This is a genomic window from Psychrobacter sp. 1Y10, from assembly GCF_052259005.1.
GTDB classification, from domain to species: domain Bacteria; phylum Pseudomonadota; class Gammaproteobacteria; order Pseudomonadales; family Moraxellaceae; genus Psychrobacter; species Psychrobacter saeujeotis.
Window position 1 is genome coordinate 1 of record NZ_JBQQES010000004.1, and the last position, 57,671, is coordinate 57,671.

The 57,671-nt window shown below is 42.7% G+C and carries 47 protein-coding genes (1 of these 47 running past the window's edge); 21 read left to right on the forward strand and 26 right to left on the reverse strand.

The annotated features are described in order from the left end of the window. Positions 1–129: 129 nt before the first annotated feature. The 6 genes from ACTXGH_RS06970 to aspS all read right to left on the reverse strand — a co-directional run bounded on the left by ACTXGH_RS06970 (position 130) and on the right by aspS (position 7,086). Entirely contained in the window at positions 130–1,125 is a 996-nt protein-coding gene (locus tag ACTXGH_RS06970; RefSeq protein WP_439296829.1) for an NAD-dependent epimerase, read from the reverse strand. Then, positions 1,125–2,291, reverse strand: coding sequence for a nucleotide sugar dehydrogenase (locus ACTXGH_RS06975; RefSeq protein ID WP_439296828.1), 1,167 nt, complete (start codon positions 2,289–2,291; stop codon positions 1,125–1,127). The genes ACTXGH_RS06970 and ACTXGH_RS06975 overlap by 1 nt, the downstream gene beginning before the upstream one ends. A 32-nt stretch (positions 2,292–2,323) precedes the next feature. Continuing rightward, positions 2,324–3,337 (reverse strand): capsular polysaccharide biosynthesis protein, encoded by a 1,014-nt coding sequence (locus ACTXGH_RS06980; RefSeq protein ID WP_439296826.1) that lies wholly within the window; start codon positions 3,335–3,337, stop codon positions 2,324–2,326. Positions 3,338–3,353: 16 nt separating this feature from the next. Further along, entirely contained in the window at positions 3,354–4,070 is a 717-nt protein-coding gene (locus ACTXGH_RS06985; RefSeq protein ID WP_439296844.1) for a glycosyltransferase, read from the reverse strand. Between the two features lie 180 nt (positions 4,071–4,250). Continuing rightward, positions 4,251–5,189, reverse strand: coding sequence for a lysophospholipid acyltransferase family protein (locus ACTXGH_RS06990; protein WP_439296825.1), 939 nt, complete (start codon positions 5,187–5,189; stop codon positions 4,251–4,253). A gap of 67 nt (positions 5,190–5,256) precedes the next feature. After that, the gene (aspS, locus tag ACTXGH_RS06995) at positions 5,257–7,086 is read right to left on the reverse strand and encodes an aspartate--tRNA ligase (RefSeq protein WP_439296842.1); all 1,830 of its coding nucleotides are present in this window, start codon (positions 7,084–7,086) and stop codon (positions 5,257–5,259) included. Positions 7,087–7,622: 536 nt separating this feature from the next. Between aspS and sohB the strand changes: the two genes are divergently transcribed. The 5 genes from sohB (at position 7,623) to ACTXGH_RS07020 (ending at position 13,315) form a co-directional block, all read left to right on the forward strand. After that, positions 7,623–8,591 carry a protease SohB gene (gene sohB / locus ACTXGH_RS07000; RefSeq protein ID WP_439296823.1) on the forward strand — a complete coding sequence of 323 codons (969 nt, stop codon included), beginning with the start codon at positions 7,623–7,625 and terminating at the stop codon, positions 8,589–8,591. Positions 8,592–8,851: 260 nt separating this feature from the next. Further along, positions 8,852–10,087: an acyl-CoA dehydrogenase family protein gene (locus tag ACTXGH_RS07005; RefSeq protein ID WP_439261634.1), complete on the forward strand. Its 1,236-nt coding sequence runs from the start codon at positions 8,852–8,854 to the stop codon at positions 10,085–10,087. 180 nt (positions 10,088–10,267) lie between these two features. Beyond that, positions 10,268–11,533: a phosphotransferase family protein gene (locus tag ACTXGH_RS07010; RefSeq protein ID WP_439296822.1), complete on the forward strand. Its 1,266-nt coding sequence runs from the start codon at positions 10,268–10,270 to the stop codon at positions 11,531–11,533. Between the two features lie 32 nt (positions 11,534–11,565). Next, complete coding sequence (locus ACTXGH_RS07015; RefSeq protein ID WP_439296821.1) at positions 11,566–12,318, forward strand: histidine phosphatase family protein; 753 nt, start codon at positions 11,566–11,568, stop codon at positions 12,316–12,318. A gap of 127 nt (positions 12,319–12,445) precedes the next feature. Next, positions 12,446–13,315, forward strand: coding sequence for an SDR family oxidoreductase (locus tag ACTXGH_RS07020; RefSeq protein ID WP_439296820.1), 870 nt, complete (start codon positions 12,446–12,448; stop codon positions 13,313–13,315). Between the two features lie 292 nt (positions 13,316–13,607). Here ACTXGH_RS07020 and ACTXGH_RS07025 read toward each other — a convergent pair whose 3' ends face one another. Together ACTXGH_RS07025 and ACTXGH_RS07030 are read right to left on the reverse strand one after the other, a co-directional pair. Continuing rightward, a complete protein-coding gene (locus tag ACTXGH_RS07025) occupies positions 13,608–15,299 on the reverse strand; it encodes an AMP-binding protein (protein ID WP_439296819.1) in 1,692 nt (563 codons plus the stop codon). A 601-nt stretch (positions 15,300–15,900) separates the two neighbouring features. Beyond that, a complete protein-coding gene (locus tag ACTXGH_RS07030; RefSeq protein WP_439296818.1) occupies positions 15,901–16,458 on the reverse strand; it encodes a thioesterase family protein in 558 nt (185 codons plus the stop codon). Positions 16,459–16,744: 286 nt separating this feature from the next. Here ACTXGH_RS07030 and xthA point away from each other — a divergent pair, with 286 nt between their 5' ends. From xthA to ACTXGH_RS07045, 3 genes are all read left to right on the forward strand, one after another. Further along, positions 16,745–17,569 (forward strand): exodeoxyribonuclease III, encoded by an 825-nt coding sequence (xthA, locus tag ACTXGH_RS07035; RefSeq protein WP_439296816.1) that lies wholly within the window; start codon positions 16,745–16,747, stop codon positions 17,567–17,569. A gap of 90 nt (positions 17,570–17,659) precedes the next feature. Then, the gene (gene argJ, locus ACTXGH_RS07040; protein WP_439296814.1) at positions 17,660–18,883 is read left to right on the forward strand and encodes a bifunctional glutamate N-acetyltransferase/amino-acid acetyltransferase ArgJ; all 1,224 of its coding nucleotides are present in this window, start codon (positions 17,660–17,662) and stop codon (positions 18,881–18,883) included. A gap of 361 nt (positions 18,884–19,244) precedes the next feature. Then, positions 19,245–19,643 carry a DUF4377 domain-containing protein gene (locus ACTXGH_RS07045; protein ID WP_439261442.1) on the forward strand — a complete coding sequence of 133 codons (399 nt, stop codon included), beginning with the start codon at positions 19,245–19,247 and terminating at the stop codon, positions 19,641–19,643. A 110-nt stretch (positions 19,644–19,753) separates the two neighbouring features. Here the strand turns inward: ACTXGH_RS07045 and ACTXGH_RS07050 are convergent, their stop codons facing one another. Beyond that, entirely contained in the window at positions 19,754–21,190 is a 1,437-nt protein-coding gene (locus ACTXGH_RS07050; RefSeq protein ID WP_439296840.1) for an L-serine ammonia-lyase, read from the reverse strand. A gap of 656 nt (positions 21,191–21,846) precedes the next feature. Here ACTXGH_RS07050 and ACTXGH_RS07055 point away from each other — a divergent pair. Continuing rightward, positions 21,847–23,166 carry a solute carrier family 23 protein gene (locus tag ACTXGH_RS07055; RefSeq protein ID WP_439296838.1) on the forward strand — a complete coding sequence of 440 codons (1,320 nt, stop codon included), beginning with the start codon at positions 21,847–21,849 and terminating at the stop codon, positions 23,164–23,166. Between the two features lie 61 nt (positions 23,167–23,227). Here the strand turns inward: ACTXGH_RS07055 and ACTXGH_RS07060 are convergent, their stop codons facing one another. Beyond that, complete coding sequence (locus ACTXGH_RS07060) at positions 23,228–24,157, reverse strand: DMT family transporter (protein ID WP_075103167.1); 930 nt, start codon at positions 24,155–24,157, stop codon at positions 23,228–23,230. Between the two features lie 511 nt (positions 24,158–24,668). Between ACTXGH_RS07060 and ACTXGH_RS07065 the strand changes: the two genes are divergently transcribed. After that, a complete protein-coding gene (locus ACTXGH_RS07065) occupies positions 24,669–25,772 on the forward strand; it encodes a WG repeat-containing protein (protein ID WP_439261439.1) in 1,104 nt (367 codons plus the stop codon). Positions 25,773–25,888: 116 nt separating this feature from the next. Here ACTXGH_RS07065 and ACTXGH_RS07070 read toward each other — a convergent pair whose 3' ends face one another. Both ACTXGH_RS07070 and ACTXGH_RS07075 read right to left on the reverse strand, forming a co-directional pair. Further along, positions 25,889–26,779, reverse strand: a complete 891-nt coding sequence (locus ACTXGH_RS07070; RefSeq protein WP_420884186.1) for an alpha/beta fold hydrolase — start codon at positions 26,777–26,779, stop codon at positions 25,889–25,891. Between the two features lie 253 nt (positions 26,780–27,032). Further along, positions 27,033–27,197, reverse strand: a complete 165-nt coding sequence (locus tag ACTXGH_RS07075; RefSeq protein WP_058368698.1) for a rubredoxin — start codon at positions 27,195–27,197, stop codon at positions 27,033–27,035. Positions 27,198–27,478: 281 nt separating this feature from the next. On the opposite strand from ACTXGH_RS07075, the gene ACTXGH_RS07080 reads away from it, so the two are divergent. Further along, positions 27,479–28,048: an adenine phosphoribosyltransferase gene (locus tag ACTXGH_RS07080; protein ID WP_299220490.1), complete on the forward strand. Its 570-nt coding sequence runs from the start codon at positions 27,479–27,481 to the stop codon at positions 28,046–28,048. 94 nt (positions 28,049–28,142) lie between these two features. Here ACTXGH_RS07080 and ACTXGH_RS07085 read toward each other — a convergent pair whose 3' ends face one another. Further along, complete coding sequence (locus ACTXGH_RS07085; RefSeq protein WP_439261438.1) at positions 28,143–29,081, reverse strand: transaldolase; 939 nt, start codon at positions 29,079–29,081, stop codon at positions 28,143–28,145. A 432-nt stretch (positions 29,082–29,513) separates the two neighbouring features. On the opposite strand from ACTXGH_RS07085, the gene pheA reads away from it, so the two are divergent. From pheA to ACTXGH_RS07115, 6 genes are all read left to right on the forward strand, one after another. After that, a complete protein-coding gene (pheA, locus tag ACTXGH_RS07090; protein ID WP_439296812.1) occupies positions 29,514–30,695 on the forward strand; it encodes a prephenate dehydratase in 1,182 nt (393 codons plus the stop codon). Between the two features lie 117 nt (positions 30,696–30,812). Continuing rightward, on the forward strand, positions 30,813–31,964 hold the full coding sequence (gene hisC / locus ACTXGH_RS07095; RefSeq protein WP_439296811.1) for a histidinol-phosphate transaminase: 1,152 nt from the start codon (positions 30,813–30,815) through the stop codon (positions 31,962–31,964). A 178-nt stretch (positions 31,965–32,142) separates the two neighbouring features. Further along, positions 32,143–34,509 carry a bifunctional prephenate dehydrogenase/3-phosphoshikimate 1-carboxyvinyltransferase gene (locus ACTXGH_RS07100; RefSeq protein ID WP_439296810.1) on the forward strand — a complete coding sequence of 789 codons (2,367 nt, stop codon included), beginning with the start codon at positions 32,143–32,145 and terminating at the stop codon, positions 34,507–34,509. A 254-nt stretch (positions 34,510–34,763) separates the two neighbouring features. Next, entirely contained in the window at positions 34,764–35,726 is a 963-nt protein-coding gene (gene rarD / locus ACTXGH_RS07105) for an EamA family transporter RarD (RefSeq protein WP_299220505.1), read from the forward strand. A gap of 62 nt (positions 35,727–35,788) precedes the next feature. Next, the gene (folB, locus tag ACTXGH_RS07110) at positions 35,789–36,199 is read left to right on the forward strand and encodes a dihydroneopterin aldolase (protein WP_439296809.1); all 411 of its coding nucleotides are present in this window, start codon (positions 35,789–35,791) and stop codon (positions 36,197–36,199) included. Continuing rightward, a complete protein-coding gene (locus tag ACTXGH_RS07115; RefSeq protein ID WP_439261433.1) occupies positions 36,192–36,752 on the forward strand; it encodes a 2-amino-4-hydroxy-6-hydroxymethyldihydropteridine diphosphokinase in 561 nt (186 codons plus the stop codon). Before folB ends, ACTXGH_RS07115 begins: the two co-directional genes overlap by 8 nt. A gap of 70 nt (positions 36,753–36,822) precedes the next feature. Here the strand turns inward: ACTXGH_RS07115 and ACTXGH_RS07120 are convergent, their stop codons facing one another. The 12 genes from ACTXGH_RS07120 to ggt all read right to left on the reverse strand — a co-directional run bounded on the left by ACTXGH_RS07120 (position 36,823) and on the right by ggt (position 51,581). Further along, positions 36,823–36,993 (reverse strand): chlorhexidine efflux transporter, encoded by a 171-nt coding sequence (locus tag ACTXGH_RS07120; RefSeq protein ID WP_443561726.1) that lies wholly within the window; start codon positions 36,991–36,993, stop codon positions 36,823–36,825. 75 nt (positions 36,994–37,068) lie between these two features. Then, positions 37,069–37,203, reverse strand: a complete 135-nt coding sequence (locus ACTXGH_RS07125) for a hypothetical protein (RefSeq protein ID WP_439261632.1) — start codon at positions 37,201–37,203, stop codon at positions 37,069–37,071. Positions 37,204–37,379: 176 nt separating this feature from the next. Continuing rightward, positions 37,380–38,276, reverse strand: a complete 897-nt coding sequence (cysE, locus tag ACTXGH_RS07130) for a serine O-acetyltransferase (RefSeq protein ID WP_439261431.1) — start codon at positions 38,274–38,276, stop codon at positions 37,380–37,382. Positions 38,277–38,432: 156 nt separating this feature from the next. Next, complete coding sequence (locus ACTXGH_RS07135) at positions 38,433–38,876, reverse strand: YtoQ family protein (protein WP_299220519.1); 444 nt, start codon at positions 38,874–38,876, stop codon at positions 38,433–38,435. A gap of 102 nt (positions 38,877–38,978) precedes the next feature. Beyond that, on the reverse strand, positions 38,979–39,851 hold the full coding sequence (locus ACTXGH_RS07140; RefSeq protein ID WP_439261430.1) for an RNA methyltransferase: 873 nt from the start codon (positions 39,849–39,851) through the stop codon (positions 38,979–38,981). A 2-nt stretch (positions 39,852–39,853) separates the two neighbouring features. After that, positions 39,854–40,237: an Hpt domain-containing protein gene (locus tag ACTXGH_RS07145; protein WP_439296806.1), complete on the reverse strand. Its 384-nt coding sequence runs from the start codon at positions 40,235–40,237 to the stop codon at positions 39,854–39,856. 49 nt (positions 40,238–40,286) lie between these two features. Beyond that, the gene (gene dnaE / locus ACTXGH_RS07150; RefSeq protein WP_439296805.1) at positions 40,287–44,000 is read right to left on the reverse strand and encodes a DNA polymerase III subunit alpha; all 3,714 of its coding nucleotides are present in this window, start codon (positions 43,998–44,000) and stop codon (positions 40,287–40,289) included. A 456-nt stretch (positions 44,001–44,456) separates the two neighbouring features. After that, positions 44,457–45,704 carry an NAD(P)/FAD-dependent oxidoreductase gene (locus ACTXGH_RS07155; protein ID WP_439296804.1) on the reverse strand — a complete coding sequence of 416 codons (1,248 nt, stop codon included), beginning with the start codon at positions 45,702–45,704 and terminating at the stop codon, positions 44,457–44,459. 179 nt (positions 45,705–45,883) lie between these two features. Next, positions 45,884–47,095, reverse strand: a complete 1,212-nt coding sequence (gene glcF / locus ACTXGH_RS07160; protein WP_439296803.1) for a glycolate oxidase subunit GlcF — start codon at positions 47,093–47,095, stop codon at positions 45,884–45,886. A 12-nt stretch (positions 47,096–47,107) separates the two neighbouring features. Beyond that, positions 47,108–48,166, reverse strand: a complete 1,059-nt coding sequence (glcE, locus tag ACTXGH_RS07165; RefSeq protein ID WP_439296801.1) for a glycolate oxidase subunit GlcE — start codon at positions 48,164–48,166, stop codon at positions 47,108–47,110. After that, a complete protein-coding gene (locus ACTXGH_RS07170; RefSeq protein ID WP_439296800.1) occupies positions 48,163–49,644 on the reverse strand; it encodes an FAD-linked oxidase C-terminal domain-containing protein in 1,482 nt (493 codons plus the stop codon). Before ACTXGH_RS07170 ends, glcE begins: the two co-directional genes overlap by 4 nt. Positions 49,645–49,709: 65 nt before the next feature. After that, positions 49,710–51,581 (reverse strand): gamma-glutamyltransferase, encoded by a 1,872-nt coding sequence (gene ggt, locus ACTXGH_RS07175; protein ID WP_439296835.1) that lies wholly within the window; start codon positions 51,579–51,581, stop codon positions 49,710–49,712. A gap of 408 nt (positions 51,582–51,989) precedes the next feature. On the opposite strand from ggt, the gene ACTXGH_RS07180 reads away from it, so the two are divergent. Together ACTXGH_RS07180 and ACTXGH_RS07185 are read left to right on the forward strand one after the other, a co-directional pair. Beyond that, positions 51,990–53,888 (forward strand): hypothetical protein, encoded by a 1,899-nt coding sequence (locus ACTXGH_RS07180; protein WP_439296799.1) that lies wholly within the window; start codon positions 51,990–51,992, stop codon positions 53,886–53,888. Between the two features lie 47 nt (positions 53,889–53,935). Next, a complete protein-coding gene (locus tag ACTXGH_RS07185) occupies positions 53,936–55,540 on the forward strand; it encodes a hypothetical protein (protein WP_439296798.1) in 1,605 nt (534 codons plus the stop codon). A 154-nt stretch (positions 55,541–55,694) separates the two neighbouring features. Here ACTXGH_RS07185 and ACTXGH_RS07190 read toward each other — a convergent pair whose 3' ends face one another. After that, positions 55,695–56,252 (reverse strand): Spy/CpxP family protein refolding chaperone, encoded by a 558-nt coding sequence (locus ACTXGH_RS07190; protein ID WP_439296797.1) that lies wholly within the window; start codon positions 56,250–56,252, stop codon positions 55,695–55,697. A gap of 288 nt (positions 56,253–56,540) precedes the next feature. Between ACTXGH_RS07190 and ACTXGH_RS07195 the strand changes: the two genes are divergently transcribed. Together ACTXGH_RS07195 and ACTXGH_RS07200 are read left to right on the forward strand one after the other, a co-directional pair. Then, on the forward strand, positions 56,541–57,233 hold the full coding sequence (locus ACTXGH_RS07195) for a response regulator transcription factor (protein ID WP_439296796.1): 693 nt from the start codon (positions 56,541–56,543) through the stop codon (positions 57,231–57,233). A gap of 14 nt (positions 57,234–57,247) precedes the next feature. After that, a protein-coding gene (locus ACTXGH_RS07200) for a sensor histidine kinase (RefSeq protein ID WP_439296795.1) crosses the window boundary here: on the forward strand, positions 57,248–57,671 show its 5' end (the start). Its footprint extends 1,250 nt past the window's final position; 424 of the gene's 1,674 nt are visible here — the first part of the coding sequence; the start codon lies at positions 57,248–57,250; the stop codon falls past the right edge of the window.

A 57,671-nucleotide genomic window follows, 5' to 3' on the forward strand; every position in this document is an offset into this window, starting at 1 on the left:
GTTGGTAGTTGGTAGTTGGTAGTTGGTAGTTGGTAGTTGGTAGTTGGTAGTTGGTAGTTGGTAGTTGGTAGTTGGTAGTTGGTATTAGCGAAACAATGAGTCTATTCCAAAGTGATATACAAATAAGATTTACGAATAATACGAGCGATACCACTCTACAAACTTAGCAATACCATCTTCAATACTAATCGAAGGTTTAAAGCCAATATCAGTTGTTAGCTCATCGATATCTGCATAAGTGATCGGTACATCACCTGGCTGCATTGGAAGCAAGTTCTCTCTAGCTTTTTTACCGCATGCTTGCTCAATAGCGCTAATGAAGCGGCGCAACGTTACTGGTTGATTATTACCGATGTTATATATCTTGTAAGGTGCTAGGGCTGTAGTAATGGAGGATTTTTGAGGTACAGGAATTTTATCAATAAGGCGAATGATGCCTTCAACGATATCATCAATATAGGTGAAGTCCCGTTGCATCACACCATTGTTATACACATCGATCTGCTGCCCTGAAAGTATTTTTTTGGTAAAAGAAAAGTAAGCCATATCAGGTCGGCCATAAGGGCCGTAAACTGTGAAAAAGCGCAAGCCAGTTGTTGGAATGTTATATAAATGACTATAAGTATGCGCCATTAACTCATTAGATTTTTTGGTAGCAGCATATAAACTAATAGGGTAATCAACCCGATCTCCAGTGCTAAACGGCTGCTTAACATTCATACCATAAACAGAGCTTGAGCTGGCATAGAGTAAGTGCTTGACCTTGCTTTGTCGGCAACCTTCAAGTACATTCAAAAACCCTACCATGTTTGAATCCATATAAGCGTGCGGGTTTTCGATAGAGTAACGCACACCAGCTTGAGCACCAAGGTTAATAACAATATCGAATTTGTAACGACTAAAGAGAGTAGACATGGCTTCTCGATCAGCTAGATCAAGCTTAATAAATTTAAAAGTCTCTGTTGATGAGTTTTCTACTAGTACTTTTATGCGATCATTTTTCAAGTCCACATCATAGTAGTCATTGATGTTATCAATACCAACAATAAAGCAGTTTTTTTCTAATAGCTTTTTAATGATATGAAATCCGATAAAGCCTGCCGCACCAGTTACTAAGATGTTCATTAATCGCTCCCAAATAAATCGCGAGTAAACACCTTGTGCGAGACATCTTGTATATCAGTTGACAATCGGTTTGCGATAATTACATCGCTTATTGCTTTAAATTCTGCCAAATCCTCTATCACACGTGAATTAAAGAAATCTTTTTCTTTTAGGACAGGCTCATAGACGACTACCTCGATGCCTTTTGCTTTAATACGTTTCATGATTCCTTGAATAGCAGACGCTCTAAAATTATCTGAACCACTTTTCATGACCAGTCGATGCACACCAACGACTTGTGGTTTTCTCTCGATAATTTTATCCGCGATGAAATCTTTACGAGTTCTATTAGAGTCAACGATGGCTCTAATAAGGTTGCTTGGTACTTCATGATAATTTGCTAAGAGTTGCTTAGTGTCTTTAGGCAGGCAATAACCACCATAACCAAAAGATGGATTATTGTAGTGATCACCAATACGAGGGTCTAAGCCGACGCCTTCAATTATTTGTTTGGTTTCAAGTCCAAACATCTGCGCATAAGTGTCCAATTCATTAAAATACGCAACTCTCATAGCTAAATAAGTGTTTGAGAACAGTTTTATAGCTTCTGCTTCAGTTGATTTCGTAAAAAGGATTGGCACCTCTTTTTTTATAGCGCCTTCTAGTAATAAGTCTGCAAATAGCTGAGCACGTTCTGATTGTTCTCCAATGACAATTCTAGAAGGATAAAGATTATCGTATAAAGCTTTTCCTTCTCTCAAAAATTCAGGAGAAAAAATAATATTATTGGTAGAGTATTGTTTTCTTGCTTCAATAGTATATCCGACTGGTACCGTTGATTTAATGATAATTAAAGCAGTTTTATTTACTAGAAGTATTTGTTCAATAACTTTTTCTACGCTTTGAGTATTAAAATAATTGGTTTTTGAATCGTAATCAGTAGGCGTCGCAATAATAATAAAATCAGCATCTTTGTAAGCACTTTTGGCATCTAACGTAGCTTTAAAATCAATATTTTCGTTAGATAAGAAGTCTTCAATATCCTTATCTTCGATAGGTGACTTCTTTGAATTGAGCAATTCAACTTTTTCTGGAATAACATCAACTGCTGTCACTTTGTTATGCTGAGCGAGCAACATAGCATTTGATAATCCTACGTAGCCTGTACCTACTACTGTTATATTCATAAAAATTCCAAATGTGTATTCGATTTATTATTCTAAATTTGTTTATCTTTATTGTCGCTTGATAATAATGACGAAGGTAAGTAGGCTGAAAACTTGTGCATCATAGCATCAGTAATGGTTTGATATGAACGCTGTTCTAGTAAATCAAGACTTTGAATACAACCGTATCGAATCGCTGTATTTTGTAAGTTGATTACAAAGTCCTCAATCCCGCTTTCATTTTTCAAATAATTTATAGAAGTGGGGGATTTTAAATAAGTCTCGTTCTTTTGTATCTTTAAATGGTTCATGAGCGTAATCGGGTTCAATTGAGCCACATCTCTAAATTTATATTTAATTTGCTCGGTTAATAGCTTAGGGTTGCTGAGTAGGTACGTCTTTAATATATCTTTGTCGACGATATGTGGATAGTGATGGATCTCAAAAAACTGATCCATACCAAGGGTTTTGGCACTTAGCATTTGCGCCATTGTATGTTTGGGTTGAACAGGCTTGCCTGTTAGTTTTTGGAGAGATTGTCGATACCTAAGTTTGGCTTGTAAAATAGCGCTATTTTTCCAATGTCCATGAATAATAATATGATCTTCGTCTAAAAAGTCCTCAATGCTTGCAGACTGATTGAAGAAAAAGTCGTCATTCATATAAATGAAGTAATCAGACAGCTCTGAGATATTCCACAGCATGGTTTCGATAGAACGAGTGTTAAAGGTAGGCAAAAATTGCTCATAGCCAGCAAAGAGCTCTGTATGATCGACAATACGTATTTTATCGGGCGCACAGATGCCTTGGTTCACAAATTCTTGAATAAGCTTAGGGTGCTGCTGGTCAGTCACTACATAGATATGACGGCAAAAAGGCACATATTTTATAATAGAAGCAATATTGTAATATATCTCATCATTGCTGGCAAAGCGCGTTGAAGTGGTGGCCTCAGAGGCGGCATTGACTGTTTTTTGATAACAGGCTCTTTTTTGCTTAAGTAATGGATCATCACCATCTACCCAAGCAATTACAATATCTATTTGACTGTTGTCACCTGTCTGCATGGTTTGTCCTATCTGTTTATTGCCAATGCTCTTTTAACCACGGACTTGGTTTGACATGACGGTACCATTTACCGCCACCACCTTTGATAGCATCGGGTGGATTGATTTCACCGTGGAAGATGACGATTTTTGCGCCATCAGGTAGCGTCGGGGTACGTACTAGATTGAATGGAATAGGGGCAATGCATTGATATTTGAAGCTGACACACCAGTCTTTATCCCAGTACTCTAAGTGATGGTGTTCTCGCAGATAGTTAGAAAGATAGGCTTGCTCGTGGCGAACCTGTGTGCGAATGGTCTCAAAGTTCCGCTCAAAGTTTGCCAGTAAGTCAGGATAAGTACCCATACCGATATTGAAGCGATAAACTGAGCTATTACCAATCATACGCCACGGTTTTTTCCAATCACGAATGATGACGACACTGTCTTCATGATCGGCTTGATAGGTAAAGAACCCATCAATATTATCGACGATCACGATATCGATATCTAAAAACAGTGCAACTCCCTTTAAATCATAAAGCTCAGGCTTAAAGGTGGTCAGTTTTTTCCAGCCGCGCTCTGGGCCAGCAGGTAGATCCAGCTCAGGTATTGGATAGCAGTTTACGGCAGGATCAATACCTGTGCTATCATCAGTTAAGCAAACCATTTGAAAGTCTAAAGTCAAATGTCTACTGACCATATTGTACAATCGATTGACGTATTCTGGACCATACTTATCACCCCATTTCATACAGATGACATAACGCTGCTCAGGCTGACTATCGTTTGTATGAACTTGACTAAGAGAAGAGGTTTCAGTTTTGTCAGTTGCCATAATAGACTCGTATGGGTATTGAAGAAGGGTTGAGTGTCGCTACTAATCTTAGCATAAATATGATTGTCTGTAGCTTAGCAACTGTAGGCGTACGAACTAGTTATCTCTACTATTGATAGAGTGCTTAGATTGGTTAGTACGAATAAAGTCAGTCAAGGCTTTTTCGTCAGCATTATAAGGATTGCCCAGTTGAGGAATATGCTTAAAGCGCCGATAGCCCCACATATAATGGCTGCATTTATCCTCAATCATATGCTGCATGGCCAGATTGAGCGCATGAGCTGCTGTTTTTGCATCGCGATCATACAGCGATGGGTCATCAAGCTTATAACAATAAATATCAAATCCGCGCCCATCGTCACGGCGAATACAAGATAGGCCGACCAGTGAACATTTGGTTTTGCTAGCAAGCTTTGAGGCCAGCGTACTGGTCAAAGTCTCAACACCAAAAAAAGGCACAACCACGCCGCCTGACGGATCGGGGACATGATCGGGCAGTACAATGCTAAATCCGCCTTGTTTTAGGGTTTTAAAGATGGCTTTGACGCCCCTACCATCGGTAGGTACTAGCGTTGCATTTAACCGCGAACGGCCTTGCAGGACAAAGTCGTTGGTGATATCGCCTTTGACAGGCTTATACATGATAGTTGGGGCGCCAAACTGATTGAGCCAAGCGTTCATCATCTCCCACGTACCAAGGTGTGGAACGATGGCTAGCATACCGTTAGGGCTTGCCAACCCTTCTAGTAAAATATCTTTATCATGCACATCACGTATCTGCTTGATACTCCATTGAGGCGGCATCGCCCAGCTTTTGATCGACTCAATACTAGTCAAACATTGATGATAGATAATGTCTTTGGTTAGGGCTTTTTTTTGCTGATTTGATAAATCATTAGCAATCAGCGCCATATTGATATTGACAGTGCGCATGATGCTCAGACTGGGTATCTTGACGATTATCCAAGCAACAAAACGTGCCAGTATCTGCAATACAGATAATGGCACGTACTTAAAAATATGATATGGATTCATGACCACTCACAAGGTGATAAATCATGTAATCTATCAGCTAAAAAATAGCTAAACATAATTTGATGGCCTACTGCGCAGGTTTATTACTGTCGGCCTGTGCTTTTTCTCGCACACGAATACCAAGGTCACGTAGCTGCTTGCTATCGACTTCAGCAGGTGCTTGCGTTAGTGGACATTCAGCAGTTTTAGTTTTTGGGAAAGCGATGACATCACGAATAGAGTCTGCACCTACCATTAGCATAATCAGACGATCTAAACCGAAAGCCAAACCACCATGCGGCGGTGCACCAAATTTTAGGGCATCAAGTAAGAAACCAAACTTGTCTTCAGCCTCTTGCTCACCGATACCAAGCGCTTCGAGTACGGCTTGCTGCATATCATAGGTATTGATACGTAAGCTACCACCACCAACTTCTGTACCGTTTAGTACCATATCATAAGCGATAGATAACGCAGTTTCTGGACTATCTTTTAGCTCCTGTACTGATCCCTTAGGCTTAGTAAACGGATGGTGCATTGATGTCCATTTACCATCGTCAGTTTCTTCAAACATCGGGAAGTCAGTCACCCAAAGCGGTGCCCACTCACACGTAGTCATGTCTAAATCTAGACCGATTTTTTGACGTAGTGCACCCATGGCATCGTTTACCACGCTGGCTTTATCCGCACCAAAGAAGATAATGTCGCCATCTTCTGCACCAGTACGCTCGATAAGGCTTACCAAGACGTCATCAGTCATATTTTTAATAATGGGTGACTGTAAGCCAGATTCTTTGTCGACGCCGTTGTTGATGTTGCTAGCATCATTGACTTTGATGTATGCCAAACCGCGCGCGCCATAAATACCAACAAACTTAGTATAAGCATCGATTTGTTTACGGCTGAGTGAAGCGCCGCCTGGGATACGTAGCGCTGCAACGCGGCCTTTAGAGTCGTTCGCAGGCCCGGCAAATACTTTAAAATCAACGTCTTTCATTAGGTCTGCAACGTCAACCAGCTTTAATGGAATACGCAAGTCAGGCTTGTCTGAGGCATAATCACGCATTGCTTCGGCATAAGTCATGCGTGGGAAGTCTTCAAACTCGACATCAAGCATGGTCTTAAATAAATGCTTAATTAGACCTTCGTTGATGTTCATGATCTCTTCTTCGTTTAAGAAAGAAGTCTCGATATCTACTTGGGTAAATTCAGGCTGACGGTCAGCACGTAAGTCTTCATCACGAAAGCATTTGGCGATTTGATAATAGCGGTCAAAGCCTGACACCATGAGCAATTGCTTAAATAACTGTGGCGACTGCGGTAGGGCAAAGAAGTTACCAGGACGGGTACGTGAAGGCACCAGATAGTCACGTGCACCTTCAGGGGTTGCACGAGTCAAGATAGGGGTTTCAACGTCCAAGAAACCATGATCGTCAAGGTAGCGGCGAATCGCTGAGGTGGCTTTAGCGCGAAATACCATACGCTCTTGCATTTGCGGGCGACGCATATCAAGATAACGATACTTAAGACGTAAATCTTCTGATACGGTGGTGTTTTCGTCATTCAATGGGAATGGCGGGGTTTCAGATTTTGCTAATACTTCAATCTCTTTGCCCAATAGCTCAATCTGACCACTGGTCATATTGTTGTTTTCTGTACCTTCATAACGGCGGCGTACGCGGCCAGTGATTTTTAGCACGTATTCAGGACGTACTGCATCGGCAGTAGCGAACGCTTCTGGGGTGTCAGGATCGACCACCACCTGTAAGATACCCGCGCGGTCACGCATGTCTAAAAAAATCACGCCACCATGATCGCGACGACGATGTACCCAGCCTACGATGCTGATAGTTTGTTCTAACAGGCTCTCAGTGACAGCGCCACAATATTCGTCTCGGTATTTGCTATGCACCGCCATTTCGCTCTCTGTTGTAATGCTCTGCGTCATAATATTAGTTATCCAGTTATCAGCCCAATTCAAAGTACAATAATGCAGCCATCGCTATATGATTTCAACCATCACTATTCTTGCTTAGCCCAGCACAAACTATGATGACTGTTATAGCCACATAGTAAGACTGTCATGGTTTATCGATTAAAATTATTGGTTCAGGCGCTGCTATCTCAATACATGTTGGATTCATGTCATCAAAAAATAGCAAATAAAACGCGATCAAGACAAATCCTCATCGCGTTGGCTGCATAAAATAGATATAAGCGCATATTATGCCTAAAGTGCTTTTGTTATACAACTGTCCTTGCGCAATCCTAGTGCAATCAGTCTTTACTAATAACATAGCGTACCAATGTATAAAGCACTGTTATACTCGCAGCTTATAAAGTAACCATTAAAATCGTCGCCCTGCTTGAAAACCGTCTATAAAGTGCGCATATCAAGCTAACGCTAACCCTATTATCTTCATACTCTAGCCTCTTATTTAAGGAAAACGCTTCATGTTATTTCATCCTTCCAAAAACCCAGTAGAACTCAGAGTTATTCATCTAAATAAAAACCAAGAACAACGTCGCCAAGATTTGATGGAAGCGACACAAGGCAAAGCTGCATTAAAACAGCTTAAAAAGCGTATGGCCAAAAAAGCCAAGCAAGCTCTAAAGGATAAAGCCAAAGGTAAAAATAAAGGCCAACAGGTATTTGTGATCGACTTTGATGGCGATATCAAAGCGTCTGCTGTCAAGCATTTGCGTGAGGAGATCAGTACGCTGATAAGTACGGCTAACGAAGGCGATGAGGTCGTTGTACGTCTTGAATCTCCTGGCGGCTTGGTGCATGGGTATGGGCTTGCCGCAGCGCAGCTAGCACGGCTAAAAGATGCGGGTCTTAAGTTGACTGTATGTGTGGATAAAGTTGCCGCCAGTGGTGGTTATATGATGGCCTGTGTCGCTGACAATATAGTAGCAGCACCGTTCGCTGTGATCGGCTCAATCGGTGTGGTGTCACAACTGCCAAACTTTCATAAATGGCTCAAAAACCACGATGTTGATTATGAGATGTTTACCGCTGGTGATTACAAACGTACCGTAACAGTCTTTGGTGAAAACGATGCTAAAGACCGTGCCAAATACCAAGAAGAGCTTGAGCAAACGCATGAGCTGTTTAAGCATTTTGTCAATCGTTACCGTTCAGTACTAGATTTAGATAAAGTGGCGACTGGTGAGCATTGGTATGGCGAAGACGCGCTACATCTCAATCTGGTTGACAAGCTGCAAACCTCAGATAGCTATCTTTTAGAGCTGATGGCTAATAATGAAGTCTATGCACTGCATTCACGCCAAAAGCCAACTTTGGCAGAAAAGTTAGGACTGTCGCAGGCGGCAGAAGCGACTTTGAGCATGGCTGCTGACAAGCTTCCTGATGCCTTGATGCGCTTTGATTTCAATAGTCGTTTAAATATTTTAAAATAAAATATTAGCGGTTTTATGAAAGTATAAAGCATAAAATTACTGCTAAAATCATCTATTGATCTAGCAAATTCATTTAGTAAATATAAAGGTGTGGCCTAGTCGGTCGCGCCTTTTTTACTGTTTATTGATAATGGCTATGTTATAAATGTAGCAGACGAAAAATAGTAAACGTACGTACACTGTACGAGTGAAATCGAGTTTTATTAAGAAACCCAACAAGGAAGAGGATAATAATCATGTCTACAGACACCGCTACCGTTATGTTCACTGCTACATCACAGGGTCAAGCTATGTATGAGCAGGTTAAAGAGTTTATTACCACTCAAATTGAGCCGATAGAAGCGCAGTTTTGGCAAGATTGCCACGAGCAAAACCCCGATGGTAATTGGAAAAACTGGCAATGGCCGGAAAAATACGAAAGTCTACGTAAGCAGGCACGTGAAGCTGGATTATGGAATTTGTTTCTACCTGATGATACCTTAGGCGCTGGATTATCTGTCACTGACTATGCTCCAATTGCAGAGTTGACAGGACGCAGCTTATTGGCTCCTTATGTTTTCAACTGCAATGCGCCAGATAGTGGCAATATGGAGCTGCTATGGCGTTATGGTTCTGAGGAGCAGCAAGACGAGTGGCTCACACCATTGTTAGAAGGTAAAACCCGCTCGGTATTTTGTATGACCGAGCCTGACGTGGCGTCAAGTGATGCGACCAATATGCAAGCGACGGCAGTGGTAGAAGGTGACGAAATTGTCATTAATGGTAGCAAATGGTGGTCGTCAGGTCTGGGTGATCCTGCAGTTGATGTATTAATCGTAATGGCTTATACCCCTGATGAGACTAAAGACCGTCATCATCAACACTCTATGGTACTAGTACCAGCGAAAACCGCTGGCGTCAATATTGAGCGTATGCTAAAAGTGTTCGGTGATTATGATGCGCCTCATGGTCACGGAGAAGTTAGCTTCGATAATGTGCGCGTGCCGGTCAGTCACTTTATTGGTGGCCCAGGTATGGGTTTTGAGATTGCTCAAGGTCGCTTAGGACCAGGTCGCATTCATCACTGTATGCGCTGTATTGGTGCAGCGGAGAAGTCTTTAGAATTGGCAGTGAAACGCGGTATGGAACGTACTGCCTTTGGTCAGCCACTATTGCAACTAGGTGGTAACCTCGAACGTGTTAGCGAGGCACGTATCAAAATCGATCAAGCACGTCTGCTTACCTTATATGCTGCCCAAAAGATGGACGCGCAGGGGACTAAAGCTGCATTGACAGAGATATCAGCCATCAAAGTTGTGGCGCCAACGGTATTGCAAGAAGTAGTCGATATGGCGATTCAGATTCATGGTGGTATGGGCGTTTGCCAAGATACGATGTTGCCCAGCTTTTTTGCGCAAGCTCGCGCGCTGCGCTTAGCTGATGGTCCTGATGAAGTGCATAAAACCATGATTGCCAAATTAGAATTAAAGCGTCATGGGTTTCGACTCAAACACTAAATAGTAGTTTGTGAGTCATTAAAATAGCCTAAGCAGAAATAATTTCAATTTAAGAACAATGAATGACTGATTCTGAGACATTTTCTTGGAAAGATTTAAGCTTAAATGTCGGTCTTTTTAAAAATATGAAAATATCAGTATTAACAAGTGGTTAAGCGACCACAGGATAAGGAATATCACATGGCTACAGATAACAATAATATGGCAGTTAATAATAAGGTGTTAGACAAGGGCGGCGACGTTCGAACAGGCGAAGAGCTAGATGCTCAAGCTGTCAGCGCGTGGCTGCGTGAACAGAATGTTGACATAAGTGGTGAGCCTACGGTCACGCAGTTCTCAGGCGGTGCGTCAAACTGGACCTACCGTTTACAATACGGCGATGAGGACAAAGGTCAAGATCTCATCTTACGCCGTCCGCCCAAAGGCACCAAAGCCAAATCAGCCCATGATATGGTGCGTGAATATACGGTACAAAATGCGCTAATGGATGCTTATCCGTATGTACCAAAGATGGTAGCGTTATGTACTGATGAGTCTGTCATCGGTGCCGACTTTTATGTCATGGAGCGCATGGAAGGCATTATTCCGCGCGCCAACTTACCAAAAGAGATTGATTTAGATGAGGCGCAGACACGTGAATTATGTACCAATGTGATTGATGCACTGATTGAGCTGCATCAAGTTGATTATCAAGACCATCCTGATTTAGTGGCACTAGGTCGCGGTGCAGGCTATTGTGAGCGGCAAGTCAGTGGCTGGGATAAGCGTTATGTAAAAGCTAAAACGCCAAATGTGCCAAGTTTTGCGCTCGTACGTCAATGGCTCGGAAAACATACGCCTGCCGACAGCACTACTTGTGTCATTCATAATGATTGGCGTTTTGACAATGTTATCTTAGATGCCGCTGATCCTACCAAGGTTATTGGGGTATTAGATTGGGAGATGGCTACTTTAGGGGATCCATTGATGGATTTAGGCAGCGCATTGGCCTATTGGATTGAGGCAGATGACAATATTATTATGCAGCAATCACGCCGTCAGCCGACTCATTTAAAAGGCATGATGACACGTGATGAAGTGGTGGAGTATTATCTTGAGCGTACGGGTCTACAGATAGATAACTGGACGTTTTATGAAGTATTTGGGCTATTTCGCTTGGCGGGTATCGTACAACAAATCTATTATCGCTATTATAATAAACAAACTACCAATCCTGCTTTTAAAAACTTTTGGATTATCGTCCATGTCCTGCATGCCAAATGCCTAAAGCTGATTGCAAAGTATGAAGGTGATGCGTTATTTACGACTCGGGTACAGCCGCATCTGCAAGATATGGGCGTCGATGCTGGAATGGTTGAGCAGCTACCAAGTCCCGTACAAAACGTCATCAAAGGTATATTGCCAAAAGGCTATTTTGATCAAAAAACTAACTCATCTGAAAAATAAAACTTTAGAATATAATAAAAGGTAATAGGGTTATGACAACTATTCTCTTGGCACGTCATGGTCAAGCATCGTTCGGACAAGAAAATTACGATCAGCTCTCAGAGTTGGGTAGTACGCAGGCGCGCTTGCTTGGTCAGCATTATGCGACCACACAGCGCCGTATTGATGCGATATTTACAGGCAGCCTATCGCGGCAACAGGATTCTGCACGCTATTTTTGGGAGGCCTATCAACCTTCTATAGCTGCTAGCAATGTGACACCTGCACTAGATCTGTCCGCGCCTGATAGCTATGTGATCGATACGTTTAATGAGTTTAACCATAAGGACGTCTTTATTAAGTCTGACCCAGCTTTTACGACTCAAGAGGCGATCGCCGAAGAGCTTGCCAAGTCCGACACACCAAAGGCTTATTTAGCTGAATTGTTTAATCTTGCAATGCAGCGCTGGCATGCAGGCGATAATGACTCAGACTATCTGGAAAGTTGGCCGCAATTTAATTTACGTGCGCAGCAAGCGCTTGAGCATGTACACACACAAGCTGCGCAATTGAGTCATTTGGGGCGTAATAGTACTATATTAGTGTTTACCTCAGGCGGCGTCATCGCTGCTATTACCGCGCATTTATTGCAGCAAGGTAGCCAGACGGCCTATCAATTAAACAGAAGTCTTGTTAATACAGGCGTGACTTCCATTACGGTAAAAGAGCAAGTGCCGCGTTTATTGTCTTTGAACGAATACAGTCATTTATTTACTGATGGTAAGCGCTACGTCACTTGGCGCTAGTAGTCTTTGTTATTGCTTTTGATACACAACCGACACCCATCTGCTCAGACATATCTACTATAATAGGTGGGTTTTGAAAACATGCTTTTAGATTTATATTAATGCACTGATAGATAAAGGACTGCTTATGCAAAATAAATTAATGAGCCTAGTAACGCAAACGGCTAAGCAAGGCAAGAATCAGGCATTAAGTGCCCTTCAACCGGCACGCTACCTAAAAGGTTTGACCAAGTCTCAAGTTGGAAAAGGCAAAACTGTCTTGATTACAGGGGCCAGCTCAGGTCTTGGCGAAGGCATGGCGCGGTTGTTTGCAAAGCTGGGCTACAATTTAGCCATTTGTGCGCGCCGCACTGATCGTCTAGACCAGCTAAAGACTGAACTGACGAAACTATATCCTGAGATAAGTATTGCGTATCGTGTTTTAGACGTCACCGATTATGATGCGATATTTGAAGTATTTGATGCTTTCGCTGAAGACTTTGGTCATATCGATCGGGTAGTCGTCAACGCTGGGGTAGGTGAAAGTCGCCGTATTGGTAAAGGTCGTTTTGAGACCAATCGCCGTACTGCTGAGATAAACTTTGTTTCTGCATTGGCACAGTGTGAAGCGGCAATGAAAATATTTCGTGCGCAAAATAGTGGTCATCTAGTAGTAATATCAAGTATGTCGGCGATGCGCGGTTTACCCAAGCATATGACTACTTATGGGGCGAGTAAGGCGGGCTTAGCTTACTTAGCAGAAGGTATTCGAGCCGATATGCTATTAGAGAAACTACCAATCAAAGTGTCTACTATTTATCCAGGTTATATCCGTACTGAGATTAATACTAACGCCAAGCCTTTACCATTTGAAGTCGATTCAGATACTGGTACTAAAGCTATGGTTGCTGCCATTGAATCAGGGGTTGCAGAAGCGTGTGTACCAAGCATGCCATGGTCAATTGTAGGACAAGCGATGAAACATTTGCCACTTAATGTAGTCAATAAAATCAGCTAATCAATGAACCAACCCTTATCTATAGTCGATTCTAAATAAAACAGATACATTATATGTAAACTTGGAACTGGTATAAATTTTCTGGCTTGCTGTGCCTGCGCCGCTCGATGCTGCGTAAAATTCATCTCAGTCCCACTGTGTCGTTTTTATGCTGAACTCACTATATATAGCAAAAAACCCTCTATATTAACGTATAGAGGGTTTTTTATTAGTTTTGCATTTTATACTATTTTACAGATTTTTAGTCTAACCTTGAAAAATATGCAACATTACTTACGTTGTTTGGAATAGCCTAAGCATTATCTAATAAATGCTTTTCACGTAATTTCTGACGTAATACTTTGCCAACGTTACTTTTTGGTAGTTCACTAACAAACTCAATATGGCGCGGGCATTTATAACCAGTCAAGTTATCTAACGCAAAATCTTTAACCACATCTGCGGTGACGTTGCTGTCTGCTGGTACGATATAAATTTTGACAGCTTCGCCTTGGCGTTCATCATCGATACCAATTACCGCACAGTCGACAATACCATCACAATCAAGCATAACCGACTCAATTTCATTGGGGAACACATTGAAACCTGAGACCAAAATCATGTCTTTTTTGCGATCGAGCAAAGTAAAATAGCCTTTTTCGTCCATACTGACGATATCACCAGTACGAAAGTAGCCGTCCTTAGTAAAACTTTCATGATTATCGTGATTGAAATAACCAGAGGTCACATTAGGGCCTTTGATACACATCTCACCTACCTGATGCACACCAACACGTCGATCTTGGTCGTTGATCACAATAATGTCAACACCAGGACCTGGAACGCCAATCGTCCCATTAAATTTACGATCTGTCACTACGTTAGCTGTACCTACAGCGACGCCTTCTGTCATGCCCCAACCTTCGATCATTGCACAGCCTGTGGTTTCCAGCCAGCGAGCTGCTGTTTGTTCAGTCGCTGCCATCCCGCCTGCTTGTGTAATACGTAATGAGCTAAAATCTAACTGTTTAAAGTTCGGCTGATCGAGCAATCCTTTAAATAAAGTATTGACTGCAGGAAAGATGTGGAAGGGCTGCTTTGATAAGGTTTTTATAAACCCTGGCATATCGCGTGGGTTAGGTATTAAGATAAAGGTATAACCTGAACGCATACCTAGTAGGCTGAGCATAAAGGCAAAAATATGATAAAGCGGCAAAGCCATAACCATATTGATATATGCCTCATTCATATTTGAGGTGACAGGTCGGTACCAAGCTTCTGACTGTAGGGCAGCTGCGATGATGTTGCGCTGAGTCAATACTGCTCCTTTTGATAGGCCTGTCGTACCACCAGTATATTGTAAAATGGCTTTTTGCTCTGATGCCATTGTTGGGGCTTGAAATGGTAACGCTTTACCTTTTTTGAGGACATCAGGGAATTTGGTTACTTCATGCTTAGGATCGTTAAGCTTATATTTGGGGACTAAGCGTTTGACTTGTCGAATAACGGTGTTGACCAACATTCCTTTTAGACCCATCATATCGCCCATCTTTGATAGGACAATACGATTTATAGAAGTCTCATCAACTACTTGTTCAAGCGCTTGAGCAAAGTTATCAACGATAAATATGATTTTAGCGCCTGAATCATTTAGTTGATGGCGTAATTCGCGTCCAGTATATAAGGGATTGATAGGGGTGCAAACATAGCCTGCGCGCAAAATACCGATCATAATTGGCAAATACTGTGGCACGTTTGGCATCATTAGCGCCACAAGACTACCTTTTGGTAGTCCTTGCGCTTGCAACCATGCAGCAACGGCCAATGATGCTTTATCGACATCATCATAAGTATGAGTGACGCCCATGCAAATGCTCATAGGATGCATGCGATACCGATTAAAGCACTCCTCATACAGCTCTATTAAGTTGCCATATTTATCAGGATCAATCGTTTTGGGTACGGTACTAGGGTAATGATCTAGCCAAGGTTTGTTCTCTGTCATTGTTAGCGTCCTTAAAGTGTATTGATTGCTATAGGGAGAGGGCTTAGAAGAGAGCAGTTCTATCTCCATCAACAATACAAATTAACGCCATCGCGACCAATATGGCGCTGAATGCGATAATATCCTTATTAATTGACAGGCTGCTAAGATACTTTAGTCGTTATATAACCTAGGCTTAATTTGGAAAATTTGTCCTGTAAAGATTCGCTAAGTAGATTCGACTATAAAATAAACTTGGTCTCTAAAGAAAAATACAACCAAGACTTATTCCATTACCAATTTGAGCAATGAAATAATATAGTTGTATAATTTAACCTTAGAGTAACATAGCTGTAATTGATATTTATATTGGGGTATTAATACTGAAGGGTATATAAAAATAGTAGACAAATGTACTAATATATGGTGCAGGATAAAGGAAGGTCCGAGTCTATTGTAAGTTTGGTTTTGACCTTCGTAAGTCATGTTTGAGACGTTACAGGCTTATTAACTCTATTAGGTAGTTTTTCACTGCTCGGATTCACTACTGTAGAGCGCTTACTCTATACCCAAATATTCTTAAAGATCAGCAAGAGTTTTTGTCAATAACCATGTACAAATGTTATTGGTCAGTAGTATGGTGTGCTATGGCTTGTTGAATACTGTCGTGAAGGTTTTTTGGCACTCGTATCGGCCGTATTGGTGCAGCACTAGCCACTATGTCTGATGTATCAGCACTATCGGCTGGCTCTGGTGTTGTCTGATTTTGCACGCAAGCAATCACAATCTTGGCGCTACTTAATAAGGTTTTAGCCGAAGGGTAGTGGTTTTCATTTGCGTCCTGTGGCGCATGGCGATGAATACTTTGATAGAATACAATGCTAGCAGGTTTTAGTTCAACTCGATCGATATGTACCTTAATGACTTCATCTAAAAATATTGCTTTTTTGTACTGTAGCTGTGCTTGACTCACTACAAAGTGCTGGATTTGACCATCATCAGCATGCATAAAATAGCCGTTTAGACCAAGCTGACTAAACCAGTCGCGGCGACAATTTTCAAAAAACACCAGATGGTTGGCGTGGTAGACTATACCGCCAGCATCAGTATGGTTGATATATACGCGGTAATCGGTAGAGAATAAAGGTGATATTGTAGGATTTGATGGCGTTGTCGTCATAATTTGGCTCACATCGTTTGGCTAAAAAAGTAGCTCAGTAAAATTATGTCAATGTTTATAAATATATATAAGATAAACATGATTAGAAGAAAAATATGCCGCTACTTGTTGTGTCATAACGGTCAGTAAAGTAAGTTTTCTACTGTATCTTAAGATTTGAAGACACGCAATAAAAAGGTCGACTTAGCGCTTTTTATTGCTATTTATCGTCCTTTTACATTCCAGAATTTAGCAGAATAATTTATAAATCATGAACAAACTTGAACCCGTTAATATAGGATATCGCATGACCCGTTTTGTTAGTTTTAATATCAATGGTATTCGCGCTCGTCAACATCAGCTTGAGGCGGTGCGAGAAGTAATCGACCCTGATGTCATGGGGTTACAAGAAACGAAGGTTCATGATGACCAGTTCCCCCTTGAAAATGTAGAGAGCCTTGGTTATCACGTTGAGTATTTTGGACAAAAAGGACATTATGGGGTAGCGCTATTATCCAAGGTTGCACCAATATTTGTACAAAAAGGTTTTCCTGATGAAGATGAGGAAGCGCAAAAACGCTTTATTCACGCACGTTATGAGCTGCAAGGCCATGAAATTGATGTGCTTAATGGCTATTTCCCACAAGGGGAGAGTGAAGATCATCCGACTAAGTTTCCAATGAAGCGCGCTTACTATGCAGATTTAATGGCTTATATTGATACGTTAAAAGCAGAAGGTCGTTCGCTTATTATAATGGGTGATATGAATATTGCGCCAGAAGATATCGATATCGGAATTGGTGAAGCCAATGCTAAACGCTGGCTTAAAAATAGAAAAACTTCGTTTTTGCCAGAAGAGCGCGAGTGGTATGCAGACTTAATGTCACGAGAGTTGATTGATACCTATCGTCTTCATTATCCAGAAAGCACTGAATTATATAGCTGGTTTGACTATCGCAGTCGCGGCTTCAATGATGATCCAAAGCGTGGCCTACGTATCGATCATATTTTATGTACCACTGATTTGACTGATCGTTGTGTGGGTGCTGGTATTAGCTATGAGCTACGTGCCATGGAAAAACCCTCTGATCACGCGCCTATTTGGTCAGCGTTTGACTTGAGTCAAGATTAGAGGGTGCGTAAAAGTAATATTGATGAATGAATCTCAACTAAATGTATATTTAGTAAACAACTCTAAAAATTAATTGGTAAGGATTGAGCTATGGCTGTCGGAAACGTTGCAGTACCCAATACTATTTATCCTATTGACGGTATCAAATTAAGTGCTACCGCAGCAGGCGTGCGCTATAAAGACCGCGACGATTTAGTGGTCATCGAAATTGCTGAGACTGCGACTAGCGCAGTTGTAACTACTAAAAATACATTTTGTGCCGCACCTGTACGTGTATTGCGAGAGCACTTTGCTAAGGCCAGTCCACGTTATTTAGTGACCAATACAGGTAATGCCAATGCGGGTACAGGTGCTGATGGTAAGCGCCGCGCAGAAGAGATTTGCGTGGCTTTAGCGAGTAAGGCTGGCGTAGACACCAGTGCGGTGCTGCCGTTCTCTACTGGTGTGATAGGTGAGCCGCTAAATAGTGAAGCGGTCATAGCGGGGTTAGATAAGGCTTTAGACAGCTTAAAAGCAGATAACTGGTTGGCAGCGGCTAATGGGATTCGGACGACTGATACTATTCCTAAGCTTGCAAGCCAAAAAGTGGATATTGCAGATACGAGCTATCATATCACTGGTATATCTAAAGGCTCAGGCATGATCCGCCCTAATATGGCGACCATGCTGGGTTATGTGGCGACTGATGCCAATATTGCAGCTGACCTATTGCAAGAGATGCTGGTTGCTATTAATGAGCAGTCTTTTAACCGTATTACCGTCGATGGCGATACCTCAACCAATGACTGCTGCGTATTGATAGCGACAGGGGCTGCCAGTACCGATGTAATCGATAGTCCTGAGCATCCACATTATCAGTCGCTACTTACTGCCCTAACTGATGTGTTCGTGCGTCTGGCCCAATTAATTGTACGCGACGGTGAGGGTGCAACAAAGTTTATGACCGTAAAAGTCACCGGTGGTAAAACCACTCAAGAATGCTGCGATGTGGCTTATGCAGTTGCGCATTCACCATTGGTAAAGACAGCGTTTTTTGCAAGCGATGCTAATTGGGGCCGCATCTTAGCAGCAGTTGGTTATGCTGGTATCGAAGACTTAGACACTGAGCAAGTAGATGTGTATTTAGATGATGTTATGATCTGTCAAAACGGAGGGGTAGCACCAAATTATACCGAAGAGGCTGGCAAGACCGTTATGAGTCGCCCTGAAATTACTATTCATATTGACTTAGCGCGAGGTGATGCCAGCGACACTGTTTATACCTGTGATCTATCTTATGATTATGTCAAAATTAATGCAGATTATCGTAGCTAAATAGGCGTTGTATTAATTTCTATTCAATCCCTATGATTAATAGTTTTTGGCTTATAATATAAAAATTCGATAAGGTGTGAGTACGTTTGAATAACACCAGTTGCAAATACTGACGTTACGTTACAAACCAGTTATAGAGACAAAGCTTATTCAAGACCTATACTAATTGCAGTACAACAATAAGTAGTACTGCTTTTGTTTGGGCATTATATCTAGTCCTTATAGAAGTGTACTTATTATTAATGTTTATATCTTGAAGTGATGTGTTATTTATAAGGCTCTACAAGAGCCATAAATAGACTAACAATATTTAATGAATAAGATATGAGCTATTTAACGATAATTGATTGAGGGTATAAAAATGAAAAAATTAGCAATTGCAGCATTTGCAGCCACTTTTGCATTAGCAGGTTGTTCTACGATGGGTCTAGACGATGAGCGTACCATGGTAGTAGAGGGTCAAGCAGTAAACGTTAAAGTTGTGAATATTCCAAGCTTTGAAGTAGAAGTTGCCCCGCGCAAAGCACTTTGTGAGCGTATGGATACTACTGGAAATACAGTTGAAACACAGTGTTTACAATACCGCCAAAGCTATCAAAAGAATTACAACACGTTGAACGGTAGCATCCAAGGCTTTACCTATGAGCCAAACTATCGCTACATGTTAGATGTGCGTCAAGAAGCAATTGCTGATACTGAAACTGGTGTGGTTAAGCCTGTTTGGATCTTAAACGACGTTATCTCAAAAACTGCTGAATAATATTTTTTATTACAATTACTAAGTAGTTAGTAAGAACGCCAAAAAAAGCCTCTAAGTTATTAGAGGCTTTTTTATGGTAGTTATTAACTTTATATTCTTAAATCATAGTTTTAGCACTGGCTATAGTTGACGCTAACACCATGGGTAGCGGTAGGTATGCGATTATCTGCATAAACGGCAAGACCACCACGTGCGGTCTCTTTATATTTGTCCGACATATCAGCACCAGTTTGTTTCATGGTCTCAATTGCCTTATCTAATGAAACAAAATGCTGACCATTGCCTCGGCAGGCAAGACGAGCGGCGTTGATTGCTTTTACTGCGCCCATAGCATTACGTTCAATACAAGGTACTTGTACGAGGCCGCCAACAGGATCACAGGTAAGACCTAGATTATGCTCAATGCCGATCTCAGCTGCGTTGAGACATTTGGCAGGATCGCCGCCCATAATCTCTGCTAATGCAGATGCAGCCATCGCACAAGCAGAGCCGACTTCACCTTGGCAGCCAACTTCAGCACCAGAGATTGACGCATTTTGTTTGATTAAGCTACCGATTGCCGTGGCATTTAACAAGAATTTGTGAGCACCTGCTTGACTGTAGTTCGATAAAAAGTCGCGATAATAGCACATAACTGCAGGGATAATACCAGCAGCACCATTGGTTGGAGCAGTGACGACATTACCCCCATTTGCATTTTCTTCATTGACGGCAAGGGCATATAAATCAACCCAATCCATTGCAGCAAGCTTATCGGTTTTTGCAATAGGTTTGTCTTTTTCAGCACATAGCTGCAGATACAACGCTTGAGCACGGCGTTTGACGTCCAGACCACCTGGTAAAATGCCACTGTTCTGACAACCTTGTTCGACACAGTTTTGCATTACCCCCCAAATAGAATCTAGATAGGCAAAAATCTCTTCTTTATCACGATAATGGCATTCGTTTGCCAATACCAACTCGCTCACACTTAACTTGTGCTGACGACACTGCTCAAGTAGCTCAGCTGCAGTATTGAAAGGATAAGGGACTATATCGATCGTTGGCGTACCATGATCTTCATCTGGATTATGTGCATCATCGTCATTAATAACGAAGCCACCACCGACTGAGTAATAAGTTTGCTGATAATGAGTGTCGTCTGCCAATAGGGCACGAATGGTCAGCGCATTAGGATGATAAGGGAGAACAGTATCGTCATACCAGTAGATATCATGCTCTGTATCAAAGTCGATAACATGATGACCTGATACATTCATTTTTTTATCTGAAAAGATAGGTGTGAGGTATTGGCTGGTCAGTCGTGTGTCGATGGTACTTGGCGTATGACCAAGTAAACCTAATAGAATAGCTGTATCAGTTGCATGCCCTTCACCCGTTGCAGCGAGTGAGCCGTATAGTTCAATCTCTAATTTTGTGATGTCTGTTAGCTCGAATTGTTTACTCAAAGAAGTCAAAAATAAGTTAGCGGCTACCATAGGCCCTACAGTATGTGAGCTTGAAGGACCAATACCAATTTTAAATAGATCAAATACACTAATCATAATAAATTACCAAAAAATAAAAGTGAGTAAATAGGGTTGTTATCGTAGCTAACTTATTAATAAAAACGACTTTATCGCTTAATCAATATCGCAAACATCACGAGCGTGCCTAATTACAGTAAAGAGTAGCCATTGCTAAACAATGAATTTGTAGCATCATCTATATAAGCGCTTAAACTCGGTAGTACGGATGATGGAAGAATAATAGCTTTTGTTTATTATAGATTTCCGTTATGATGCTTGGCGTTGATGCCTATGTAACATCCTGTAAGCTGTTGCTGTTGTAAGGCATACTGGGTCAAAATCCGCCAAAGCGACGGATTTAGTAGAACATATCTTGCATCAGACATCTAGTAAAATGTACCAAATTTGTATAAACAACCACCATTTGTTAAGTATACCAGTGTTGCAGGTTAAGCTAAATAAATATTGTTAGATGAAGTCAGCAATATGGTGAGATATACTAAATAGGATGGTGCTTGCGTCATTAACTCTTTATTTATCCTTTTTAGCTATTATTTTCGGCCACATAGGACACGCGCATGGTAACTCCTCCAGAAGACCCCGCCAAGACACAGCATTCATCTCACTCAGAAAATAGCGCCAAAACTCAAACCCCTCCAACGGCATTAGAAGCAGCAGGTATCAGTCTAGCTACAATGCAACTTGCCAATAACCCAGACTTTGAAAATGGACGCTGGTTCCCCACATGGCGACCTTATCGTGGGGATCTTGACCACAATCCTGTCGGTATCAATGAATATCTACCCGCTTCTAAAAGTATTTTACTTGGTGTTCAGCATACCTTTGCTATGTTTGGTGCCACCGTCCTTGCACCGCTATTAATGGGTTTTGATCCTAACTTGGCTATTTTGATGTCAGGTATCTGTACGGTGATGTTTTTTATGATTACCGGCGGTCGTATGCCCAGCTATCTTGGCTCAAGCTTTGCCTTTATTGGCCCTGTCATTGCTGTGACAGCTTATGCTGGCGTAGGCTTTAATACCAATTTAGATGTCGCTTTAGGCGGCATTATGGCCTGCGGGATTATTTATGCGCTAATAGGCTTGTTAGTAATGAAAACTGGCACAGGCTGGATTGAGCGTTTAATGCCGCCTATTGTGACTGGTGCTATTGTCATGATTATCGGTCTTAATCTAGCACCAGTTACTATTCAAGGGGTGTCGGCCAATCAGTTTGACGCATGGATGGCAGCATTAACTGTGCTACTAATCAGTAGTGTGGCAGTGTTTACTCGCGGTATGCTAAGACGTTTGCTGTTATTAGTGGGTTTGATATTATCCTACATCGCCTACTATGTTATGACTAACTTATTGGGTTTTGGCACAGCGATTGATTTTACAAGTGTGGCTGCTGCCTCATGGTTTGGGCTACCAGGTATACATGCGCCGCGTTTTGAGATGAGTGCTATTATCTTGATAGCGCCTGTGGCTTTTATTCTCGTTGCCGAAAATCTTGGACACTTTAAAGCAGTAGAAGGAATGACCAAATCACGCGTTACGCCTTATATGGGCCGTGCATTTTTAGCTGACGGTGTGGCGACGACGTTTTCAGCGGGGTTTGGTGGTACTGGGGTGACGACTTATGCTGAAAACATCGGTGTGATGGCGGTAACCAAGGTCTATAGTACAACTATCTTTGTCATAGCAGGTTTGGTTGCTATTTTACTAGGATTGTCGCCAAAGTTTGGCGCTATTATTCAGACGATTCCTCCAGCATTATTGGGCGGTGCCTCTATTGTCGTTTTTGGCTTGATTGCTATTGCTGGGGTGAAGATATGGATAGACAGTCACATTGATTTTAGCAAAAACAGCAATCTTATCATTGCTGCCGTTACGGTGATTATGGGTACGGGGAACTTTAGCTTACATCTAGGAGGTTTTGACTTAGGTGGTATCGGTACAGCAACTCTGACCGCTATCATACTAAACGCTTTGTTTAATAGTCAAAAAGAGTAGAGTATTATATTTAGGTATTCTTATACCTAACAATAGTTATTGTAATGATGAACAGCCTTTACTAGTATTTACGTCTATAAAACCTTGAAAAAAATCGATAACGACGCAGCGCGCCTGGCTTGGGTTTGATTGAGCCTAAATATATGGCAAACATAGTCAGTAGCGCGCCGCTCCATTGTAAAGTATTGATAGGTTTGTCCAGCCAGCTATAATCGATAATTAGCGCTGCAACTGGCTCAGTTAATAAAAGCAGTCCTGTTAGTGCCAATGATAATTTAGGTATAGAATAGGCAATTAACCCCCATGCCACACATTGCATCACCGCGCCATAGACCAGCACCCAACCAACCTCAGACAACGTATTAGGCATTATATTGCCCGTATCTAAAACGAGCATTGGCACGATCATAGCGAGCACCCCGCCAATACTAATCAGTTGCATCAATACAAAGATCGGGGTCGGTTCTGTATCATGAGTCTTACGAATAAAAGTCATAGACGCAGCCAACATCCCTCCTGACACAATGCCAGCAATAAAACCCCAAGTCGCGTTAGTGTTATGCGCAAACTCAGGGCTACCAATCATTGCCACGCCCAACATCGCTAGGCACAGACTGAGTAGCTGTAAGGCAGACTGACGCTCATTAAAGTATAAAAACCCGATAGCCGCCAAAAAGAAAATCTGTAAACTGTTGAGTAAGGTTGAGATGCCAGGGCCAACGGCATAGATACTCTCATGCCAAAGCGCTAAATCCAATCCTAAAAATACGCCCGATAATAAACCGTAGATGATGGCACGCCTTGAATGCGGCATCCTTTGTCCAGTCAACTTTGCCAATATTGCAAATATAACGCCTGAAATAGCAAGGCGCCAAAAGGCCATTGCCCAACCGCCAATATCGACATGGGCGACAATTAGGCTTCCTAAGCCAAAAATAATACAACCAATCGTTAAACCAATCGTTGCAGAATATGAAGAGGCAACCGCCATAAATTATCCTTATACCACAATCATGTGATCAGATAGGCAAATAAAAATAACGCTCAGACTATAGTGACTGTCGCAAAGAATTTTGAATCTACAAGGCAAAAAACAAGGTTAAAACATTGAGCTTATAGTGATGTTATAAGCGGCTTATACGTTTCTGGCGGCTTAAAAGTAGCTAAAAATGTACAATGACAAACGCTTCACTTTATTATACAAGGGGCATTAATATCTCTTGAGAACAACGGCGATATTTTTTTATAAATGCATCGCTTGTCTTAATACATGACAAATTTTTGACACATTATGCATATCAGGGTCACATTCTTACAAGACTAGTGTTGGTTAAATTGCTACTATTTGCTACTGTGATTACTTATAATCGTAAGTCTTAATCGCTTACTATTCTAGTCAGTTCTGCACGTCTTTTTTGCACTTCTTTTTGTACTTTTTATTGTTATTAATGCCTTTAACAACGATTACGGTAGGCATTGATACTTTTAAATTAGGTTTGACTATGTCTCAACACTCCATACTAAAATGGTCAACAGTTGCGCAAATGTTATCAAAGCGACAATCTGTACCATTATCAGCGCCCACTTTATCACTATTACAAGGCTCGCGACTATCTTTGATGGCTGGTATATTGTTAACTACCGTATTTTCAATGCCGACAGCCAACGCTGCTAGCTGCAAAATACCCAAAAGCTACTATAAAAACGTCTCTTGTACGTCCGCTAGTGGCCATTACTTAGCGATAACAGACTTTGGCGCACCAGTTGCATTGATTAATAGCAAAGGTAAAAGGGTCGTTGATCTGTCACGCTACCAAAAGGTGGATGCCAATAATATGGCAGGCGGATTATTGCCTGTATTGCGTCATGGCCGCGTCGGTTATATCAATATGCAAGGTCGTGAAGTGGTTCCTACCATATACGAGATGTTCAAGGGCAATGGAGGCTGGGCGCGTCCAGTGTCTGAGGGCCGTATCGTTGTCAAAAGAAACGGTGATTATGGCGTTATCGGCACTGGCAACCAGACAATCGTACCTTTTTCATCGACGATTACTGACATCGACGATTATCGAGGCGGAGTTGCTCGCATACGTAGAAACCAGTCTACAAGCTGGCTGGACAAAAATGGCAAAACCACCAGCGACCCCAATGCTAAAGAGGGTAACAGTGGGGCAATGTCTGCTACTGCTCAAACGCAGCAACCAAGACCCACACCTTTCACGACTTTGCAGCCTCATCAGCAAGATGGTCGTTGGGGTTTCGTTGATGATAAAAACGTCACTATGATTACTTATTCATTTGACGAAGTACGCTCATTTTCTGAAGGATTGGCTGCCGTGCGTCTGAATGATAAATGGGGGTTTGTAAATCTAGGGGGTGAGCTGGTTATACCATTTCGATTCGAGGATAGTGGCTTGATTGCTGATAATGAGAATAACAGTAATAAAGATACAAGCAATGTCGAAGATGAAAGCAGCGCTGAAGATACAAGTGCTAAAAAACCGACTGCGTTTATATTTAAAGATAACAAAGCGTGGGTAGGCAATCTAAAAGATGGTAGTAAGATTTGTATTGATAAAAAAGGTGATAACGTCAGCTGTGAGTAGTCATATATGGATGAAACACTGCTAAAAAAAGGCTAGAAAACACATACTATTTGTGCTTTCTAGCCTTTTTTAGGATTAATAGAGTAGCGTGTTAAAAACCATTCAATCTAAGCTGTTTAATTTAATAGATGATTGCGTATTAAATCAACAAGATAAGGTTGATAGTACGCTGGAATATCATGTGCCATGCCCTCAATTAAATGGAATTTCGCATTTGGAATGGTCTTAGCCACTACGCGACCTTGCGAAGCTGGCAGTAAACCATCTGCACTACCATGAATAACAATGGTTGGCGCTTTGACTTGCTTACTAAAGCGACTAATAGAGCCTGATGCTAAAATAGCATTTAACTGCTGCACCGTACCTAGCGGGTGGAAGTTACGTTGATAGCGAAGTTTGGCAATTTCGCGTACCGTTCGTACGTTAACATGACCGGGCGTCCCTACTGTTTTCATAAACCAGACACTATGGCGTACGATATCACGCTCAGAATGACTCTCAGGACGATTGATCAAGGTATATAACTGCTTGGGTTTGGGTGGCTTTAAAAAAGCACGATTGGTCGTGGTAAACATCAGCGCTAGACGCTCTACTAAACTTGGATAGCGCGCAGCAACGATCTGTGCAATCATACCGCCCATAGAAGCGCCGAGCAGATGTGTACTACCAAGATTCAAGGCCTTGATTAGGCGTACAGTATCTTCTGCCATATCGGTTAGGTTGTAAGCAACCTGTTGGCTCTTGTTGGACAGCCCCGTTTGCAAACGCAGCATCATCTTAAGCTGGCTTACACGTGGCAAACCCTCAATCTGAACTTTAGAAGACAGACCAATATCACGATTGTCAAAACGAATCACAAAAAAACCAGCATCAATCAGACGTTTTATAAAGTCATCTGGCCAAAACACCATTTGCGAGCCAAGACCCATTACCATAAGTAGGGGCGGATGAGTAGGATTCCCACCAGCTTCGACACATAGGTTAATACCATCACCGATATCAATCATGGCTTGATAAAGATGATCGCTCAGATCTGACGCTCGCCAGTTATGCTCACCAAGCGTTTCCCAAGCTGGTGTAGGGTAGCTGTATGCTGAATCAACAGGCATTGGAAAACTATCAGAAACATCAGGTAAGCCTGTTACCTCAGATTTGTCCCTAATTTGTGTGTCTATAGGCTTGTTTGAGCCAAAATAAGGGGTGGTGTCATCAGAATAATTCGAATTCGTCATGGGATATCCTAGTTAGCGTTCTGTAAATCTAGACTTCCATCATCTCAAAATCTAACTTACCAACACCGCATTCAGGACATGTCCAGTCATCAGGGATATCATCCCATTTAGTACCAGGAGCGATACCTTCTTCAGGGCAGCCGAGCTCCTCATCATAAATCCAACCACACACAATACATTCATAACGTTTCATACATAATCCTATCAATTGTTACTGGTTCTATCTTTATTAGCAGCCTGCAAAAGCGCCCGTAGTTTATCATATAACGACACTTTACGTGGTTAAGTTTACACTTGTATATTGAGATAAGTAAGCATTTATCAAGTTATAGATTACATTTTACTTGATGTAATTGACCTTATCTATCTGTGTTGGCTCATCAAAATAACAGTCATTGTGTTATGATGAGCGCCGCCAATTTAGGCATTACATGCATTTTTACTACTGTACATGATTTTAAATGAAGGGTGATTATGAGCGTTACTACCGCCGCTATACCAGTTGATAACAAATCCAAGCCATCTCATGTGCTGAATACTGACCATCCATTTTGGCAAATTATACGTACTGTACCTGACTTTCCAAAAGTCGGCATTGATTTTTATGATATTACGCCGTTACTGCGTAGTCATATTGATGAGGTTATCGATGCACTTTTGGCAGCATTACCTGATGGATTGATCGATGAAGTGGATTGTTTGGGGGCAGTGGAAGCACGCGGTTTTGTGTTTGCAAGCTTACTGGCAGGTCGATTGGGTAAAGGGATGATACTGCTACGCAAACCAGGCAAATTGCCACCACCAGTTGCTAATAAGGCTTATGCGCTAGAGTACGGCAAAGATACTCTAGAGATGCAAAATAACTTGCCACCTGAGCGCGTACTATTGGTTGATGATATTTTGGCGACCGGTGGCACGCTTACGACTGCTTATGAGCTATGTAGATCAGCTGAACATACGGTAGTAGGGGCTTTAGTATTGCTTGATCTAGTCGACTTACATGGTGAGTTTGCAGTGCCTGTTTACACAGTTTTGAAGGCTTAAATATCGCTGTTAAAATACGAAAAAAGCGCACCAACTTAATTGTTAGGGCGCTTTTTTATTAAATAAGGGCAGCTATATCATTTTGTATGAATTATTAGCGTAATGCTGCCAACGTCTGAGCCAGCTCGTCGCGTGCACCAATAAAACCATCAATGCCTTTAGGCAACAAATCTTGTGTGATTTTATCCTGTTGATACTCATGAATAAAAGCCTCATGAGTCAAGCTGACCTTTTTCATAGCATCCGCATCTGTAGCCATAGCAGATGAGAGTTGAGGCGTAACGCTTGTATCCATTGCAGCCAATTCATCAATAAGGTTTGGCGCAATGGTTAGCAAGTCACAACCTGCCAATGCAAGTATTTGCTCAACTGAGCGAAAACTTGCTCCCATCACTTGTGTGTCATAGCCATGCTGCTTATAGTATTGATAAATAAGCTTTACTGATTGTACGCCCATATCGTCAGAGACGGGGACGTTTTGACGGTTTTGTTGGCGTTTTTGCCAATCTAAAATACGACCGACAAAAGGTGAAATCAGGGTGACCCCTGCATCAGCGCAAGCGACGGCTTGATGTTGTCCAAATAATAACGTTAAGTTGCAATGGATGCCTTGAGTCTCAAGGTAGCGCGCCGCTTCAATCCCTTGCCAAGTAGCGGCCATTTTAATCAAGATACGCTCAGAGTTGATGCCTGCTTTTTGGTAAGCGTCCATAAACTCTAAAGCTTTATCAATAGTCGCTTGTGTGTCATAAGATAAGCGAGCATCAACCTCTGTAGATACGCGACCTTCGATCAACTCTAAAATATCGCAGCCAATTTGAATGGTAAGCGCGTCGATGACTGCGTCCACATTGCCTTGATGTTGGCTCATGGTTTCTAGCAGCAGCGTTTGATTGTCAGAGTTCATAAGTGCTTTGGTGATTAAGCTTGGATTGGTGGTCGCATCGATAGGTTTTAGTCGCGCAATAGCGGCAAGGTCGCCTGTATCTGCAACAATAGTGGTCATGGTGCTAAGTTGTTGTAATGCGCTCATCATATATCCTTATAAAAACAGTTAACGGTAGCCATTCGCCTAATAGCGGTATGACTCATATGAAACTGTAGCACAATTTGCTATGTAAATTTGCATGATAGTTTGGCTGGTACTGTTTTCCCAAGTATATATTCGGCAATCATAAAAAAGATGGCCCTTTATCATGATTTTGTGTCATTTAGTTTATTTACGCATGGGCACTGTGCAAGGTTTTTGCTATAGTAGAGGCGGTTGTTCGATTGGCTGTCAAGTTTTCCAACCGTTAACTTATAAAAAATAAGTTGTAAAGGTTAAATAATACGAACCGAATTATAAAAACTGAGCCATAAATAAGATAAAGATAAAACACCTTAAATATATTGGTGACATGCTAGATACGTTAGTATTTAAGGCTGTAGTGACACCTAACAGGAATAAAAAGGATAAGCGGTAATGAGTGAGCAGTCTTCAAAACAAAACACAAATCATCTAAATCCAACTGCCGCAAGTACAAGCGATACCGCGACCGATCAAGAGTTTTTGAACCAACTGCGCCACAGTATTGATGCGGTCGACACTGAAATACATACGCTAATAAACGACCGTGCCAAGCTTGCTCAACAAGTGGCAACTGTCAAAAAGGAGCATGTAGCAAAAAGTGGTTTTGCTGCTGAGCAAAATCCTATTTTTTATCGTCCAGAACGCGAAGCACAAGTGTTAAAAGCAGTCATGGAGCGTAATACTGGTCCAATCGCTGATGAAAAAATGGCACGTTTGTTCCGTGAGATCATGTCGGTTTGCTTGGATTTAGAAGCGCCGCAGCGTATTGCATTTTTAGGTCCAGTTGGTACCTTTACTCACGCTGCCGCCTTAAAGCATTTTGGTAAAGCTGCTGACACAGTACCGATGACGACCATCACTGATGTATTCCGTGAAGTTGAAGCTGGTACTGCTATGTATGGTGTTGTACCCGTTGAGAATTCTTCAGAAGGGGTGGTCAACCATACTTTGGATGGATTCTTATCTTCAACGTTGAAGATTATTGGGGAAGTTGAGTTACCCATTCATCAAAACTTTCTTGTTGCTGAACATACTAAGGTTGATAGCTTAAGCCGTATTTATTCACACCAGCAGTCCCTTGCCCAGTGCCGTCATTGGCTTGATGTTAATTTTCCTAATGTTGAGCGTGTGGCAGTATCGAGTAATGGTGAAGCGGCCCGTCGTCTTAAAAACGAGTGGCATTCAGCAGCTATCGCAGGTGATGTCGCCGCTGCAGAGTATGATCTACATAAGCTATATTCAAATATTGAAGACAATCCTAGTAATACCACGCGTTTTTTAATTGTTGGTCATGAGGCCATTGCGCCATCAGGACAAGACAAGACTTCTATTGTGGTCTCAGCTCATGACAAAGCAGGTGCCCTAATCGAAATCCTCAAGCCATTGTCATATCATGGTGTGTCGATGACCAGCATTGAGACTCGACCTGAACGCCCTAATAAATGGGCTTATGTCTTCTTTATTGATATGAATGGTCATATTCAAGATGTAAATGTGAGTGCAGCTATCGATGATATTCGGCCGTTGGTGAAAGATGTACGTGTACTAGGCTCATATCCGAAAGCTGTGCTATAGAGCGCTTGTTATGCAATGGATGTTGTATGAATAAAGCGGTCATCGAATGCGTTTTAACAGTAACCACTAATAATAAGTCATTCATAATAAATAGGTTATAACATCTTAGGGTAAATTATGCAGCCTACTAAATCGACAGAATCGACAAAGCTAGCGTTGTCACCGTTGACACCAGCCTATGATAGTATTTTGGAGCTAACACCGTATCAGACTGGCAAGCCTGTCGAAGAGTTGAGTCGAGAATATGGGGTTTTCGATGTAGTGAAGCTTGCAAGTAACGAAAACCCCATAGGCTGCTCGCCGCAAGTAACATTAGCGATTACCGAGCAATTAGGAAAGCTGGCACGTTATCCAGATGGGAACGGACACTATTTAAAGCAAGCGCTTTCTGATTTTACTGATATCAATATAGAGTGTATTACTTTAGGCAATGGCTCTAATGATCTGCTGGATATCCTAGCACGTGCCTTTGTAAGTGCTGATGATGTGGTAGTATACAGTCAGTATTGTTTTATCGTCTACCCGATGGTGACTAGAATGCAAGGCGCAACAGGTGTAGAAGTGCCTGCGCATCGATTTGGTCACAATTTGGACGCTATGCGTCAAGCAGTAGACGATAATCCTAATACTAAAATGGTTTTTATAGCAAACCCAAACAATCCAACAGGCACTCAGCTTCAGCATAAAGAATTGCACAAGTTTGTTGCCAGTATTCCAAGTTCGGTATTGGTGGTATTAGACGAGGCTTATATTGAATATAGCCCTGAAAGTAATAATCGTGCGCTGCTAGATGAGTTTGATAATGTGGTTATTGTCCGCACTTTTTCTAAAGCTTATGGGTTAGCAGGTTTACGTATTGGTTACGCACTGAGCTCAACTGCTGTGGCAGAGCTGCTCAATCGTATTCGCCAGCCGTTTAATGTCAGCCGCGTCGGACTCGCTGGAGCAGTTGCGGCACTTGGCGACCAAGATTTTATTGAAGAGACGCGCAATACTAACCAAGAGCAAATGCATTGGTTGGAAAAGCAATTTGATGCGTTGGGACTGGCATTTATCAAGTCGCATGCTAACTTCATTATGGTGGAAATAAAAGTTGAGATGGAAGATATAACCGCTATTTCTATTTATCAGGCGTTGCTAGAGCAGGGGGTTATAGTGCGTCCATTAGCAGGTTATGGTTTGCCTAATTGGTTACGTATTACTGTTGGTATTGCAGAAGACAATTTACGTCTCATTGATACGTTACGCTCCATCTTAACCAATGACTAGGTAAATACAGTTTACGTAATACGTTTTGAAATTTAATAGGCAGTGTTTATAGTTTCGGGATGAAATATTTAATATACTTTGACGATCAATAAAAAGTACTGTTTTTGTCATTTAATTTTTATAATGCCAATCTGAATCTATGCTTAAGCTTACGTAGCGGTATGGATTGGTTTGTTCAATGAGTAATGCCGTGAGTAGCCAGCAAAACAAGCAGAAAAATAATAAACGACCGTCTTTAAACGTTAAGCCACCTCTATTTAAACAGGTTTGCGTGATTGGCTTAGGGCTAATTGGCGCCAGTCTTGCTCAAGCAATTAAAGACAATGGTGTAAGCGAGCGTTTGGTAGCGGTAGATAGGCATGTGCCAAGTTTAGAGGAAGCCATTCAAGATGGATTGCTTGATGCCGGTAGTTCTGTACTTGATGACGTGGTTAGTGGTAGTGATTTGATAGTCATTGCGGTACCAGTACAAGCTGTACAAGCCGTGTTTGTGGATATCAAAAACGCAATGGACAGTGGACAGCTGGCCACAGACTGTATCATTACCGATGTCTGTAGTACCAAAGTCAATATCATTGAGGCTGCCAGAACTGTATTTACCTCGCTACCTATAGGGCTTGTGCCAGCACATCCGATTGCTGGTGCTGAAAATTCAGGATATCACGCTAGGCGTGCCTCATTATTTGTCAATCATAGTGTCATTATTTGTAACCTACCAACGACCAGTTTTTCTGCAATTGCTAATCTACGTCAGCTATGGGAAGCAGTAGGAGCCATGGTCATGACAATGGAGGCTGACCATCACGATGCCATATTGGCGCATACCAGTCATTTGCCGCATCTGCTTGCGTTTAACCTTGTTGAGCAGCTGGCAAGTCATGATGACAATTTAGATATGTTTCGCTATGCAGCAGGCGGGTTTCGGGACTTTACTCGTATTGCTGCCAGCGACCCCAAGATGTGGCATGATATATTTTTTGCCAATCAAAGCGCGATTGTGAGCGCTCTTGATGAGTACAGCGTCTATCTACAGGACATACGCCAACTTATCATTGATAAAGATTCAACCGCCCTGATGGGCCTTTTGGGCCGCGCGCAAGCCGCACGGCGACATTTTGGTCATATGTTAGCCAGCACCCCTTATACGGATACCCCTGCTATGTCAGCTTCTTACCTTATTTCTCCCAACAACAATAACAGCAACACTGTCACTGGTACTATTGCTATTCCTGGTGATAAGTCTATCTCCCATCGCAGTATTATGCTTGGTAGCCTCGCAACAGGAGTGACCAACGTCACAGGTTTTTTGGAAGGAGAGGATGCGTTAGCGACGCTGCAAGCATTCCGTGATATGGGCGTGACGATAGAAGGCCCTGACAATGGTAAACTGACTATTCATGGTGTCGGAATGAACGGTCTAAAACCTAGCAAAACCCCTTTATACATGGGTAATTCTGGCACCAGTATGCGTCTGCTAGCTGGTATCTTGGCGGCACAATCATTTGATAGCGTATTGACAGGTGATACTAGCTTAAATAAGCGTCCAATGGAGCGTGTCGCAGCACCACTTCGCCAGATGGGTGCAGTCATTCAAAGCACTGGGCATAGTGGCACAGCGCCATTAAGTATTACTGGCCGTGATAACGTCGGTAAGCCGCTCCAAGGTGTTGATTATGATATGCCGGTCGCATCAGCACAGGTCAAGTCTTGCTTATTGTTGGCGGGGTTATGGAGCGAGGGTACAACAACCGTTATTCAACCTGAGGTTAGTCGTGACCATACCGAGCGTATGCTGTCAGCCTTTGGTTATCCTGTGACCGTCGATGGCAATCGCATTAGCGTTGAAGGTGGTGGTACGCTGACAGGTGGTGATATCGCCGTCCCTGCTGACATCTCTTCTGCGGCCTTTTTTATGGTAGCTGCTGCTATCAGTCAAGATAGTGAATTGACCTTAACACAAGTCGGTATTAATCCTACGCGTACTGGTGTCATCGATATTTTAAAGCTGATGCAGGCAGATATTAGCTTAAGTAATGAGACTCACGTTGGTGGCGAACCAGTGGCTGATATCACCATTCGTAGTTCAAGCCTAGTCGGTATTGAAATTCCAGAGTATTTAGTCCCATTAGCGATTGACGAATTTCCTGTATTATTCGTTGCCGCTAGCTGTGCGCAAGGTCGTACGGTATTAACTGGTGCGAAAGAGTTGCGTGTTAAGGAGTCCGATCGTATCGCCGTCATGGCCGATGGGTTAAAAACCCTTGGTGTTGATTGTACAGTTACGGACGATGGCTTAATCATTGAAGGGCAAGGTATTCAAAGTCAAAATGGTGAAGTGAATAACAACCAACCTGTATTTGGTGGCGGACATATCACCTCGCATCATGATCATCGCATTGCTATGAGTTTCTCTGTTGCTAGTTTACGTGCGTCTGAACAGATTATCATTGAAGGCGTTGAAACGGTCAATACCAGTTTCCCAGGTTTTGCAGAGCTTGCCAATCAAATCGGTATGTCTATCCAAGTCGATCATAGCAAGGCATAGATATTAAAAACACCAAGAGAGTAAACGTGTTAAGAGTAAACCAAAATGAGGGTTAATTTGAGAGATTTCTAACCCTTATATTTTATTTTGAAAATGCAGTCATCGTTAGCAATGTGTTGATACCTAAATGGGTATAACGCATTGCTTTTTACTTTTTATCCTATATGTAGTAACCCTGCGCTCTTACCAATAAACTTTTATTGTTTATAAAGATAGGTAAGGTCGTGCTTTGCTCTGATAAGTTGTCTTGCCTTATGACTACCCAAAATGTCGTCAAAAAACCAGTAGTCCCGATCAAAACTACGAGAAGTGGCATCATCACTGCGCTGATCGCTTTTTGTATATGGGGCGCATTCCCTTTATATTTTAAACAGCTAGCGGCTTATAATGCGACAGAAATCATCGGTCATCGCATCGTTTGGACGTTTGCCTGTTTGTTAATCGTCGTAGTTGTGACCAAGCGTTGGCAGTGGATAGATACCTTAAAACAAAATCCAAGATGGATAGCGTTGACTTTTTTATCAGGTATTATTATTGCGACCAACTGGCTCACCTACGTATGGGCAGTCAATCATGATCGTATTCTTGAGGCGAGTTTGGGGTATTTCATTGGTCCGCTAGTTGGCGTTGCTTTATCGATGATTTTATTTAAAGAGCGCCTGCGATCCTTACAATGGGTAGCGATTGGTTTTGCATTGTTATCTGTAGTCATTCAGGTGGTGATGCTGGGTAGCTTACCATGGCTATCGCTCATTTTAGCCTTTAGTTTTAGTACTTATGGTACTATTCAACGCCAAACGCCTTTGACTCCTGTCGATGCAATGTTCGTTGAGACCACCATGCTCGTCCCCATCTTTATTTGGTGGTTTTGGCAAGCTGATGTGGTCAGTAGCCAGCTTGGCTTTTGGTTTACGTCAAACATTTGGCTATTAATGTTGGCAGGTCCGATCACTTTGATACCGCTATTACTATTCAATAGGTCGACAAAACTGGTCGCTTATAGCATTTTAAGCTTTATGAATTATTTGACCCCGACTTTTATTTTCTTTTTAGCCGTATTTTATTATAAAGAACCTTTTGATTTGCATCGTCTAGTGGTCTTTGGCTTGATTTGGCTTGGTCTGTTATTATTTAGCATTGACTTATGGCGTCATCGCCCTAGTAAAGCGCTAAAAGCTGAGCGTCTACGTGAAGAAGCTTTGCAACAAGCCAAATAAAAACTGGATGTAAAGTAAGAATTGATCACCTAAACAAAAACTTAGCAAACAAGGATGAAATCATGTTTCATACCGAATCTGATGTGGTATTTGTAAAAGGCTTAACAGTAGAGGCAGTTATCGGGGTTTATGAATGGGAGCGCGCCATTACGCAGCCATTATTGATTGATATAGCGCTTGAGACGGATATAAACGCTGCCGCATTCTCTGATGATGTGAATGATGCGCTAAATTATAAAGCGGTCTGCGATGATGTCAGAGAGTGGTGTCAAGATATCAAGGCGCAATTGCTTGAGTATCTGGCTAGCCAAATCGCAGATCAGCTGCTCACAAAATATCACTGTCATAAAGTCACTTTAAGCGTTGCCAAGCCAACTGCTATTAAGCAGGCCGATGCAGTTGGGGTGCAAATCACTCGTTATGCAAAAGCCATTGAAGATAAGCCAGTTGTAAGCAAGGGCAACGATGCATAAGGTACATAATGATCTGGCTGATTTTGATTTGGAAACGTTAGAGGTTTGTACACCTGAGGCGTTGCAAGCGCAGTCCGTGACAGCAGTATTATTGGCTTTGGGTAGTAATTATCAAGCCGAGTACTATTTGCCGCGCGTTCGAAAAAGTCTAGCCGTGTTAGGAGACATGCAGTTGTCTACTGCATTTCAAAATCCTGATTTTACATCGACCAAAGCGCAACCAAAGCCTGATTATACCAACCAATGTGTTTATCTTTCTCTCAGATCTGCACTCACTCTACAGCAGCTGCAGCAGACTTTTAAGCAGTTTGAACGTGACTGTAACAGACAACGTTTAACCGAGCCAACAGTGGCCAATCAGATAAAAAAAGTCACCATGGACATCGATATATTGATGGTCAAACCATCCTTCGTTAAGAATAGCCTAAGCCAAGAAAAAAAATACAAATGGTTGAAAGAATGGATAATAATGGCAGATCGTTATCCATTTAGAGCACATGAAAGAGCGGGGGTTAAAGAGTTAATTACAAGTGATATTTTTAAAGTTGGATAAATCGCTTGAAGTATTGTTTGATGTAGAGAACGGTTAGCGCTGATAGCACCTTAATCTTCGTTAGTAGGCTCTATGGAGATTTTGTGGTCATAGCAGCTTGATAGGGAGGCGTAAATACTTTGTCAAAAAGTAAAGTAAAAATAAAGATATACACTACAAAGCTAATAGTAAGAGAGACTTCCATGGTAAGAGCGGTCCATATGCCAACGCCATACCAAAACATATAAACTGGCAAACACACTAACGTAAGTCCTCCTTCAAAGCATATTGCATGGACACTACGTATCTTAAAAGTACGGGTTTTTATTTGATTGCGTCATTCCCAGTACTCAAAGAAAGTGCTATAAACAAAGTTCAAGATAACAGCGGTAATAGCTATGATAACAGCAAGTTTCAACGACTGTTCTGTATCACTGCCACTTAATACCACTAGGATAAATGTGGTCAACATGACAGCAAATATCTCAAAAAGGGTGACATACAGCACCCGGCGTTTGATAGGGCTTAATGTAATCAATGCAAACTCCAGTGTGCTTTTTTAAGCTTTTAGATTTGATAGAATGCTGTATATAATAGGCTTATCATATTTTTAGTTACATAAGTTGTATAGCCAAGCTATAAATTAAACTAGTGTTGCTTAGCATCTGTTTCACTCATATCTTCTCTATCAATAACATCTAGATCTTCTAGGCATAATTTGTCGTATTCTTTTTGGCAAAAATTTGGATCAATCTTACACATCGCTTTTTGCAGCTGATCTAAGCGTTTTTCAGACTGCTGGATATGATTGAGCATTTTGGCAAATGCTTCAGCGACTGGGTCTTGTGAAGTAGGGTCAATACCATAAGCTTGAAAGGCAGTAGCGCGTGCTGTGCTTTGTGTAGTGGTCTTAGATTGAGCCGCCTGCGCTGCTTTTTCCTGCTGTTTTGCATCGTCGACTTTGGCTATGATTGGGTTGCCTTTTTCATCATGATGTTCTGAAATCATGCGAGCTGCACTACCAACCATCGTTGCACCCGCTGGCACAGGCTTTACAACTACTGCATTTGAGCCAATCTTAGCATTTTTGCCAACGGTGAATGGCCCCAAAACTTTTGCCCCAGCACCAACGATGACACCATCTTCTAATGTTGGATGGCGCTTACCATTATTCCATGATACGCCGCCCAAGGTAACGCCATGATACAAAGTAACATCGTTACCAATCTCAGCCGTCTCACCGATAACGACACCGACACCATGGTCAATAAAAAAGCGCTTGCCGATTTTGGCTGCAGGATGAATTTCAATACCAGTCATAATACGTGAACCATAAGACACCACGCGGGCAGCAAGCTTTTGCTCGTTTTGCCATAAGCAGTGCGCCCCGCGATGCAAAATAAGTGCATGAATGCCAGGGTAGGTTAGGATGACTTCCAGGCTGTTGCGAGCAGCCGGATCGCGATTAAATACCGCATCAATATCTTCTTTTAGGTCGTGCTTGATGCTGGCAATTGATTTGAATAAGGCGGTTGGCAATGACATAAATCATCCTATCGTATTTTTGATTACAATCTCTTTAGTTATAGCATTTTCAGAGCATAAAACATAGCGATGAGTCGTAAGTAAAAACAGATTGCCAGTAAACAACCTATCAACCACTAACCAGTGGCGCTTTGTCTATAGGCAATCTTTTATCGTTTAGCTGTCACTAATAACGTATTTTAATATCTCGACAATTTGTTCGGGCGTTTGTGCCCATGCCATGGCCGCAGCATCAACCTCTTTTAATGGATGGATAATATCTTCAGCGTGCAAGGTGATATAAGGCTTACCCAGTGCAGCACAGTAGCCAGCATCGAATGCTGCGTTCCATTGCTTATATTTGTCGCCAAAGCGAATAATAGCAATGTCGCATTTTTGAATCATATTTTTGGTGCGAATCGCATTAACCTTTGACGACTTATGATCGCGCCAAAAACCATTTTCCTCTTTGCCAAGCACATCACCGGCTGCGTCACTGGCTTCGTGCTCAGTCACTGCTGATGTGAAGGTGATAGCAAGACCATAATCTTTTGCCCCTTGCATAATCTTCTGTCGCCAGTCGGTATGTATTTCTCCGGACAAATAAACGTTCCAATTCATTTTAAATTCCTTTTTATGATTAAATTATATTGCTTGTAGATAGTAACACTACCGTGAATAATGTCAAAAAATCAATACCTTAAACCTTGTACGTCACAGAGTTTAATCTTTTAAAAGCTTAGCGATAAGTGCGCTTAGCAACTGATACTCTTTTTGATCAAGCTGAATGCGTGAGCCAAGTCGAGACAAACGTGAGGGCAATGATTTTAAGTTTTCACTATCAGCCAGTTTGCGTTGAACCATCAAGGCAGTGGTACGCTCAGTAAGCTGTTGTAGTTGTTGCTGAGTAATCGCTGGCTCGTCCCATTGCTGACGTGCATAGGTGTTCAACGTCGTTTGTTCCGTCAACTCTAACATATCGTTATCAGCTTTTATATGCGCTCGCGTATAAGCAAATATAAAGCTGGCAATCACTTGGACGGCTGATGCGACGTTAAGCACGGGATAGGCAGGATTGGCATCAATCTGAATATGATAATCGGCATAAGCCAATTCCTCGTTGGTTAAACCTCTATCTTCGCGGCCAAATAAGATAGCGATATTTGGTTTACCAGTACCAGAAGCGTTGCCGTTATTATTTGTTATATCAAAAGTAGATTGAGTATCAATAAAATCACACATGATTTTGGCGGCTTGTGTGGGTGTGACCACAGGGCGCGGTAAATGACGACTACGACTGCTGGCTGCAAACACCAACTGACAATCTTCTATTGCAGACTCTAGTGTTGGTGTTATCAAAGCCGATGATAGTAGCTCACTGCCTCCTGCCGCATGAGAAATACTGGTTTCATCAATCGGTAGCTTAGGATCGACGACTGTCAGACGTGACAGGCCCATAGTATGCATGGCCCGCGCTGCTGAACCAATGTTGGCAGGTAAAGTGGTATTGACCATGACAACTTGTAAGCAAGACAGATAATCAGCAGCGGTAAATGTTGAAACGTTGGGAGATACGGGTAAGTCAGAAGTGCTCATTATTAACTCAGTCTTTTATTGATTTCTTGTTCGACATGTTGTAATGCTAATGCAATGTCTTCTATCAGACTTGCTTGCTGGTTAATTTTACGTTCGCGGCAGTGCTCTTGTAGCTGGTGACTAAGCGCTACCAACTGAGTTGCTCCTAGGTTGGCACTAGCGCCTTTTAGCGCATGGGCGATCTCGAAACCGTTGACATTGTCATTCGCTGTTCGCGCTGCACGTAGTGTTTCGATACGATGCTGGCTATCAACTATGTAAGCACGTATCAATTTTTCAAAATCTTCTTCAAACAACTCACGCAAATCTTCGAATTGTTCATGATTGATAATACCATCATCTAAGTTTTTGTTTATATGGTCTTTTTTGAAGTGTTCTTTGGTCATTAATACCTATCCAGTGTCAAAATATTTTTAAACTTCTATATTTATAGTATCAACTATAATGAAAATGCAGGTTGTCTTCAGTCACCATGCTCTTTAACTGCTGCAAATTGTCGTCATTAGGATAGACGCGCCAATGCTCAGATAACCCTACATTAGCGATACCATAACTTTCATAGATGCTCAAGCCAAGTGGTAAGCAATTATCATTGATTGAGTCGTCGGTATTGCTCAAAGCGTTGTTGGCATAGCTGCTGCCATTTTGTTGAAGTGTATTTTGATTCATATCATTTTCTAGCGCCAACAAGTCGTTACCATCTTCATCATATAAGCTACCACCCATAACAGGATCATAGACACCAGTGTTATTACTGTCTTGTTCGTCCTGATCATTATTATAAGTCAAGCGCGGTGCTGGGATGATGTCAGCTTGTGCTGATTTGAGCAGTGGCTGCAAACGCGTGAGTAATTGAATATCACTACCATGTATTTTAATACTAATTTTTTTGAGCCAACGCAAGCGTGCATCCACCATGGTCATGGCATTATCAAGTCGTGCAAACAGACGGCCATCACGCTCACGGATACTGCCTTTAATAATGACCACTTCATCTACCTTTAGCTGGTCTTTAACGCGATTAAAACGCTCGGCATAGCAGCTGACTTCTAATCGTGAGGTACCGTCATCTAAGGTAATCACATTTCGGTTACCGAAGTTGGCGATATCGATAATAAGGCCTGCAAAGTAGCAGCTGCCGTTGTAACCTGTGTCTGTGAGCTTATCGAGACGAGCACCGGAGGTGTAGCGCTTTAATTCATCTAAGTACTCATTAATAGGGTGGCCGGTAAGATATAGCCCTAGCGTGTTTTTTTCTGCTTTGAGGCGGTGTTTATCACCCCAAATCAGCTCTGGCGTCATTTTTAGAGGCGGTGCTGCGACCACGCCGTCCATTTCACCAAACAAATCCATCATGCCAAGTTCGTTGTTTTGGCGGTCTTGCTCAGCGGCTTGTACCGCGCTTGGCAACTGACTCATGAGTGCACCGCGAATCTCGTAAGCTTCATCGCTTGGCAAGTCTGGTCGCAACGTCGCGGCAAAGTCATCAAAACAGCCGGCGCTTACCAAGGCCTCTAAAGTACGCTTATTGACTTTTTTGATATCTACTCGGCGGCAAAAATCATAGAGGTCTTTAAAAGGGCCTCCGCGGCGACGCGCATCGACGATAGACTCAACCGCACCTTCACCCACGCCTTTGATCGCTCCTAAGCCGTAGATAATGTTGGTCGGCGTATCGGCAACAAAGTGCCACTCGCTACGGTTCACTGATGGATTGACAACCGTGAGGCCAAAGTTTTCGCGGCAATCATTAATAAAGAACACGACGTTGTCAGTGTTGTTCATATCAGAGGTAAGTACCGCAGCCATAAATTCGGCAGGGTAGTACTGCTTGAGATAAGCGGTTTGATAAGCGAGCACACCGTAAGCGGCGGAGTGCGAGCGGTTAAAGCCATAACCGGCAAACTTCTCCATCAAGTCAAATACGCCACCTGAGGTCGCTTCATCGATCCCTTGCGCGGTCGCACCAGTGACAAAGATATCGCGCTGTTTGGCCATCTCTTCAGGTTTCTTTTTACCCATGGCTCGGCGTAGCATATCCGCACCGCCCAAGCTATAGCCTGCCATGACTTGGGATATCTGCATGACCTGTTCTTGATAGACAATAACGCCGTTGGTGTTCTCGAGGATCGGCTCAAGGTTTGGATGGTCATAGATGACCTCCTCGCGGCCATGTTTACGGTCGATATACATCTCAACCATACCTGCATCGAGTGGTCCTGGACGATAGAGCGCACACATAGCGATGACGTCTTCGATATTGGTTGGTTGTAGCTTGGCTAAGTATTTTTTCATGCCCATACTTTCTAGCTGAAAGACGGCCGTGGTCTTAGCATCTTGTAACAGCTTATAAGCTTTTTTGTCATCTAGTGGCAAGTCTTCTAATACTAGCGCATCGAGACCTTCTTTTGCGCGGCGTAGATTGATGTTTTCTACCGCAGCATTGATAACGGTTAAATTACGCAGACCCAAAAAGTCAAACTTTACCAAGCCCACATCTTCGACATCATCTTTGTCAAATTGGCTAACACGATGTCCGTCATCATCGCAGTAAATGGCGCTAAAATCAGTAATTCTATGCGGGGCAATTAGGACGCCACCGGCATGTTTACCAACGTTGCGGCATACGCCTTCAAGCTTAATCGCCATCTCCCAAATCTCAATGGCATCTTCATAATCCATATTATCAGGGTTGGAGATTAAGTCTTTGAGCTGCGGCTCTTGCTCAAGCGCTTGGCTGAGCGTGATGCCTGGGGTTTTTGGAATAAGTTTAGATAGTTTGCTGGCAAGAAAGTAAGATTTACTTTGTGCTCGTGCCACATCGCGCACCACCGCTTTAGCTGCCATGGTACCAAAGGTAATAATCTGCGAGACTGCTTCACGCCCATAAGTTTGTGCGACATAATCAATAACTCTATCGCGACCTTCAATACAAAAGTCAATATCGAAATCGGGCATGGAGACACGTTCAGGGTTTAAGAAACGCTCGAATAATAGGTCATAATGAATGGGGTCAAGGTCGGTAATATTCAGTGCATAAGCGACTAGTGAGCCAGCACCAGAACCACGCCCTGGTCCTACCGGTACGCCATTGGCTTTCGCCCAGCGGATAAAGTCCATGACGATTAAGAAGTAACCGGGGAAACCCATCGATAAGATAACTTCAAGTTCATACTCTAGACGCTCATCATACTGTTTGCGAAAGTCGTCCCAACTATCATCGCGCTCCTCAATCGGAAATAGCTTGTCCAATCGATTATTAAGGCCACGTATTGACTCCGCGCGAAAAAACGATTCAATCGTCTCACCTTCAGGCACAGGAAAGTCGGGCAGGACGTTAATACCAAGGGTCAAGGTCACATTACAGCGGGTTGCTAAACGTAAGGTATTATTAATAACCTGTGGAATATCATCAAACAACTGCTCCATCTGTTCTTGAGTCTTAAGGTATTGCTCATCTGAATACAGTCTTGGACGATTTGGATCAGCTAGTACATAAGATCCTGCGATACAGACGCGTGCTTCATGAGCATCAAAATCGTCTTGTTCTAAGAAGCGCACATCGTTATGCGCAATGAGAGGAATGTTGTGTTTGGCGCCTGAGTGGATAGCGGCTTTAATAAAAGCATCTTCCCCTGGACGGTTGGTACGCTTGATAGCAAAGTATAAGCGATCATCAAACTGCGCTTGCCATTCTGTCAGCAGCTCATCGGCTTTTTCTGGCATAGATCCGACCAGCGCTTGACCGACATCTGACTTTTCCGTAAGCAATACGATAACGCCCGCTGCGTGCTCTAAGATATGACTGCGCTTGACGATGGGTACGCCGTGATTATCAGGATCAGCGCGACCTTCGGTAAAGCCAAGCGATACGATGCGGGTGATGTTTTGGTAGCCCTCGTTATCCATCGCTAGCAGGGTTAGCCGTGTATCTTCATTATCCATGATGACTTCGCTACCGATAATCGGCTTGATACCAGCACCAAGGCAGGCACGATAGAACTTCACCGTAGCATAAAGGTTGGATAAATCAGTTAACGCCAGCGCACATTGATTATCGGCAGCAGCAGCTTTGATAAGCGGCTTGATGCGCACGATAGAATCGGTAATTGAATATTCGCTGTGAATGCCAAGGTGTACAAATGCCATAGAGGACTCTTACTAATACAATCGAAAGGAGGTGAGCTGCTAAGAAAATAAATTTATTATTATCAATGCTTTGAGTGGATTTTTTAAAAGTAATTAGGAGTAAATAAGACGTCGATAGCCAAATTTATTCATTTTAAATTTAGCTGCTAATAATAGCATTATTTGGCACAGACAACCACTGATTCAGCTACTAGGTGTTATACGAGAAAGAATGAAATCGGTTTCCAGATTTGCGAAAGATCTTTGATATAATCTTGATATAAAGGCGTTTTTTAGCATCAGCCTGAGAGGACAGGACTATTTTTTGCTGCTCATTTGATAAAAAGAGACGCTTAGAATGACTAAACTTACTATTTTTATCTTTGAATCGCCTAAAAAATAGTCTCTGTTAGTGCCATGATCGAATGTTCAACACGCCCTAGTCTTTGCCCAATTAACAATGTTTTGACAACCTACTTATCTGAACCGGGCAAGCTGATAAGGTTTGGGGTCGATAGTATGACTTTCATCAAAATAGTATTCGGCAATCATTTTTGCACTGACAACAGCTTGTGTTAAGCCTAAATGCTGATGGCCAAAGTTTAAAAACACACGCTCAATCTTATCTATAACAGGGAGAGAGTCAGAGGTTGATGGACGAAAGCCCATCCATGGCACATTATCGTTGGAATTTAAGGGAGTCTTTAGCATGGGCTGTGCATGCTGTAAGAATATGTGCGCTCGTTGCATATTAGCAGGAGCTTCAAGTCCTGCATATTCTACTGTGCCCGCCAAACGTAAACCCTCCTGCATCGGTGTCATCACAATGCGCCGATCTAGACTGGTTACGGGAGTCTGTATGCGTTTGCTTTCATGAGGTAACATCAAATGATAACCACGTTCGGTATCTAAAGGAACATTGACCCCCGTTAATTGTTTAGCCAAGGCTTTTGAATGAGCACCTGCCGATAACATCACTTTGGAGGCGATGATATCACCTTGATTGGTCTTCAAGCGAATGCCGTCTACATCAGTGTGCGCTTCAAGGACCCGGCAATGTTCAATAATCTCACCACCAAGGTGTCTAAAAGTACTGCTAAGCTGATTGATTACCGCTGTTAAATTGGTGATATGTCCTGTGTTTGGGAAAAACAACGCCGCTAATTGATTATCTTGTAAGGCGGGTTCATGTTCTAATAGCATCTCTTTGGTCAGTAGTTCATTGGTCACGCCAACATCGTTAAGACGCTTGCCTTGGGTCATGAGCAGATCAATGCCACTTGTTTTTTCAGTGGTCAATAACGAACCTTTTACCTCTATCCAATCGTCTAGTTGCCACTGGTTGGCAAAGTCTAGCCATGCTTGAAGGCAGTTAGTATTTAAGCTTAATAACGCTTGATGAATGCGCTCAAATGGTTCAGGACGCATATTCAGTAGTAACTGAATGGCCCAAGGCATCAAACGAGGTAAGTAACGCCAGTCTATGCGTAGCGGTCCTGTTGGATTCAATAACATGGCTGGAATATGACGGAGCATGCTGGCATCAGCTATCGGAAACACATGCTCTGGCGCGATATGTCCGGCATTGCCAAATGACGCGCCTTGTCCAACTTTATTTGCCTCTAGCAATGCTACCTTTACACCTCGTGCTTGTAATATCACTGCAGTCGCAAGCCCAATAATACCGCCACCAATAATGTGTAAGTCGAAATTTGAAGTAATCATAAGGACTCTCGATAGTGCTCATGTGCTGAGTTTAAAGAAGCCTGATTGGTTGATGTCGTAAATATTAACTGACTAAAACCCATATACTAAGTTCAGAAAATATCTAGAGAATTTAACTACCTTTATCTTCATTTTTAAATAAGGAGATTCAACTTAATTACCTATTATCGTAAATCTAACTACTGCGGATCCAACAGTTCGATCCAGTGCTTCACTGGTATGCTTGATCGGCTACTTAAATGGAGTTGGCAACCTATATTAGCGGTTACTATCTGCTCTGGATAACCAATCGTCAAGTCCGCAAGCTTGTTGGTTAGTAATTGTTGACTCAGCTTAGGCTGCAGTATTGAGTAAGTCCCAGCAGAGCCGCAGCATAAATGCTTGTCTTTAGTAGGCGTGAGCTCAACGCCTGCCTGCTGCAATATCCGTTCAACTGAGCCGCTAAGCTGCTGGGCATGTTGCAAAGAGCAAGGACAGTGTACGGCTATTTTGCGCCCCTTATCTTGCAATTGCAGCTGACTCAGATCTTCCTTAACTAATATTTCTCCAAGATCACGAGTCAGCTCGCTTACTCGTTTCGCTTTGGCCGCATAAGCTGGGTCATACTGTAGTTTTTCGCCGTAGTCTTTGACCATCGAGCCGCAGCCTGAGGCGCTAATAACAATAGCTTCTACGCCGTCTTCAATATAAGGCCACCAAGCATCGATATTGCGCCGCATGAAAGCCAATCCTTCTTCATGGGCTGGCATGTGATAACTGACGGCACCGCAGCAACCGGCTTCGGGCGCAGTAAATAAGCTAATACCTAATTTGTCGAGCACGCGAGCGGTCACAATATTGGTATTTGGAGTTGCTGATGGTTGCGCGCATCCTGCTAATACCAACATCCGGCGTGTATGCTGCTGGGTCGGCAAAGCGCGCTTGATTTGTTTGATGGGTACTTGTTGCTTTAAGTCATGAGGTAAAAAGGATCGAAACAGTTGTCCTAAGCGTAATAAAAGCCCGAAGCGCTTCGGATAGGGCAAGATTTGGCGTATCAACCAGCGCAACATTTTCTGTTGTAGTGGTCTCTCTAATTGCTCTTCCATGATGCCGCGGCCTATCTCAGCCAAGCGCCCATATTTTACGCCAGAAGGACAAGTGGTTTCGCAACTACGACAGGTTAGACAACGGTCTAGATGCGTTTGTGATTTTTCGCTAACTTCTCCGGTCTCAAGTAGCTGTTTTACTAAATAAATACGTCCACGTGGGCCATCTCTCTCGTCGCCCAATTCCTGATAAGTAGGGCAAGTGGCATTACAAAACCCGCAGTGTACGCAGCTACGTAAAATAGAGTCGGCCTCTTCGATTTCTGGATGATCTATATACTTCACATTAATTTGGGTACGCATAACGTTTTCCTATTACATCCAACTATAGAGACGACCTGGATTAAAAATACTCATTGGATCAAAAGCTTGTTTGAGCCGTTGATGGAGTCCGCGCAGTGCCTCAGGCTGAGTATGAAACACCTCTTGTAACCGATTACCACCACGGTAAAGGCTCACTTGACCACCCATACTCTTGGCAAGTGCTTCCAATGATTCAGTATCGAAATCACCGCGCAGCCAGCGTTGACTGCCACCCCAATCTAGCAGCCACTCTTTATCTGGCAATACATGCTCAGCATTACTATTGACTGAGAACCGCCATAAAGGTGCTTGACCTGAAAAGTAACCCAACTGCTGCTCACGTAGCTGTGTCCATAGGTTATCACCGTCTTCTAATGTTACCCCTTGCCACTGCTTAACCGTGCTGTCGACTGCACTACGCGCGCCCCCTAGACGTAAATAAAGATGATTCTCAAACCAACAAGCAGCGGTCAAAGGATTAGGCAGTCCTGCTAAACGATTCATCTCTTTGATAGCTTGCTTTGCATCCATCTCGCGTTTGAGGGTAATAGTAGTAGCAGGTTTGGGCATGACCTTTAGGCTGACCTCGCTAATGACACCTAAAGTCCCCATCGCTCCGGCTTGCATTCTTGAGACATCGTAGCCAGCTACGTTTTTCATCACTTGACCACCAAAGCGCAGCGCTTCACCTCGACCATTAATCAGGCGAATACCGAGGACATGATCCCGGACCGAGCCATTCCAAGGACGTCCGGGTCCCGATAGATGACATGCTAGCGTGCCTCCTAAAGTCGCCTGCCCATTAAATAGCGGTGGCTCAAACGCCAATCTCTGATTATGTTCACTCAAAGCGTTATTAATCTCGGTCAACGGCGTGCCAGCGCGTGCAGTCAATACCAGCTCAATCGGCTCGTAACTAACGATACCACTGTGCTCAGCAATGTTAAGCGGGACGCCCTCGGGCGTGCGACCCATAAATTCCTTGCTGCCACCGCCAACTATTTGTAATTTGCTACCATCACTACTGGCCTGTTTAATTCGCTCAATCAGCTCAGCACTGATATCCTTCATGTCGGTACTCCATGTTGTGGCGGCTGACGCACAGAATCGTCCATTATCTTATCAAGCGCCCGATATTCCTGACAATTTTTTAGGACAGGAATGCCTTTACCTGGATTAAGTGTACCATCAGGGTCGAAAGCGGATTTAATAGCATGAAATTGGCGTAATTCCTGCTCATTAAATTGCACACGCATTTGGCGGATTTTTTCTATACCGACGCCATGCTCACCAGTGATACAACCGCCTACCTTGACACAAAGCTCTAAGATACTAGCGCCAAATTCCTCAGTTTTTTCAAGCTGACCCGGCATATTGGCATCGAATAATATCAGTGGATGCAAGTTACCATCACCGGCATGAAAGACATTGGCCACACGCAAATTATAGTGCTCTGAGAGTTTTTGCATTTCAGTCAATACATGCGCCAGTTGGCCACGAGGAATAGTGCCATCCATGCAATAGTAGTCGGGTGAGATTCGGCCTACCGCTGGGAAGGCAGACTTACGTCCTTTCCATAACAAAGCGCGTTCCGCCTCGCTCTGAGACACTCGAGTCGAGGTAGCTCCTAGCTGGCTAAAGAGCTGTTCAACTTCGATGATTTGCTCTTGAACTTCCGCCGCTGTACCATCTAATTCGCATAGTAGCAGCGCCTTTGCATCGGTAGGGTAGCCTGCTTGAGCAAAGGCTTCAGCTGCTATGATGGCGTAGCTGTCCATCATTTCAAGCCCTGCTGGAATAATGCCTTTAGCAATAATAGCGCCTACCGCATCACCTGCCGTCTGTACGTTATCGAAACAGGCCATAACGACCTGCGCCTTTTCGGGACTAGGTAATAATTTAACTGTCACTTCGGTAACTACACCAAGCAAACCCTCAGAGCCCGTTATTAAGGCCATAAGATCAATGCCGTTACTGTCAAGTCCTTCACTACCAATGCTGATCAAATCGCCTTCAACGGTGACCATTTCTACTTTTAATAAGTTGTGAGTCGTCAGCCCGTATTTTAAACAATGTACACCGCCAGAGTTTTCAGCGACGTTGCCGCCTATCGTACAAGCAATTTGGGAGGAGGGATCTGGACCATAATATAAGCCATGTACGGAGGCCGCCTCACTGATGGCTAAGTTACGTACGCCGGGTTGTAAGCGTGCTGTGCGAGCCAAAGGGTCTATATCAAGAATGTGCTTAAAACGCGACAGTACTAACAGCACGCCATCGGGATTGGGCATGGCTCCGGCACAAAGTCCGGTACCTGCTCCGCGAGCTACTACTGGAATCTCATAACGATGGCAAATACGCATGACTTCTTGTATCTGCTCGACCGTATCTGGCAAGACGACTAACAGTGGCATATCACAATAAACAGACAGACCATCACACTCAAAAGGCTTTTGGGTTTCCTCATCACTGATTACGTATTCGGGCTCAATAAAAGCGCGAAACATAGTCGCTAACGTGGTTTTATCAGGTCTTTTGCTCTCAATCATAAGGCTTTCCTTAGCTAAATGAATGAACTTTATTATCTCATTTAACACCCAATTTGTTACCCGATTTAATATCCTACCACTGCCGCATCGACAATACGCGGATCAGAAGAACCATAGACACCATTTGGCGTCAACATAATTGATTGTGTTGAGCCCATAGCTGCTTTTGGACTGACCGTATGGCCCATGGATTCAAGTTTTTTAACCGTGTCAATATTTAGTGCCTTTTCAGTGCGAATCTCATCAGGCAGCCATTGATCATGAATACGCGGTGCATGAGTGGCTTCGGCGATATTCATATCGTGATCGATGACGTTGGAGATGATTTGGGTGACGGTAGTAATGATACGGCTACCACCGGGGCTGCCTGTCACGATATATGGTTTACTGTCCTTAAATACTAAGGTTGGACTCATAGAAGATAGCGGACGTTTATTGGCTTCAACGGCGTTGGCGTCACCACCAAGTAAGCCATAGCCATTAGGCGTGCCTGGCTTAGCAGAAAAGTCATCCATCTCGTTGTTAAGTAATATGCCGGTACCTTCAGCGACAAGGCCCGTACCGTATGAGAAGTTCAGCGTATAGGTATTTGCTATCGCATTGCCGTCTTTATCAACGATAGAGAAATGCGTGGTTTGATCGCTCTCGTAGGGTAGTGGATTGTTGGCTTTAATCGTTGCTGCTGGCGTAGCTTGATTTGGATTAATCGATGTACGGAGATTATCTGCATACGCTTGAGAGGTAAGACCACTGGCAGGGACATCGATGAAGTCCGAATCCCCTAAATACTCAGCTCGATCGGCATAAGCCAACTGCATCGCTTCCGCCATCAAATGAATGGTTTGTGCGCTATTTTGTCCATAGTCTTTAAGCGGATAGCCTTCTAATATGTTTAAAATCTGCACGATATGAATACCACCAGAAGAAGGCGGCGGCATCGAGACGATCTCATAGCCTCGGTAGTCGCCTTTGACTGGCTCGCGAGCGATGGCTTCGTAATTAGCCAAATCCTGCAAGCTCATACTGCCGCCAGCGTCATTAATGGCTTTGACGATTTTGCGTGCTGTCTCACCTTTATAAAAACCATCAGCACCTTGTGCGGCAATTAATTTCAGAGAGCGAGCAAGTTCTGGCTGCTTTAAGCGTTCACCTGGTTGATACGCGCTGCCATCCGCTCTAAAAAACACCTTTTTAGTACTCGGCCATTTTTGCAAACGATCGCTCAAGGCTTCTAGCGATTCCGACAAGCCAGCAGTGACTTCTATACCGTCTTCAGCAAGTGCAATGGCAGGCGCCATTACTTGCCCGCGACTCATCGTGCCATGATCTTCTAACGCTTTTAAAAGCCCTGCGACTGTCCCCGGTACACCAATAGCTAAACCATGAAAGCGAGACAAATCACTGACAGCGTTGCCTTCCTCATCGAGATACATATCACGCGAGGCACTACTCGGTGCTTTTTCACGGTAATCGAGCGCCACCGTTTTGCCCTTCTCGGCATCATAAATCATCATAAAGCCGCCGCCGCCGATGTTCCCAGCGCGCGGTAAGGTAACGGCTAATGCAAAACCAACAGCGACGCCAGCATCAACGGCATTGCCACCGTCTTTCAAAATCTTTAAGCCAATGTCAGAGGCCAATGCTTCTTGAGTGGCTACCATGCCGTTCTTTGCCCAGACCGGATGATGGATAGCATCTTCAGAGTAGATGGCTTGATCGGCTTTGGCATTGCTAGTCGTTGAGGTAAGCGTATTGGTTTTCGCTCGGGTGATGCGCTGAGTCTCAAGTACGACCGTTGGGTTGTCCGCCATGATGGCAAGATTGATTGCACTGGTATTGATTGAGGTGTTATTTATTGTATTACCATCATTTGGTGCAACGGGTTCAAGCGCATGAGCAGATACAGACAGTAATAGTGTACTGCTAACCAATAGCATCGCAGATTTTAGGGTTGTTTTTACCAGTGCTTTATTATGACGGTTTTGAGAAGAAGCGGTATCGTTGTGAGAGTGAAAAGATAATTTTGGCATCGCAAAGTCCTTTTTACGAGTAGGTGAGCAATTAGGCGGAAGTAAAAATAAGTAGATAATAATGAATATAGCAGCTAGCACAAACCAAATGTTAGCTTTTGTTTTTAATATTACTAATTAGTCGCAAATGACATTGCTAAGAAAATTTCTGCGAACTAGCTGCTTCAATCATCAAAGAATTTGAGCTTTTTGGAAAATCAATCTTAATATACCAATTGTTATTTTACGCATAAGTCACTAATTTGTAATCTTTTGTGCTATAAATAATAACGCTCTTAATGGCGTTGCTATCGTCCCCTGGATAAAAGGATTCTTATGTCATCAAATCACTCTAATAATGGCGATCGACAGTGTCTATCTGAATCAGTGCCACATAACTCATCTCATAATGCTCAAGGCAACTATCATTTACCTAGATTGTTATCCATGACAGGTTGTATGCTGTTCGGCAGTGCATCTTTTGTGCTTTCAGGTTGTCAATCAAGTCCAACTGTATCAACGTCTGCTACTGCATCAGCAACGCTTATTAACTTTGAAAACTCAGACAACGCACTTATCCAATCACAAGGTCAAGCGTTTAATACCAGCTTAAATGCCAAATCTGAGCGTTACGAGCAATTATTCAATCAGCCCAAATTTCCAAATACGGAGAATCAAGCCAAGTCACATTTACTTGTTGCCATTCGGAAGCATTTAGCCACTGAGCATGTAGCAGTCGCACAAGCCAATTATCATATGGCACCTTTTATTGATCCAGATAGCATTGATGCAGGCTCTAGTAGTCTTCTTAAAACAATTATAGAAGCTTATGCTTACAAAAATACAGCCTCAGACGATTATGACTCAGATTACGATTCAGATTATGACGAGTATATTGAAGCCGAAGCTGTAGAAGAAGCTTACGATAATGATGGCTACAATCAAGACGGCTATGATGAGTATGGCTATGATCGATATGGAGAAAGTATAGACAGTGATGATGACAATGAGGTAAGTAATGGTGTGCTATCAAAGATGGCAGAGTTTAACCCTAAAGAGCTAGCTAAGAGCTATGAGGCTGTACAAAAGGCAAAACAGCAAAAAGAGAGTACGAACGACGAAAGCCATCCTTTGTCGTCAAAAGGTATGATTGGCCAAGTTCTAAGTATGATTCATCGTACGCCTGAGCAGATAGCGGCATCGAATGCTTATCAATATCAAAACTTAACGTTCAATAGTGTCAGTCGATACAAGCCCAAACAACGACAGCTGCAAAGTGTTTATAGCTACGAGTACATCACACCAACGATTAGCTCATCCGTACAAATACCGCTCGCATTCGATTTTAATAACAGTCGCATTTCGGTAGATCCATCAGCAATCATGCCTATTATGGCGCTTGTCAATCCTGAGAAAACACCACTACCTAACGAGATGGCATCGCATACCGTAAGCTTTGGGTTGCCAGAGAGTATTACAGCACAGTTGCCACCGTCAGTCCTTTATGATGCGGCGATTGATGCTGTACAAAATAGCATGGCAGAGCTCGCGCCTGAGTATTTCAGTGCAGTAGATATTCGAAACGATACATTTGCCAAAGAAGTCGGTGCGAGTCGAGCGGTAAAGGTATATTTTGGCAGCAAGCAAAGCGGTGAAATGATCGGAAAAACCCTAAAATATATGACCCAATCACTACAAGATCATGTCGATGCCAACCCGCAGAAATATCCTGATGGTGCCATGCTAAAAGCGGTGCTTGCTAAGTTGCAGCTATACAACAAAGGCTACCAAAGTGCAGATGTGGGCGCATTATTACAGCTAATCGAAGCCATCGCTCCTATCTCATTTAATCAGGTGAATTACTATTACTTAGACAGCTCAGATCACTTGCTTGCTAAGCAGCAACGTACCAATATCGGTAGCGATTTGATGGGTTCAACTACTACTGTACTAAACCAAATACGCTACGATAAAAGTAGTTTTAATAACCATACACTAACGCCTGTATTAGCGGAGTCTTTTGACGCAAATGCCAAACCTGCTATCGATGGCAACGCTTGGATGGTCGAGCAACGTCAACAGAAAGACAGACTGCAAGCGGCTCGTTATGTACGCTATGAATATGACGATAGTAGCTTAAGTGATGACGAAAGCAGTGGTTACGGTGATGACAGTAGCAACTATGAGAATGGTGAATACGACGATGCTGAAGATGATACTGACAAAGGAAAATAAATAATCCTATCTTGTTATGTTCAAGCCCATATTTATAAGGATAAAAAATGAAAACAGTACGTCAAGCCATCGCAAATCTTTTTCCGTTAGCTAGCCCACCTTTAACTAGCCTTCCATCAATGATTAAAGGCAGTGTATTATTTAGCAGTACGCTTCTAACGGGAGCACTGTTATTAACGGGTTGCCAATCTACCAGCTTGAGCCAATCGAACGCTATGACAGCAAAGCAAACGCCAGCTGCGGCCAAAAAAGCGTTGGCAACTGCCTTACAGAAGCAACGACGCCAGTCTTTTAGCTATCATGCCAATCTTGAGATTGGTAACGATCAGCAATTTACCAATATAAATGCCAAGAATTTAGTCGGCTCAGATTATATTTATGATTACTGCGAAGAAACCCATGATCAGGCGTATGTAGCATTAGTAAGCCAAGCGGAAACCCAGAGTAAAGATATCGAAGCTGTTAGTTATGAAGCTCTGCGAACGGCAATTAAGCAGTCTTACCTTGAATGCGCGGATGCCTATCAAGCATGGGAAGATAATCAGTACGATAGTGATGTCACCGTATCGCCTCATTACCAACAGCTATTTGACAATTATGACAACAAATCAACACCGCAAGATATCAAGAAAGCGCAGTTGCTAGATGCTTACTTGTTAAAACCGTTATCTATCAACTCGCAAGGTGTTTATCAGCCTATGGCTGGCAAGGCTACGATGCTCGCAAGCGCACAGTACCAAGCGCGCAATCATCAAAGCAGTATCAATCAGCCCATCTATATAGATTTTAAAAACGGTAATATTTATCTATGGGCAGATAACTTTGCGATGCTCAATTCAGAAATGTTAGACGATAAGCTCGGTACAAAATGGCTAAATAAGTGGTTAAAAATAGCCATTAACGACGGCACGCTGCCTAAAGGCTTTGGCAATGAATTGATAAAAAGCCACTTTGCCGCGTTAGATATTACATTCGACAGCGCATCTATTAGCCAGTTTGACTATGTCGCTCCTAATACATTAGCGTCACTTACTCCCAAGCTGCCTGCGCATCAACTGCCAGCAATGCTAGCAAGCGATGAAGTTATTCGCCGTGTACAAAGCGCTGCAAGCTATGAGCAATTTTACCAAGACTACATGGGTATTTTTTATGATCGTATTACTAAGAAATATCCAGAGTTAGTCAATAAGAATGAAACTTACCAAGCAACCGCCGCAAGTTCTGATAAATTCACTAGTAAAGTGTTAATGCAGCAAATGTTAGCAATGATAAAAGGACGCATATATAGCGAGGTTGAGACATCAGAAGCTGAGATAGAAACGAGTTCAATGGTGCAGGAGCTATACGGATTTGATAAACGTGGTCAGCTAAAATGGCAGCATCTGCGTAGTGAGTTTCCAAACAAAACCGACTCTGATAAGAATTTGGTAATGGACATTTTGCAGCAATACTCTGCTATACGTCCTCAGGACAAGGCATTTCCTAACTTACCAAGTGATATGCAAGTGCCGAACGCGAGTAATAGTATTGATGTGCGCGAGTATGGTGATGAGCTGATACAGTATTATCGCGATGGTAATGGCACTACGATGGGTAAGATGGTTTTTGCTATGTTACCGATGGCTAAAGAGCGTCTTGATTCGATCGATTGAAGACTGTTTGAAAATAGGTAAGTTTAGTTTGATTAACCTTTATTAACATAGACAACTAAAAAGCGCACCGTTCATACGATGCGCTTTTTTATATTTTTATACCGAGTTTTATGAGACATTAAGCCTTAATATAAATCTCTATATTAATGACAAATTACATGCCTTGGCGTTGCTGTTTATCATGTCCTTTACGGTTCTGTGAATGCTGACGCCCTTTTTCTTGTCTTTCTGATCTGAGTTGTTCCATCTTGGCACGCTGCTCAGCAGTTAAGACCTGCGAAATAGCATGCTGGGTCTGGACGCGCTCGATAAAGCGTTGTTTGATTTTAGCTGCTTGCTGATCCGCTAGGCGGTTAAGCGCGGCGGTGTTCAGCGTGCTGGCGGTGTTCAGCGTGCTGGCATTGGTCAGTGCTTGTAGTTGCTGATGCATTTGTGCCCGTTCTGCCTTGCTTTGTGCGCGCTCAGCTTTACGGTTGCCGTGTTTGGCCTCCATGATGGCTTTGATTTGCGCCTGCTGTGTGGCGGTCAAGTCTAGCTGCGACATTGGACCTCTCATACCGCCTTTATGCATGCCGCCTTTCACACCTGTTTTATGATGCTGCATTTTGCTGGTCGTTGTTGCTGTATCAGTGGTTGCGTTGACACTCGTACAAGCGGTAACTGTAAATACGCTAGACATTGCTAGTACTGAACCCATTAATAATTTTTTCATAAAGATATCCTTTATTTAATTCGATTTGGTTAAATGAACATTAAGTTTTTATCTTGCAAGCATGATTTTTAGAACGTTGTAGATAAGTACTGTCAGCTACTCTATAAGCACTACGCTGTATAAGCACAATTTATAAAAGCAATACTTGCTGTTGATATGCGCTATCTTACGACAGTTAAAGGTTGCGAACATTTATAAAGTATTAAGAAAGGTAACGTTTATAGCGTATTGATAAGCACATGCCTGATAATATGGATGATAACGCTATTAAGGCTCAAGGAGACAGATGTGCCAAATATATTGCTAGGTGATGATGACGAAGAGTTGACCCAGTTATTACAAGAATACTTGCACAATCATGGTATTCAATGTGATTGCGTTCACGATGGTGAGGCGGTCATCCAGAAGCTTAAAACCGCAAATAGCGATGTTTCAGCTTCTGCTTATGATTTGCTGGTACTGGATATTATGATGCCAAAAATCGATGGGCTTAGTGTGCTACGTCAATTGCCGAATATTAGTGATATTCCAGTCATTATGTTGACGGCAAAAGGTGAAGAGATCGATCGTATCATTGGGCTTGAGCTTGGCGCTGATGATTACATCACTAAACCCTGCAATCCGCGTGAGTTGCTGGCACGTATCAATGCCGTTATCAAGCGGACTAATGCGGCAGCATCAGAGCATACTCCGCTACCAGAGAGTCGTTTGCATCTGGATCAAAATCAGCGGCTTTGTCAGATAGATGGCGTAGAGCTACAAGTGACGGGGACAGAATTTGATTTATTGGTCGCGCTACTCAAACAAAAAGGTGAGGTGGTGAGTAAGGCGTGGCTATCAGAGCATGTGTTGCAGCGTGAACTGCAGCCATTCGATCGTAGCCTTGATGTACATGTGTCGCGCCTACGCAAAAAACTCCAACCTTTCCACGATGAGCCTATCAAAGCTATCCGTGGTAAAGGCTATCAGCTGGTGCTGTAATGACGGACTTATCGATGAAACCTGCCAAGAAAGCTATTAACAATAAAACGCTTAATCAAGCGACTAAATTTAAGCTGCGAATCACGCTGTTTTGGCGTCTGTTTCTGAGCCTATTATTAACGATTCTGATCACCTCTATTCTATCTATCGTGGTGGAGCGCTGGTTGGTCGAAAAAGCGCTGAATGCTCGCATGGATGTACAAATTGATAGTTTATTAATTAAGCGTCAAGAGATGGTTGAAGCGTTACAAGTAGGTGATTTAACTACCGTTAGGCAGATGTATCGTGAAGACCGATGGCTGATGAATCAAATCAGAGTCTATGATGAGCAAGGCGCCATTATATTTCCGCGTTATGGTGATAGAGATGAGCGTAGGCAAGAACATAGACAAGAGCGAATGCCAGATGGTCGGCAGGTAATGAGGCCTTCATTAATGC

Bases quoted from the DNA above. Each gene is read 5' to 3' on its own strand.
- ACTXGH_RS06970 (WP_439296829.1), bottom strand. From the start codon at position 1,125: ATGAACATCTTAGTAACTGGTGCGGCAGGCTTTATCGGATTTCATATC.
- ACTXGH_RS06975 (WP_439296828.1), bottom strand. From the start codon at position 2,291: ATGAATATAACAGTAGTAGGTACAGGCTACGTAGGATTATCAAATGCT.
- ACTXGH_RS06980 (WP_439296826.1), bottom strand. From the start codon at position 3,337: ATGCAGACAGGTGACAACAGTCAAATAGATATTGTAATTGCTTGGGTA.
- ACTXGH_RS06985 (WP_439296844.1), bottom strand. From the start codon at position 4,070: ATGAAATGGGGTGATAAGTATGGTCCAGAATACGTCAATCGATTGTAC.
- ACTXGH_RS06990 (WP_439296825.1), bottom strand. From the start codon at position 5,189: ATGAATCCATATCATATTTTTAAGTACGTGCCATTATCTGTATTGCAG.
- aspS (WP_439296842.1), bottom strand. From the start codon at position 7,086: ATGGCGGTGCATAGCAAATACCGAGACGAATATTGTGGCGCTGTCACT.
- sohB (WP_439296823.1), top strand. From the start codon at position 7,623: ATGTTATTTCATCCTTCCAAAAACCCAGTAGAACTCAGAGTTATTCAT.
- ACTXGH_RS07005 (WP_439261634.1), top strand. From the start codon at position 8,852: ATGTTCACTGCTACATCACAGGGTCAAGCTATGTATGAGCAGGTTAAA.
- ACTXGH_RS07010 (WP_439296822.1), top strand. From the start codon at position 10,268: ATGGCTACAGATAACAATAATATGGCAGTTAATAATAAGGTGTTAGAC.
- ACTXGH_RS07015 (WP_439296821.1), top strand. From the start codon at position 11,566: ATGACAACTATTCTCTTGGCACGTCATGGTCAAGCATCGTTCGGACAA.
- ACTXGH_RS07020 (WP_439296820.1), top strand. From the start codon at position 12,446: ATGCAAAATAAATTAATGAGCCTAGTAACGCAAACGGCTAAGCAAGGC.
- ACTXGH_RS07025 (WP_439296819.1), bottom strand. From the start codon at position 15,299: ATGACAGAGAACAAACCTTGGCTAGATCATTACCCTAGTACCGTACCC.
- ACTXGH_RS07030 (WP_439296818.1), bottom strand. From the start codon at position 16,458: ATGACGACAACGCCATCAAATCCTACAATATCACCTTTATTCTCTACC.
- xthA (WP_439296816.1), top strand. From the start codon at position 16,745: ATGACCCGTTTTGTTAGTTTTAATATCAATGGTATTCGCGCTCGTCAA.
- argJ (WP_439296814.1), top strand. From the start codon at position 17,660: ATGGCTGTCGGAAACGTTGCAGTACCCAATACTATTTATCCTATTGAC.
- ACTXGH_RS07045 (WP_439261442.1), top strand. From the start codon at position 19,245: ATGAAAAAATTAGCAATTGCAGCATTTGCAGCCACTTTTGCATTAGCA.
- ACTXGH_RS07055 (WP_439296838.1), top strand. From the start codon at position 21,847: ATGCAACTTGCCAATAACCCAGACTTTGAAAATGGACGCTGGTTCCCC.
- ACTXGH_RS07060 (WP_075103167.1), bottom strand. From the start codon at position 24,157: ATGGCGGTTGCCTCTTCATATTCTGCAACGATTGGTTTAACGATTGGT.
- ACTXGH_RS07065 (WP_439261439.1), top strand. From the start codon at position 24,669: ATGTCTCAACACTCCATACTAAAATGGTCAACAGTTGCGCAAATGTTA.
- ACTXGH_RS07070 (WP_420884186.1), bottom strand. From the start codon at position 26,779: ATGATTGATATCGGTGATGGTATTAACCTATGTGTCGAAGCTGGTGGG.
- ACTXGH_RS07075 (WP_058368698.1), bottom strand. From the start codon at position 27,197: ATGAAACGTTATGAATGTATTGTGTGTGGTTGGATTTATGATGAGGAG.
- ACTXGH_RS07080 (WP_299220490.1), top strand. From the start codon at position 27,479: ATGAGCGTTACTACCGCCGCTATACCAGTTGATAACAAATCCAAGCCA.
- ACTXGH_RS07085 (WP_439261438.1), bottom strand. From the start codon at position 29,081: ATGAGCGCATTACAACAACTTAGCACCATGACCACTATTGTTGCAGAT.
- pheA (WP_439296812.1), top strand. From the start codon at position 29,514: ATGAGTGAGCAGTCTTCAAAACAAAACACAAATCATCTAAATCCAACT.
- hisC (WP_439296811.1), top strand. From the start codon at position 30,813: ATGCAGCCTACTAAATCGACAGAATCGACAAAGCTAGCGTTGTCACCG.
- ACTXGH_RS07100 (WP_439296810.1), top strand. From the start codon at position 32,143: ATGAGTAATGCCGTGAGTAGCCAGCAAAACAAGCAGAAAAATAATAAA.
- rarD (WP_299220505.1), top strand. From the start codon at position 34,764: ATGACTACCCAAAATGTCGTCAAAAAACCAGTAGTCCCGATCAAAACT.
- folB (WP_439296809.1), top strand. From the start codon at position 35,789: ATGTTTCATACCGAATCTGATGTGGTATTTGTAAAAGGCTTAACAGTA.
- ACTXGH_RS07115 (WP_439261433.1), top strand. From the start codon at position 36,192: ATGCATAAGGTACATAATGATCTGGCTGATTTTGATTTGGAAACGTTA.
- ACTXGH_RS07125 (WP_439261632.1), bottom strand. From the start codon at position 37,203: ATGTTGACCACATTTATCCTAGTGGTATTAAGTGGCAGTGATACAGAA.
- cysE (WP_439261431.1), bottom strand. From the start codon at position 38,276: ATGTCATTGCCAACCGCCTTATTCAAATCAATTGCCAGCATCAAGCAC.
- ACTXGH_RS07135 (WP_299220519.1), bottom strand. From the start codon at position 38,876: ATGAATTGGAACGTTTATTTGTCCGGAGAAATACATACCGACTGGCGA.
- ACTXGH_RS07140 (WP_439261430.1), bottom strand. From the start codon at position 39,851: ATGAGCACTTCTGACTTACCCGTATCTCCCAACGTTTCAACATTTACC.
- ACTXGH_RS07145 (WP_439296806.1), bottom strand. From the start codon at position 40,237: ATGACCAAAGAACACTTCAAAAAAGACCATATAAACAAAAACTTAGAT.
- dnaE (WP_439296805.1), bottom strand. From the start codon at position 44,000: ATGGCATTTGTACACCTTGGCATTCACAGCGAATATTCAATTACCGAT.
- ACTXGH_RS07155 (WP_439296804.1), bottom strand. From the start codon at position 45,704: ATGATTACTTCAAATTTCGACTTACACATTATTGGTGGCGGTATTATT.
- glcF (WP_439296803.1), bottom strand. From the start codon at position 47,095: ATGCGTACCCAAATTAATGTGAAGTATATAGATCATCCAGAAATCGAA.
- glcE (WP_439296801.1), bottom strand. From the start codon at position 48,166: ATGAAGGATATCAGTGCTGAGCTGATTGAGCGAATTAAACAGGCCAGT.
- ACTXGH_RS07170 (WP_439296800.1), bottom strand. From the start codon at position 49,644: ATGATTGAGAGCAAAAGACCTGATAAAACCACGTTAGCGACTATGTTT.
- ggt (WP_439296835.1), bottom strand. From the start codon at position 51,581: ATGCTATTGGTTAGCAGTACACTATTACTGTCTGTATCTGCTCATGCG.
- ACTXGH_RS07180 (WP_439296799.1), top strand. From the start codon at position 51,990: ATGTCATCAAATCACTCTAATAATGGCGATCGACAGTGTCTATCTGAA.
- ACTXGH_RS07185 (WP_439296798.1), top strand. From the start codon at position 53,936: ATGAAAACAGTACGTCAAGCCATCGCAAATCTTTTTCCGTTAGCTAGC.
- ACTXGH_RS07190 (WP_439296797.1), bottom strand. From the start codon at position 56,252: ATGAAAAAATTATTAATGGGTTCAGTACTAGCAATGTCTAGCGTATTT.